The sequence below is a fragment of the uncultured Porphyromonas sp. genome (assembly GCF_905372525.1).
Classification (GTDB): Bacteria; Bacteroidota; Bacteroidia; order Bacteroidales; family Porphyromonadaceae; genus Porphyromonas.
Map to the genome: position 1 here is coordinate 1 of NZ_CAJPPN010000015.1, position 47,571 is coordinate 47,571.

Annotated in this window: 36 protein-coding genes; 14 read left to right on the top strand and 22 right to left on the bottom strand. The window is 56.3% G+C overall.

Annotated elements, in window-relative coordinates:
• Window positions 1-156 precede the first annotated feature (156 nt).
• Both QZ170_RS04145 and QZ170_RS04150 read right to left on the bottom strand, forming a co-directional pair.
• Complete coding sequence (locus QZ170_RS04145; protein ID WP_297177554.1) at window positions 157-285, bottom strand: hypothetical protein; 129 nt, start codon at window positions 283-285, stop codon at window positions 157-159.
• 36 nt (window positions 286-321) lie between these two features.
• Window positions 322-2,280: a hypothetical protein gene (locus tag QZ170_RS04150; protein ID WP_297177557.1), complete on the bottom strand. Its 1,959-nt coding sequence runs from the start codon at window positions 2,278-2,280 to the stop codon at window positions 322-324.
• Window positions 2,281-3,766: 1,486 nt separating this feature from the next.
• On the opposite strand from QZ170_RS04150, the gene QZ170_RS04155 reads away from it, so the two are divergent.
• Both QZ170_RS04155 and QZ170_RS04160 read left to right on the top strand, forming a co-directional pair.
• Entirely contained in the window at window positions 3,767-6,310 is a 2,544-nt protein-coding gene (locus tag QZ170_RS04155; RefSeq protein ID WP_297177560.1) for a hypothetical protein, read from the top strand.
• A 39-nt stretch (window positions 6,311-6,349) separates the two neighbouring features.
• On the top strand, window positions 6,350-8,050 hold the full coding sequence (locus QZ170_RS04160; RefSeq protein WP_297177563.1) for a tetratricopeptide repeat protein: 1,701 nt from the start codon (window positions 6,350-6,352) through the stop codon (window positions 8,048-8,050).
• 622 nt (window positions 8,051-8,672) lie between these two features.
• Here the strand turns inward: QZ170_RS04160 and QZ170_RS04165 are convergent.
• Together QZ170_RS04165 and QZ170_RS04170 are read right to left on the bottom strand one after the other, a co-directional pair.
• Entirely contained in the window at window positions 8,673-9,416 is a 744-nt protein-coding gene (locus QZ170_RS04165) for a lysophospholipid acyltransferase family protein (RefSeq protein ID WP_297177568.1), read from the bottom strand.
• Window positions 9,417-9,438: 22 nt separating this feature from the next.
• Window positions 9,439-10,029, bottom strand: coding sequence for a non-canonical purine NTP diphosphatase (locus QZ170_RS04170; protein ID WP_297177571.1), 591 nt, complete (start codon window positions 10,027-10,029; stop codon window positions 9,439-9,441).
• A 74-nt stretch (window positions 10,030-10,103) separates the two neighbouring features.
• Here QZ170_RS04170 and QZ170_RS04175 point away from each other — a divergent pair, with 74 nt between their 5' ends.
• The 4 genes from QZ170_RS04175 (at window position 10,104) to QZ170_RS04190 (ending at window position 14,141) form a co-directional block, all read left to right on the top strand.
• Window positions 10,104-10,478, top strand: coding sequence for an MmcQ/YjbR family DNA-binding protein (locus QZ170_RS04175; protein WP_297177574.1), 375 nt, complete (start codon window positions 10,104-10,106; stop codon window positions 10,476-10,478).
• Between the two features lie 11 nt (window positions 10,479-10,489).
• Window positions 10,490-11,248 carry a biotin--[acetyl-CoA-carboxylase] ligase gene (locus QZ170_RS04180; RefSeq protein ID WP_297177576.1) on the top strand — a complete coding sequence of 253 codons (759 nt, stop codon included), beginning with the start codon at window positions 10,490-10,492 and terminating at the stop codon, window positions 11,246-11,248.
• Window positions 11,238-12,050 (top strand): RNA methyltransferase, encoded by an 813-nt coding sequence (locus tag QZ170_RS04185; RefSeq protein WP_297177579.1) that lies wholly within the window; start codon window positions 11,238-11,240, stop codon window positions 12,048-12,050. Before QZ170_RS04180 ends, QZ170_RS04185 begins: the two co-directional genes overlap by 11 nt.
• Window positions 12,051-12,935: 885 nt before the next feature.
• Window positions 12,936-14,141: a hypothetical protein gene (locus QZ170_RS04190; protein ID WP_297177582.1), complete on the top strand. Its 1,206-nt coding sequence runs from the start codon at window positions 12,936-12,938 to the stop codon at window positions 14,139-14,141.
• On the opposite strand, the gene QZ170_RS04195 is transcribed toward QZ170_RS04190, so the two are convergent.
• A complete protein-coding gene (locus tag QZ170_RS04195; RefSeq protein ID WP_297177585.1) occupies window positions 14,108-15,031 on the bottom strand; it encodes a tyrosine recombinase in 924 nt (307 codons plus the stop codon). The two genes, QZ170_RS04190 and QZ170_RS04195, sit on opposite strands and share 34 nt — an antisense overlap.
• A 46-nt stretch (window positions 15,032-15,077) precedes the next feature.
• Here QZ170_RS04195 and aroQ point away from each other — a divergent pair, with 46 nt between their 5' ends.
• On the top strand, window positions 15,078-15,551 hold the full coding sequence (aroQ, locus tag QZ170_RS04200) for a type II 3-dehydroquinate dehydratase (protein WP_297177589.1): 474 nt from the start codon (window positions 15,078-15,080) through the stop codon (window positions 15,549-15,551).
• 55 nt (window positions 15,552-15,606) lie between these two features.
• Window positions 15,607-17,040, top strand: coding sequence for a pyruvate kinase (pyk, locus tag QZ170_RS04205; RefSeq protein WP_297177591.1), 1,434 nt, complete (start codon window positions 15,607-15,609; stop codon window positions 17,038-17,040).
• A 284-nt stretch (window positions 17,041-17,324) separates the two neighbouring features.
• Here the strand turns inward: pyk and QZ170_RS04210 are convergent, their stop codons facing one another.
• Window positions 17,325-18,281: an NAD-dependent epimerase/dehydratase family protein gene (locus QZ170_RS04210; protein WP_297177594.1), complete on the bottom strand. Its 957-nt coding sequence runs from the start codon at window positions 18,279-18,281 to the stop codon at window positions 17,325-17,327.
• Window positions 18,282-18,440: 159 nt separating this feature from the next.
• Between QZ170_RS04210 and QZ170_RS04215 the strand changes: the two genes are divergently transcribed.
• Window positions 18,441-19,628, top strand: a complete 1,188-nt coding sequence (locus QZ170_RS04215) for a Gfo/Idh/MocA family oxidoreductase (RefSeq protein WP_297177597.1) — start codon at window positions 18,441-18,443, stop codon at window positions 19,626-19,628.
• Between the two features lie 47 nt (window positions 19,629-19,675).
• On the opposite strand, the gene QZ170_RS04220 is transcribed toward QZ170_RS04215, so the two are convergent.
• The 6 genes from QZ170_RS04220 to QZ170_RS04245 all read right to left on the bottom strand — a co-directional run bounded on the left by QZ170_RS04220 (window position 19,676) and on the right by QZ170_RS04245 (window position 25,270).
• Window positions 19,676-20,398 (bottom strand): CPBP family intramembrane glutamic endopeptidase, encoded by a 723-nt coding sequence (locus QZ170_RS04220; protein WP_297177600.1) that lies wholly within the window; start codon window positions 20,396-20,398, stop codon window positions 19,676-19,678.
• A 1-nt stretch (window position 20,399) separates the two neighbouring features.
• Entirely contained in the window at window positions 20,400-21,365 is a 966-nt protein-coding gene (locus QZ170_RS04225) for a helix-turn-helix transcriptional regulator (RefSeq protein ID WP_297177603.1), read from the bottom strand.
• A gap of 66 nt (window positions 21,366-21,431) precedes the next feature.
• Window positions 21,432-21,974, bottom strand: coding sequence for a 16S rRNA processing protein RimM (locus tag QZ170_RS04230; RefSeq protein ID WP_297177606.1), 543 nt, complete (start codon window positions 21,972-21,974; stop codon window positions 21,432-21,434).
• Window positions 21,975-21,978: 4 nt separating this feature from the next.
• Window positions 21,979-23,289: a UDP-N-acetylglucosamine 1-carboxyvinyltransferase gene (murA, locus tag QZ170_RS04235; RefSeq protein ID WP_297177609.1), complete on the bottom strand. Its 1,311-nt coding sequence runs from the start codon at window positions 23,287-23,289 to the stop codon at window positions 21,979-21,981.
• Between the two features lie 19 nt (window positions 23,290-23,308).
• Window positions 23,309-23,917, bottom strand: coding sequence for a DUF4290 domain-containing protein (locus tag QZ170_RS04240; protein WP_297177612.1), 609 nt, complete (start codon window positions 23,915-23,917; stop codon window positions 23,309-23,311).
• Window positions 23,918-23,926: 9 nt separating this feature from the next.
• Complete coding sequence (locus QZ170_RS04245; RefSeq protein WP_297177615.1) at window positions 23,927-25,270, bottom strand: glucose-6-phosphate isomerase; 1,344 nt, start codon at window positions 25,268-25,270, stop codon at window positions 23,927-23,929.
• An 870-nt stretch (window positions 25,271-26,140) separates the two neighbouring features.
• On the opposite strand from QZ170_RS04245, the gene QZ170_RS04250 reads away from it, so the two are divergent.
• Together QZ170_RS04250 and QZ170_RS04255 are read left to right on the top strand one after the other, a co-directional pair.
• Window positions 26,141-27,445, top strand: coding sequence for an acetyl-CoA hydrolase/transferase C-terminal domain-containing protein (locus QZ170_RS04250; RefSeq protein WP_297177618.1), 1,305 nt, complete (start codon window positions 26,141-26,143; stop codon window positions 27,443-27,445).
• A 196-nt stretch (window positions 27,446-27,641) separates the two neighbouring features.
• Complete coding sequence (locus QZ170_RS04255) at window positions 27,642-28,403, top strand: WGR domain-containing protein (protein WP_297177621.1); 762 nt, start codon at window positions 27,642-27,644, stop codon at window positions 28,401-28,403.
• Between the two features lie 187 nt (window positions 28,404-28,590).
• On the opposite strand, the gene QZ170_RS04260 is transcribed toward QZ170_RS04255, so the two are convergent.
• The 4 genes from QZ170_RS04260 to QZ170_RS04275 form a co-directional block, all read right to left on the bottom strand.
• Entirely contained in the window at window positions 28,591-30,183 is a 1,593-nt protein-coding gene (locus tag QZ170_RS04260) for a RagB/SusD family nutrient uptake outer membrane protein (protein ID WP_297177624.1), read from the bottom strand.
• 12 nt (window positions 30,184-30,195) lie between these two features.
• A complete protein-coding gene (locus tag QZ170_RS04265; protein ID WP_297177627.1) occupies window positions 30,196-33,507 on the bottom strand; it encodes a SusC/RagA family TonB-linked outer membrane protein in 3,312 nt (1,103 codons plus the stop codon).
• A 255-nt stretch (window positions 33,508-33,762) separates the two neighbouring features.
• On the bottom strand, window positions 33,763-34,953 hold the full coding sequence (locus tag QZ170_RS04270) for an AGE family epimerase/isomerase (RefSeq protein ID WP_297177630.1): 1,191 nt from the start codon (window positions 34,951-34,953) through the stop codon (window positions 33,763-33,765).
• Window position 34,954: 1 nt separating this feature from the next.
• A complete protein-coding gene (locus QZ170_RS04275) occupies window positions 34,955-35,872 on the bottom strand; it encodes a dihydrodipicolinate synthase family protein (RefSeq protein WP_297177633.1) in 918 nt (305 codons plus the stop codon).
• Window positions 35,873-36,714: 842 nt separating this feature from the next.
• Between QZ170_RS04275 and QZ170_RS04280 the strand changes: the two genes are divergently transcribed.
• The 3 genes from QZ170_RS04280 (at window position 36,715) to dnaK (ending at window position 41,863) form a co-directional block, all read left to right on the top strand.
• Complete coding sequence (locus tag QZ170_RS04280) at window positions 36,715-39,048, top strand: TonB-dependent receptor (protein ID WP_297177636.1); 2,334 nt, start codon at window positions 36,715-36,717, stop codon at window positions 39,046-39,048.
• A 92-nt stretch (window positions 39,049-39,140) separates the two neighbouring features.
• A complete protein-coding gene (locus QZ170_RS04285) occupies window positions 39,141-39,743 on the top strand; it encodes a hypothetical protein (protein ID WP_297177639.1) in 603 nt (200 codons plus the stop codon).
• A 224-nt stretch (window positions 39,744-39,967) separates the two neighbouring features.
• Window positions 39,968-41,863, top strand: a complete 1,896-nt coding sequence (dnaK, locus tag QZ170_RS04290; RefSeq protein WP_297177642.1) for a molecular chaperone DnaK — start codon at window positions 39,968-39,970, stop codon at window positions 41,861-41,863.
• Between the two features lie 133 nt (window positions 41,864-41,996).
• Here dnaK and QZ170_RS04295 read toward each other — a convergent pair whose 3' ends face one another.
• The 6 genes from QZ170_RS04295 to rsxC form a co-directional block, all read right to left on the bottom strand.
• On the bottom strand, window positions 41,997-42,812 hold the full coding sequence (locus tag QZ170_RS04295) for a hypothetical protein (protein WP_297177645.1): 816 nt from the start codon (window positions 42,810-42,812) through the stop codon (window positions 41,997-41,999).
• A 164-nt stretch (window positions 42,813-42,976) separates the two neighbouring features.
• Window positions 42,977-43,555, bottom strand: coding sequence for an electron transport complex subunit RsxA (gene rsxA, locus QZ170_RS04300; RefSeq protein ID WP_297177662.1), 579 nt, complete (start codon window positions 43,553-43,555; stop codon window positions 42,977-42,979).
• Between the two features lie 30 nt (window positions 43,556-43,585).
• Window positions 43,586-44,173, bottom strand: coding sequence for an electron transport complex subunit E (locus QZ170_RS04305; protein WP_297177648.1), 588 nt, complete (start codon window positions 44,171-44,173; stop codon window positions 43,586-43,588).
• 298 nt (window positions 44,174-44,471) lie between these two features.
• Window positions 44,472-45,164, bottom strand: a complete 693-nt coding sequence (locus QZ170_RS04310) for an RnfABCDGE type electron transport complex subunit G (protein WP_297177652.1) — start codon at window positions 45,162-45,164, stop codon at window positions 44,472-44,474.
• Between the two features lie 3 nt (window positions 45,165-45,167).
• A complete protein-coding gene (locus tag QZ170_RS04315) occupies window positions 45,168-46,145 on the bottom strand; it encodes an RnfABCDGE type electron transport complex subunit D (RefSeq protein ID WP_297177656.1) in 978 nt (325 codons plus the stop codon).
• A gap of 7 nt (window positions 46,146-46,152) precedes the next feature.
• Entirely contained in the window at window positions 46,153-47,487 is a 1,335-nt protein-coding gene (gene rsxC / locus QZ170_RS04320) for an electron transport complex subunit RsxC (protein ID WP_297177659.1), read from the bottom strand.
• Window positions 47,488-47,571 lie beyond the last annotated feature (84 nt).

The window sequence follows — 47,571 nt, forward strand, 5'->3', positions numbered from 1 at the left end:
GGAGGGAAGAGTGAGGGTAGGGGAGAGACAGAAAGAGAGCTGGGAGAAGAGGTGAGGGGGCAGGGAGGAAAAGCTCACGAGCCACACCCCCTGGCTAGGGGATGTGGCTCGTGTATATCCTGTGGATTATCTTCGGCACTAGCCGAGAGGAGTGGGCTAGAGCTCGCCTCCTTCCTCAAAGTCATCGAAGTCTCCGCTAACGGAGAAGGAGACTAAGATGGACAGAGGGGTACAAGGTAGTGTGATCACCTCTATCTCGGGGCGTTCGTATGGTATCCGTTTCATGATCGTGTCAGTAATATGATGTGCGATGAGAGGTGTCTAGTAGTTCTTGAAGAGACGAACAGCTGCGTGCTGAGCCTCCTTGAGCGTCCCGATGTTCCCGTTGAAGCGGTCATACCCTTCAGCGTTTAGGTGTCGATACCCTGCTATATGGTATCGTTTATCCCCTGCCGATAGGGGCTTCGTCTGATGGGGAACACTAAACTTATTAGGGTCAGGCTCATACGTCGATGTCCAATAGACACCCCATTTCCCCTTTGCATAGGGATTGTTGATGTCTGTGCCCTTGTCGTTATAAGACCCAGCGAAGGGGAGGGTGCGTGTGACCTCTGTGGGGTCTGGGGTATTCCACCATTCTTCCTTGGCTATATCATCGATTCTAAGAGTAGAGCCAGGGCCAAGGTATCGAGACTTGATGATGAGTTGATATCCCTCCGTGGTAGAGATCTTCTTGAGCTCATAGCGCCAAGCTGAGTAGAGAGAGCTGGTGGCTGAGCCATTCCCATGCCCATAGAGGCGTGTTGCATAGGCGATCTCATCTCTTTCACCTTTCCTATACTTAGCTATTGTTGGCCCTCCTGATAGTGTGTGGAAGATGGATCCATTGATACAGTCTTCGGTCTTTTCGGTAGGAAGATTAGCGCCATCGCGGAAGTTCATATCTCCCTTTCCGATGAGCATCTCCCACTCCTCCTGTGTAGGTAGGTGGTATCCAGGAGATCTAGTCCCAATCTTCTTTGCCTGTTCATGGGTATACATCTGCCATTCAGAGTTTGAGTGGCTGGTAGCCCTATGTCCGTTCCCCTGACCCACGAAGTTGTATTCATCTAGGATTTCTAGCAACATCATGGGGCGGTCGACGGTTAGCTCCACTACATAGGTTCTCCCTGTCTTGAGGGGTTTTGTCACTTGATAGTTGGTGGGCATAGTGGCTAAGTTTTTGAGGCTTGCCGTCTTAGCATTGTCTTGGACTTGTAGCTGTATAGCTAGAGCGTCCTTCCCTGTCTTCTTTTGACCATTAGGGTAGATCCAGAGGAGGTAGTATCCATCATCAGCGGCATTAGAGGCAAGCTCAGGAATATCTTCAAGCTTTGTTCCTAGAGGACAAGCTGCATCTGAATATTCTTCTGTGATAGCTGGTCCTTCTGCGACTTTGCGCCCCTTTAGTGAGAATTCAACCTTCAGTGCCCCGATTGTAGAGGTGACGTCTAGGGCACAGACTCGTATTGAACTCGCATGTAGGTTATTCTTGAGATGGATGCGAAGGAGAGAACCGAAGGGTTTGAAGGCAATAGTCTTGTTTATCCCTGCTACACCTCCGGTATAGGCATCCTCAGTCTTGTCATTCCCGTCTCCACCAGACTTACGGATCTCTAGTTCTACCCAGTCAGACATATAGGGGATATCGTCAAAGGTACCTACATCACCCTCCTTGACTCTCCTCAGGCTTCTACGGGTCTTGAGTCTCTCTAGGCTACTAAAGGCTATCTTGGTCTTGTCTGACCCAGCATTGCTGAGCTTATCGCCACCGAAGACAGCCATGAAGTACCACTTTGTCTTTGAGTCTTTGTCGAAGCCATAGTATTTATCCGATGCATCTGTGTGCTTTGAGTCTTTCGCCATAGCATCATAGAACTTAATCTCGGACTTGGGGCCTCGCTTGACGACAAGTGTCCTTTCGCTTGTGGCGACAAAGCGAATAGTGCCGTAGAAGCATTTGTCGCCCTCCTCATTCTGTATGAAACAGTGGGCGGTATACTCTTCATCCTTTTTTAGCTTGAGGTTAATTTTCCCTTTTGCTCCGACACCAAAATCCAAGTCTTTGTCCGCTACTCTCAGTTCAGAGAGTGCACCCTCGGCCTCGAGGTTGAGGGTAAAGGCGACCTTGGCCTCTGGGGTAGGAGGTATCTTGGGCTCTTTAGGGTCTTTCTCCGAGGAACAAGCCAGGAGGGAGAGACCGAAGGCGAGGCTGAGCCCTAGCCTAATCAGTGATTTCATAATTATATAGTAGCATTAAAATGTGTGTGCGAGCCCTAGATATTATCCCCCGCTACTCAGTGTGGTATAGGGGCTCTATGCTCGGTGTGTGTCGTGTGTGCATACATGCTCCTCTTCTCTAGGGGAGAGATTTGTTCCCCAAGTGGGCATGCAGAGAGAGGGTGATAGAGGGGCTATCGCCTCGGGTGAAGGTGGGGAGGCGCACCACTCAGTCCTACACGGGGGGAGAGCCTTCGTGTAGACGGGGAATAGGATGAGAATGGGTACTCAGTGTATTCATTGTCGTGTGTCGCGTTACGTGTGTAGTGTTACCGAGGCAAAGGTACGAAATATATAATATCCTTGTATCCCGACATATAATATACGTGTCACTCGAGACCCGCAGCCCCCTCTACGACGGGGGTGTGGTGCCAGATGCTCCTCCTGCACCAGCTCTGTGTCCCCCTCCCTGAGGCTCTGGTGGAGACGTAGGTGACTTGGTTAGACCTGCGGTCTGGGGATGATTGGATAGGTCGGATGACCCAGATCGCCCTAATCGCCGATGAGGTCTCCTCCCCTCTATGGAGGGGAATACCGAGAGGGGCGAGAGACGAGCCTACGGAGAGCCTGTTCGGGCTCTTACCGAGAGCGTGTTTGGGCTCTTACCGAGAGCGTGTTTGGGCTCTTACCGAGAGCATGTTCGGGCTCTTACTGAGATCGCAGAGACGTTCTTACCGAGAGCGTCTCTGCGCTCTCGGTATGTTTGTTTTCGCCTGCTCGGGACGTCTGATACAGAGGCGGTTGTGTGGGCGATTGCTTCGTGGTTTGTCCTATCTGGGGGCAGGGGACTTGTCAGAGCTGACGCATGAAATCACTATAGTGCGAGGGCAAGGTTGTCAAGGAGTATATGTCGAAGATAGAAGTATCCGTGTCCTAGTCTAGATATGCCATGCGAATGCCTCCTACCTAGGAGAGATGAGTATACACGTGTGTACACATCTGTATACCCACGTGTACACAACAGTATACACGCGTGTACACAAGTGCGCTCTAAGTATCTTCTCTGTAGGGCACGCTTGTATGCCTATTCCTTAGGAATAATGCCTAGGATCCTTAGTGATGGGCTAAGGCTCCCTGGGATATGAAATGATACCCCCGAAGATCAAAAGGCAGGAGTGTGTGAGCGGAATCATACGTCGGCCCTGGGGGACTCGTGGGGAGGACGACCCTCGATACAACTATATATTAAGCGCGGGCGTACGTGTAGGTGCGTGCGTGTAGGTGCGTGCGTGTAGGTGTGTGCGTGTAGGTACGGATGTGAGGGGGACGTTGGCGGGACGGAGCGAGGGAATTAGGTAGGGGATGGGGGCTTTTTACCTTTTTGTCGCATTACCCTTCGGGGGTCGTGTAGAGGGACTTAAGGGGGAGGATATATTAAGTGAGGTCTTTTTGGTAACTTTGGGGCATCGTGTATAGATCATTTGCAAGGATAATTAAAGATAAATACGTGAAACCTAAGATACAACTCTCCACACAGTCACTGCGTGAACACCTCCCGAAGATTGGGGGCGTCCTCATCCTCTTCGTCTTCCTCGCACTGGCATACTTTGCTCCAGCGATCTTCGAGGGTCGGGAGCTCTTCCAGCAGGACGTCGCAGGGGCGAGCGGGAATGCCTCCGATGTACACCGCCTGGCCGAAGCCACGGGGGAAGTGTCCTATTGGACGAATAGCCTCTTCGGGGGGATGCCGATGTATCAGATCTCACCCTCCTATCCTTCGCTCTATATCATCAGCAAGATCCAGAGCATACTGACCCTACAGTGGCCCCTGTGCCTCCTGCCGGGGTATAGCTGGCTCCTCTTCGCTATGCTGGGGGGCTTCTACCTCTTCCTCAGAGCCCTACGACTAGGGCGTCTGCCGGCAGTACTGGGGGCTGTGATGTGGACCTTCTCTAGCTACTTCATCATCCTCGTGGTGGCGGGGCATATCTGGAAGCTGATGACGCTAGCCTTCATCCCACCTACGCTGGCGGGGATCATCTACACCTATCGGGGGCGCTACCTGCTGGGGGGAGCACTGACGGCACTCTTTGCCTCCCTACAGATCCTCTCCAATCACGTGCAGATGAGCTACTACTTCGCCTTCCTCATCCTCTTCCTCATCCTCGGCTACCTCTGGGAGGCGATCCGGGGACAACAGCTCCGCCGCTTCGTCTTCGCTAGTCTCGTCACACTCGGGGCTGGAGCCATAGCCCTAGGGATCAATAGCTCCAATCTCTACCATACCTATGAATACGGCTCCGAGACGATCCGTGGTGGGAGTGAACTCACGACGAGCCCCGACGATAAGAAGGCCGGCAAGGTAGAAGCTACGGCGACGGGGCTAGACAAAGAATATATCACGGCCTGGAGCTACGGCAAGGGCGAGACCCTAACCCTCCTCGTACCGAATGTCTACGGGGGAGCGACAGGAGCTCTCGGAGAGGACCTAGATGCCATGGAGCACGTCCCAGCGGACTACAGGCAGATCATCGGTGGGCTGAACCACTACTGGGGAGACCAACCCTTCACAGCAGGCCCCGTGTACGTGGGTGCCTTCGTCCTACTGCTCTTCCTCCTCGGCACCTTCATCGTACCAGGGCCTCTGAAGTGGGCACTCCTCGGTGGGACACTCTTCTCCATCTTCCTCGCTTGGGGGCATAATATGATGTGGCTGACGGATCTCTTCATCGATCACGTCCCGCTGTACAACAAGTTCCGTACCGTATCCTCGATCCTCGTCGTAGCGGAGTTCACGATCCCCGCTCTAGCTATCCTTGGTCTCATCCAATTCGTCCGTGACCCCAGAGCTGTGCTGGCTCATAAGGTTGCCCTCTGGGTGAGTCTGGGGCTCACGCTCGGGCTCTCACTCATCCTAGCACTGATCCCTGGCACGTTCTTTAGCCTGATGAGTGCGCAGGAGCAGGATATGTTCCGCCAGGCTATGGGCAATAGCCAGCTCCCGATACCGAGCATCATGGCTAGCCTCAAGGAGGCTCGTGCGAGCATCGTCTCGGCTGATGCTTGGCGTAGTGTCTTCGTGATCGTGCTCTCTCTCGGGGTCTGTGCACTCTACGCTTGGGGACGGATTAAGTCCTCCGTCCTCTACCTCCTGCTAGGGGTGATCACGCTGGGAGACCTCTGGCTCGTAGATAAGCGATACCTGAATGATGAGCACTTCATCGACAAGGCACTTGTGGCACAGCAGGCCAAGCCCATCACTGATGCAGACCGAGAGATCCTACGGGATACCGACCCTCACTACCGAGTGATGAACCTATCGGTCAATAGCTTCAACGATGCGACGACCAGTGCCCATCATCGTAGCGTAGGGGGCTACCATGCAGCCAAGCTCCGTCGCTACCAAGACCTCATCGAGCATCAGCTCTCGAAGCAGAACATGCAGGTCTACAACATGCTCGACACCCGCTACTTCATCCTCCCAGACCAGACGACTGGTCAGCTCCGTGTGGAGCGCAACGAGGAGGCCTTCGGCCCAGCGTGGTTCGTCAATCAGATCTCTTGGGTCAAGAATGCCGATGAGGAGATGGAGGCGCTGGAGGATACCCCCCTTCGGGAAAAGGGGATCGTGGACGAACGCTTTCGTCCCATGCTCCCGGGATACCAGCCCATCATCGCCAATGACACGCTGATGCCCCAGCCTACGGTCAGTCTACAGAGCTATAGCCCCAATAGGGCCACCTACCGTGTCACCACGGACCAACCACGGCTACTTATCTTCTCAGAGGTCTATTACCCACACGGCTGGCGACTCCTGCTGGATGGTAAGCAGGAGCTCCCTCTACTGCGTGCAGACTACACCCTGCGTGCAGCCTATATACCAGAGGGGACACACGAGCTAGAGATGACCTTTGATCCACCCTCCATCCACCACACCGAGCTCCTAGCAGGGATCAGTACTGCGCTCCTGCTACTGCTACTGGTGGGTGCACTACTCTCTGCGCTCTTCCTGCCGAGACACACCGAGCAGGAGGCAGCAACACACACCTAAAGGCAACTTAAATATTAACTCCATAAATACTAGCAACCAATGATCAAGAACGTAATCATCACAGCCACGCTCTCGCTGACAGCGCTCGCTATACTGAGCAGCTGTGGGGCTAAGCTACGTCCGCTCACGGCTGATCAGGCCAAGGCTGAGCCTCAGCCCCTAGAGCTCGTCGGGGGCAAGGTGCCTGGTACCGTACACTTGACCTTCCCCGCCAAGTGGTTCCCCAAGAATGCTGAGCTCACCATCACCCCCGTCATCCGCTATCAGGGTGGCGAGAAGTGGGGTACGGAGACGACCTTCCAGGGAGAGAAGGTGCAGGGCAACGAGCGTGTAGTCCCCTATCGTGAGGGCTCCAACTCTACAGTGACCTTCGCTATCCCCTATCAGCCAGCTATGGCTAAGAGTGAGCTCTATCTGAGCTTCAAGGGGAAGCAGGGCAAGAAGGTCGTCCCCCTGCCTGACCTCAAGGTCGGGGATGGTGTCGTCGCCACCGAAGCTCTAGCCACCATCGCTGGGGTGACCCCGATGACCTCGCCCGACGGCTTCCAGCGTATCATCCAGGAGGCCTATGATGCCAACATCATGTTCCAGATCCAGCAGGCCAACGTCCGTCCGACCGAGCTGAACAAGGATGAGGTGCAGGAGTGGCAGAACACCGTCCAGAACGCCAACGAGACGACCAATCAGGAGGTCTCCGTAGAGGTACAGGCCTACGCCTCGCCTGATGGTGGACAGGAGCTCAACGAGAAGCTTAGTGCCAACCGTGAGCGCAACACTACCTCTGCCCTGAAGAGCCGCTTCAAGAAGAGTAAGATCCAGGACGTCGCTATCGATGCTCACTACACCGCCCAGGACTGGGAGGGCTTCAAGGAACTCGTTGAGCAGAGTGACTTCCAGGACAAGGACCTCGTCCTACGTGTGCTCAGCATGTACCCCGACCCCGAGCAGCGCGAGCGTGAGATCAAGAACATCTCGAGTGTCTTCAGCAAGCTCGCCGAAGAAGTCCTGCCTAAGCTCCGTCGCTCTCGCCTCGTAGCCAATGTGAAGATCATCGGCCGTAGCGACGAGGAGATCCAGAAGACCCTCAAGGAGTACCCCAGTGCCCTCTCTGTAGAAGAGCTCCTCTATGCCGCTACCCTCACGGACGATCCTCAGCAGCAGGAGAGCATCTACAAGATCACGGTACAGAAGTACGCCAACGACTATCGTGCCTACAACAATCTCGGCTCGATCTACCTCCAGCGTGGCGACTACGCCGCGGCTAAGTCGTGGTTCGAACGTGCCCTAGAGAAGAAAGACAATGCTGAGAGCAAGGTGAACCTCGGCCTGCTCGCCCTCAACGACGGTGATGTAGCTAAGGCCACCTCCCTCATGGCACAGGGTAGCTCGCTCCCCGGTGTCGGTCAGGTGCTCGGCTACCTCTACCTAAGCCAGGGTGACTACGCTAAGGCTGAGACCACCTACGGCGACTATGCTAGCAACAACGCTGCCGTAGCTCAGATCCTCAATCGCAACTACAGTAAGGCGCTCAACACGCTCTCCGCTGTACCCAAGCCCAATGCCCTTACCGAGTACCTACGTGCGATCATCGGAGCCCGTACCAACGATGCCTCTGCCGCTGTAGCTGCACTGCAGAAGGCTGTTGCCCTTGATCCTAGCCTGAGGACGAAGATCGCTAACGACCTCGAGTTCGCTAGCCTACGTGGTCGTGCAGACTTCTCTGCGATCATCTCCCAGTAGGCTCTCGCCTCTACAGCTTCCCTAGAGCAGGATACCACGGAGTATCCCTCGTGTGGGGGGCTTATCAAACAATAGTCAGCCCCGATAGTCCCTAGTGGCTATCGGGGCTGCTTGCTTTCCTCTGGAAGGGGGAGGCGAGGGGTTCTACGGCCGTCCTTTGTGCCTATCCTCTGGAAGGGTCGGAGAGTAGCTCTATGGTCGTCCTCTGTGCCGACCCTCTGGCATAGGGGTAGGTAGTGGGTGGCATAGGAGTCGGTAGGGAGTGGCATAGGGGTAGGTGGTGGCGATCCAGAGTTTGCTGGCTAGCAAGTAATCGTACAAGTAGACGTGCGGGTAGTCGTGTAGGTGGCCGTGTAGCCTTCACTGCGATCGCCTCTTACTACTGCTACACCTCTCCTACACTTCTCCTAGAGCAGGATACTACGGAGTATCCCTAGTGTGGGAGGCTTATCAAGCAATAGTCAGCCCCGATAGTCCCTAGTGGCTATCGGGGCTGCTTGCTTTCTCTCTGGATGGATAGGAACTTCTGCTGGTAGGCTCTACTCACGTATGCCTTAGGGGAAGCTAAAGGATCACCTTTCTTCCCCCACTCCTATAGGGGGGTAGACACTGCCCCCTCCGACTAGAGGGCGGAGGTGATCACCTGCTGAGCCAGTCGAGCCGAGGCGGGGATGTGTGCGGGGGGCGTCCCCTGATCGCTCATATGGAAGGCTGGGTGGATCGTCAAGATGATCTTGTGGGGGTGGGGAAGGTAGTGTCCCCGAGGGAGGACGGCAAAAGCCCCATCGATCGTCACCGGTAGGATCGGGGCATCGAGCTCGGAGGCGATGACGAAGGCTCCCTTCTTGAAGCGCGTGACCTCTCCCGTGAGCGTACGACTTCCCTCGGGGAAAATGAAGATGGAGTTGCCTGAGGCGAGTACCTTCTTGGCATCCGAGATGGTGCGCTGTATGGACGAAGGCTTCGTCTCATCGACGAAGATGAAGTGTGCGGCCTCGCAAGCCCGTCCGACGAAGGGGATCTTGCGTAGCTCCTGCTTGAGCACCCACTTGAAGGGGATACCTATATACCCATTGAGCGCAAAGATGTCGTAGGCACCCTGATGGTTCGCCACGACGACAGAGGGTGCATCTCGAGTAGGGAGGTTCTCCCGCCCTCTCACCTCCACTCGGCATAGCGAGACGGCCAGGCAGGCACGAGACCAGAGCCCCGTCGTCCGACTGATGAAGGAGGCGGGGACATGCAGGTAGCTACTGGTGATGACCACGAGGCAACATAGTAGCGTCGCCAGTATGAAGAGTGGCCCTCCGATACAGATGAAGTAGAGGAGATAGAGCAGGCGTAGGGGCGAGGGGTGGTGTTGCATAGTGAGGTATAATCTGGGGGACTTAGTCCTGGGCGATAGCGTGTAGGTAGGTGGCGAGCTTGGAGACGGCACGCCCTCGGTGACTGATGCTGTTCTTCTCCTGCTCGCTGAGCTCGGCATAGGTACGTTCATACCCTTCGGGGCGGAAAATCGGATCGTAGCCGAAGCCTTGTCCTCCGTGACGTGTCAGGGTGATCTCCCCGTCGGCACGTCCCTCGAAGAAGTGCGTCCCGAGCTCGTCAATCAGTGCGATGACGGTGCGGAAGCGTGCCTTGCGTGGCTCGGGATAGCCTGAGAGGCGATCCAGCAGGAGCGCTACATTCTCTGCTGGGGTCGCATGTGGCCCTGCGAAGCGTGCAGAGTAGACCCCTGGAGCCCCATCCAGCGCCTCTACCTCTAGCCCGGTATCATCGGCAAAGCAGGGGACTCCATAGCGCTTGTGGATGTACTCGGCCTTCATCAGAGCATTGCCCTGTAGGGTATCTGCCGTCTCGGGGATCTCATCGTGACAGCCTAGCTCGCCGAGGCTGATGACCTCGACCCTCCCCGCTAGGATGGATCGTATCTCGGCGAGTTTGTGCGCGTTATTACTCGCAAATACGAGTTTTTTCATACATTTGTTTCTATTAAGATGCGTACATAGAGAGCCCATAGCTCTGTGACAAAAGTAACTATAATCAGCCTATAATGGATATAGAACGCTTTAGGGAGGAGTGTCTCCGTCTCCCTGAGTCAGAGGAGTCACTCCCCTTCGGTGATGACTGTCTGGTCTTCAAGGTCGGTGGGCGCATCTTCGCCCTCCTTCCCCTCAGTACCGATGAGCCCAGTGCCTCTCTCAAGTGTGATCCCGATCGAGCTGAGGAGCTACGTGCCCGCTATGATGCTGTGATCCCTGGCTACCACCTGAATAAGCGGCACTGGAATACCCTCTATCTCGAGCGAGACCTCTCCACCGAGCAGATTATCGCTCTCCTCCATCATTCCTACGCACTAGTCATCGCCAAGCTCCCGAAGGCTCTACGGCAGGAGCTACAGGATCAGATACCCATCACCCAATACTAATCACTCATCACATGGACACCTCACTCCTAGAATTCATCGATCAGGTAGAGAGCACTAATACCTACCTCATGCAGCAGATCGCCTCGGGGCGTCAGCTCCCCCAGCTCCACACCGTCGTCTGTCGTCAGCAGACCGCAGGACGTGGCATGCGAGGCAATAGCTGGACCTCACGACCTGGGGATAGCCTGACCTTCTCCATCCTCCTACGCTCCGACCTACTACAGGGCAAGCAGCAGTTCGCAGTCTCTGAGCTTGCCTCCTGGGCTGTCATGCGCACCTATGCCTCCTACATGACCGAGGAGCAAAAGACGAAGCTCAAGGTTAAGTGGCCGAACGATATCTACTACGAGGATCGAAAGCTCGCTGGGATCCTCATCGAGCACAGCCTCACGGGGCAGCGAGTGGACTACACCATCATCGGGATCGGGATGAATATCAACGACGAACAGTTCCCCCCCGAGCTCCCTACAGCCGTCTCGCTGCGTATGATCACGGGGCGTAGCCTCGAGCCGATGGAGGTCTTGATCCGTCTGCATGACAAGCTCGCCCTCCTGCTCCCCGACTTCCTCCTTGGTCGGTACATGGATGTGCACCGCCACTATATGAAGTACCTCTACCGCCGGGAGGGCTTCCATCTCTTCACGGACGTACATGGGCAGTTTAGGGCTCAGATCAAGGATGTGACCCCAGAGGGACGACTCGTCCTACAGCGTGAGGATGGCTGGGAGCGTGCCTACGCCTTCAAGGAAGTACGCTTCGATGCTGAGTAAGGCCGAGCTCAAGACCCTACGTTCCCTGCACGAGGCGAAGGGACGGACGGCCGAAGGCTCCTTCATAGCAGAGGGGCTAAAGGTCATCGAGGAGCTCCTCGGCGCATTCCCTTGCTCGTTACTTATTGTAAGCCTTGCCCTGGCCGATGAGGCCAAGGCAAGGCTTCTTCATCTCGCCCCTAAGGCTCGCCCCCAGCGTGTGGAGGTCGTACCCGATAGCTTCGACTGGGGACGTATCAGTACGCTCCGTCAGCCTCAGGGCGCACTCGCCGTCTTTGCCCTCCCTGCCACGATGGCTACTAGTGCGATGGCAGAGGGTGAGTTAGGTGCTGGAGTTGCACCTACTGGGCTGTCCCTCTTCCTAGATCGTATACAAGACCCTGGCAACCTCGGGACAATCCTGAGGAGTGCAGACTGGTTCGGGGTGCAGGATGTCTTCCTAGCTCCAGGGACAGCTGACCCCTATGCCCCCAAGGTCGTGCAGGCCACTATGGGCGCCCTCGCTCGGGTGCGCCTACACCGAGTGGTAGATAGCCTTACCTTCCTTAGGGGCTACGAAGGAGAGCTTCTCGGTACCTTCCTCGACGGTGAAGACCTCTACACCGCTACGCTTCCGCCTACCTCTTCCCCCCATCTGCTGATCATGGGCAACGAGGGGCAGGGCATACACCCCGAGATAGCCTCGATCGTAGGACGTCGCTTGACGATCCCAGCCTACCCGAGGGATAGGGAGCATACGGAGTCCCTGAATGTCGCTATCGCCACCTCGCTACTTCTGGCAGAGCTAAGGCGTAGAGGCTAGCCTTAGCCTTGTTCGTTCCTCACCCCCGTATTTGATAGGGACACTTCGGACTTGGAGCACTGCCGTAAGACTTAGCTAAGGGAGATAGACCCTAGCGAGCGAAGCCACCCCACGAGACAGCATAAATCTGTCTCGTGGGGTGGCTTCTTTGTTTTTCCTAGGGTGACTTCATTGCTTTAGAGGGGAGGAGCGTCGCTCTGTGGGGGACTTCATGCCTTCTGTAGTTTGGATAGGGGATAGGGCAAGTAGTGTGGTGGTGAAGTCCGTACCCCTCCTTGATGTGACTTGTTTGTCTGTGAGTATGTCGCTCTTGATTAGCGGGTTGTGTGGCTTCAGTGATCAGGCTAGAACGATATAGGTATGAACGCTCTATTATACACGCGTGTATACATTACTGTACACGTGTGTACACAAGAGTGTACACACGTGTACACTACCCCGAGCATACTGAGTGCCTCGTAGGGCTCTCGGTAAGCTGTTGGCTGGGGAAGTCCTTGGGTCGCTGGTACTCGGAGTGTACTTCCTCTAGGATAGCGAAATATATGAGAGGCTTGTGTGCAAGGTGTGGGCTCTGTGGAGCGTTTGGAGATAGTAGTGTGTGGGGCTTGAGGGAGGCTGTTGTGGGACTAGATGGCGGTAGAGGAGTTGGTGTTTGAGGGGTCTTGTTCGTAGAGTAGGGAGGTGGGGGGATTGGTGCTGAGGGTGAGGTGTCTTTAGGTGAGAGGAGGAGAGGGAAGGGGGCGGCGCTTTGGCTCTTGTGGGGGCATTGGGAAAAAGGCGTAGAGACGCTATCTTTGTAAGGACGGAGGGAGATCATTCGGAGTCTCAGATGCCTTCTCCCGAGGTCGCTAGACCGCTGATATACGGACCTATATACACACTACTATGCTTCACCTTCGCTCCATCTTGGTCTACCTAAGTGTGGGCTTCCTTACCTCTCCTCTCTGGGGGCAGGGGCATTACCTTGCAGAGCAACCTTCTCGTACCAGCCTAGATGCCTATGGTGATCGCCTTTCCCTTCGGCTCACGGCTGAGGGCTTCTTTCGCAATGACGAATATGCCTCTGACCTGATCGCCGACTATACGCTCCCTGGCTACCGACTAAGTGCTGACTTGGGCTTCCGTCCCGATACACAGCTACCCATCGAGCTACGTGTAGGGGTGGGGAATATCTATTATTGGGGTGCACTGCGCTACCCCTCGGCTATCGCTTATCAGGATATACCCTACTGGAGTGGTGAGGGAGGACGCTATACGAGACTTCGCCTACGTCCCTTCTTTCAGGCCTCGATCCTGCCTGTGCGAGGGCTTGCGATCCTGCTGGGGATGCTAGAGGGTGGAGCACGGCACGGCCTCATCGAGCCTATCTACAACCCCGAGCTCTGCCTCACGGCAGACCGAGAGACGGGGCTACAGATCAAGTACCAAGGGGAGCACACGAAGGTAGATACATGGGTAGACTGGCAGAGCTTTATCTTCAAGGGCGATCGGCACCCCGAGGCCTTTGTCTTTGGCTTGACCGCCTCGCAGCGACTACCTCTGTCCGCTGTCTCTTCGCTGAGCCTAGAGCTTCAGAGCCTAGCACACCATCGTGGTGGTGTGATGAACCAGCAGGCAGATACGGTACACACTTGGCTCAATGCAGCTCTTGGGCTAGGGTACGAGCGGCAGATCCAGCTCGCTGACCGTCCCCTCTCGTGGCATACCGCCGTCTATGGACTCGGCTATAAGCAACGAGGGGAGCACTACCCCGTAGATACGGGCTGGGGTATATATGCGATGAGCGAAGTGACCTGGCGCAGGTGGTGGGCTAGGCTGGGGATGTGGTATGGTACAGACTATGTCGGGGTCTTGGGGATCCCCTTCGCCCAGAGCCTTGGACGAGAGGGGAGGAAGCAGGTGCACAGCCATCATCCGAGGTATCTATCCCTCAGTGGTAGCTATCGGGTCATCGAGCGAGAGAAATATACGTTGGCTCTCTCTGCGGGGCTATGGGTGCACCCACACTCCGAGCATAGGATGAGCTCCTATATCGAAGCCTATCTGAGCATCTCCCCTTACTTTGGGTTGCTGTCCTCGGGACGGCACTGATTGCGTGGATGGTACCGCTCGATCTGCTCACGTAGCTTACTGCGGTCTATATGGGTGTAGATCTCAGTCGTCGCTACATCCTCGTGCCCGAGTAGGAGCTGGATAGCCTGGAGGTTTGCCCCGCCCTCTAGGAGTGCCGTGGCGAAGCTGTGGCGGAAGGTATGGGGGCTAATCTCCTTGTCGATACCCGCTGCCTCAGCGGCCTCCTTGATGAAGACAAAGACGGTGATACGAGAGATCGCCTTGCCGAGACGGCTGAGGAAGATATAGTCCTCCTGCCCTCGCTTGGGGATGGGGCGGTCGGGATGGCTGAGGTAGGTCTTGATCTCATGCACAGCCGAGGGACTGAGCGGGACGAGTCGGTGCTTGCTCCCCTTGCCGAGCACGTGTAGGTAGCCTTCGTCGAGGAAGACATCCGCTAGACGCAGGTGACACAGCTCACTGACCCGCAGTCCACAGCTGAAGAGCACCTCCACGATAGCCCTATTACGCACACCCTCTATCCCCCCCTTGCTCGCACATGCCTCCATGATACGATCGACCTCCTCGGTAGAGAGGACTGTCGGTAGATAACGTCCCTTGCGGGGTACCTCCAGCAGTACCGTAGGGTCGGTATCGGTATAGCCCTCCAGCAGGAGGTAACGCCCGAAGCTCTTTGTCCCCGAGATGATGCGCGAGATAGAGCTGGGGCTGATCCCGAGGTCGTAGAGCGAGGAGACGAAGTGCTGTAGCCGTGCATAGTCCAGCGCCTCGAGACCGATCCCCTCGACCTCCATATAGCTGAGTAGCTTGTCCAGATCGAAGAGGTAGGCCTGGCAGGTATTGGCAGAGAGATTGAGCTCAAAGCGCAGATAGGATAGATACTTCACTCGTATATCGGTAGGTAACATCAGTAGCGACGGGAAATTTAGTTATCTTTGCAAAGGTAAGAAGACAATGGATATATTAGGTACGAGGAACTGGGTCGAGATCATCAATGGTCCCAATCTCCAACGCATAGGACGGCGAGAGCCCGAGATCTATGGCACCAAGACCATGGAGGTCTGTCTCGAAGAGCTACGCACGACCTACAGCGAGAGCCTACGTATCACCTACTTCCAGTCCCACAGCGAGGGGGCACTCATCGAACGTCTCTACCAGCTGGATGACGAAGGTGTAGACGGTATCGTCCTCAACGCAGGTGCCTACACGCATACCTCCCTAGCTCTGGCCGATGCGCTACGAGCCATCTCTATCCCGACTATCGAAGTCCATATATCCAACATCTACGCGCGCGAAGAGATCCGCCGTCACTCCCTCCTCTCCCCCGTGTGCCAGGGGGTGATCACAGGACTAGGACTAGATAGCTATCGCCTAGCACTAGAGGCTCTACGGAGTCGCCTACATGCCCAAAGCCCCCACGGGCCCTAGGCTCCCCTAATTCAGATAGTAAAAAAAAGTAACACTATACATTATAAAAGGAATTATGAAGAAGACAAAGATCGTAGCCACCATCTCCGACCTACGCTGTGATGTGGACTTTATCCGTCCCCTCGTAGAGGCTGGTGTCAATGTCGTGCGTATGAACACGGCTCACATGACCAAGGAAGGTATCACTCAGGTCATCCAGAATACTCGTGCCGTCTCCCCCAACGTCGCTGTGCTCCTCGATACCAAGGGCCCAGAGGTACGTACCACGGTCCTAGAGGGTGATGCTGAGGTCAAGCGTCAGTTCAACGCTGGTGACAAGGTAGTCTTCATGGCCAATCCCGAGGCTAAGACCAACAACGAAGTCATCAACGTGAACTATGTGAACTTCGTGAACGATGTACCTGTCGGTGCTACCATCCTCCTCGATGACGGTGCTCTTGCCTTCGTCGTAGAGAAGAAGGAAGCTGATAAGCTCTACACCACCTGCCAGAACAACGGTAAGCTCGGTAGCCGTAAGAGCGTCAACGTCCCTGGCGTACGTATCGACCTGCCCTCACTCACCGAGAAGGACCGTGGTAACATCCTCCACTCTATCCCTCAGAAGATCGAGTTCATCGCTCACTCCTTCGTCCGTAACAAGAGAGACATCGAGGAGATCCAGGCGATCCTAGACGAGCACAAGAGCGACATCAAGATCATCGCTAAGATCGAGAACCAGGAGGGTGTAGACAACATCGACGAGATCATCGACTCCTGTTATGGTATCATGATCGCTCGTGGTGACCTCGCTATCGAAGTACCCGCAGAGAAGGTCCCAGGTATCCAGCGTATGATCATCAAGAAGTGTATCGCTGCCAAGAAGCCCGTCATCGTAGCTACGCAGATGCTTCACACGATGATCGACAATCCTCTGCCTACTCGTGCTGAGGTGAGCGACATCGCTAACGCTGTCTACTACCGCACCGACGCTGTCATGCTCTCTGGTGAGACCGCTAACGGTAAGTACCCCCTAGAGGCTGTACAGACCATGGCAAGCATCATCCGTGAGGCTGAAGCTACCCTCGAGGAAAACTACAACGATGAGGTACCTTACTCTAAGGAAGTCAGCACCACGACAGCCTTCCTCGCTAAGCAGGCTGTACGTAGTGTCGAGCAGATCAATACCGAGGCCATCATCACCGATAGCTTCACGGGTCGTACGGCTCGCTACCTCTCCTCCTTCCGTGCTACGGTACCTGTATGTGCGATCTGCTATAACGATACACTCTCTCGTCAGCTCGCTCTCAGCTACGGCGTCACAGCCCACTATGCTGGTGAAGAGCACTGTGAGAAGGCTCGCCTCGTAGCTGGTATCAAGAGCTTCATCGAGGCAGGCCTCATCAAGGAGTCTACTCAGGCTGCCTTCATGAGCGGTACGATCGGTATCACGGGTGCCGCTCATGCCCTCGAGATCGAGACCGTCAGCAACATCCTCGAGCGCAACAAGTAGTCGCTCACCCTCCTAGGTGACTAGATCATAGCCCCGCTCCCTATATCAGGGATGAGGCCATGTTACTCTAGCCCCCTTGAGGCAAACAAATCGAGGGCATACATCTCCGTCGGAGGTGTATGCCCTCAGTGTTATCTCCCCGTGAGGGACAGTATGCAGTACTGTAGCCCGGGAGATAAAAGCAAAGTACCAGACACCCTACGAGAGGGTGTCTGGTACTTTGCTTATGCGGGTAGGCTCGCTCTAGTGCGTGCTATCGTTATGCCCGAGTGGGCATGTCGATGCTATGCCTTAGCGGAATCCTTACGTCTGATTGTCTCGATCATGTCTAGGGTCATAGCCTTGAGATCATACTCGGGCTTCCATCCCCATTCGTTGCGAGCACAGCTGTCGTCTAGGGAGTTAGGCCAAGAGTCAGCGATCCCCTGACGTAGAGGATCGAGGTCATACTCCATCACGAAGCTTGGGATAACCTCCCTAATGGACGCTGCGATCTCCTCGGGATCAAAGCTCATGGCCGTGACGTTAAAGGAATTGCGATGGACTAGCTTTGTGGGGTCAGCCTCCATGAGCTCAATGATGGCTCTTAGAGCGTCGGGCATGTACATCATGTCCATATAGGTGCCAGGCTTGAGTGGGCACTTGAAGCGTCCCTCACGTACCGCAGCGTAGTAGATATCTACGGCATAGTCTGTCGTCCCACCTCCCGGAGGAGCCACGTTGGATATAAGGCCAGGGAAGCGTACGGAGCGGGTATCTACACCGAAGCGCTTGTGATAGTAGTCGCTGAGGAGCTCCCCTGAGACCTTGGTCACACCATACATCGTCTTAGGGCGCTGGATGGTATCCTGTGGTGTCTTGTCATGGGGAGTCTCAGGGCCAAAGGAGCCAATGGAGCTGGGGGTAAAGACGGCACAGCCGCCTTCGCGTGCTACCTCTAGGACGTTGAAGAGTCCTCCTAGCCCTATCTTCCAAGCGAGTTGAGGCTTGGCCTCTGCGACGGCGCTCAGCAGTGCGGCTAGGTTAAAGATTGTGTCTACCTTGTACTTACGGACGACCTCTGCGATCTGCACTGGATCCGTGATGTCCACGATCTCACTAGGTCCACTCTCTAGGAGCTCACCCTTGGGTGGGGCGGCAGGGATATAGCCGGCGACGACGGTGGGATAGATCTTACGTAGGGTCATGGCAAGCTCAGTGCCTATCTGACCTGTAGATCCGATGATGAGAATGTTTTTCATACTCTCGTCAGTTTGATGTTACTCGTATAATAAAGTCTGTATTATGGACGTATGCTCATCGGGCGTAAGACGTACGGATGTCTTATCTCGGGGGCAAATGTAATTATTCTAATCCGAAGATGATGTATATTTGCACAAAATACTCATAGACAGACTGAAGTGAAGGAACAACACCCCCTCTCTCCCGCTTACTCACCCCTGTCCCACGTGCGTCTCGGTATCATAGGACTGGGTCGGCGTGGACTACGTACGATACAGCGCTATAGGTACATAGAGGGTGCGACTATTGTCGCCCTATCAGACATTCATTCCGAGCGCATACGAGAGGCGCAGATGCTCCTTAGCTCTCTGGGCTGCCCCGAGGCTAAGGGATATAGTAGGGAGCAGATCCCCCAGATGCTATATAGTGGAGAGGTGGACTTGGTGCTCATCTGCACGGATTGGTATAGCCACGTACCATTAGCTTGCTTGGCTCTGGAGGCGGGGCTGCATGTAGCTGTCGAGGTACCAGCGGCTCTGACGCTGGAGGACTGCTGGAGGCTTGTGGAGACCTCAGAGTACATGGGGCGACACTACTTCCCGCTAGAGAACTGTTGCTTCGATCCCTTTCACTTACGTACGTTAGCTCTGATAGCAGAGGGACGGCTAGGGCGTATCAAGCACTGCTCGGGTGGCTACATCCATGACCTGCATAGCCTGAGTGCCCTAGGTCAGGGAGAGATCCCCCTGCTAGGCTGGATGGACGAGGGCTATCCCTTCGCTGCGGGTAATGCCTATCCGACTCATGGGATAGGGCCTCTGGCACAGCTCCTAGATATTCATCATGGTGATCGCTTCACCGAGCTTTATGCGATCTCCTCGGATCCTGAGGCTCCACTCTCGGAGCGAGTCAGCACGATCCTACTACGTACTGAGCTGGGGCGTACCGCCTCGCTCCACCTAGATCTATGTACTCCTCGTCCCTATTCTCGGATTCAGTCTCTCTCTGGGAGTGGGGGCTTCCTCTGCAAATATCCCATCCCTACCCTCCAGCTACGAGGCTGGAGCGAGGCTTTGAGCGGTGGTGAGGTGGAGGATTACCTAGCCCGAGAGGCTTGCTCTCCCCTAGAGCCCTGGATACAAGAGGGCAAGGCCAAGGGAGTGGAGAATGTGATGAACTATGTGATGGATGCGCGGCTCATCCATTGCCTGCACCGAGGGCTTCCTCTCGACCTAACCGTCTATGATGCGGCGCTGTGGTCTTCGGTCATTGAACTAAGTGCTCGCTCCGAGGGCGAGCGACGACCTGTGGAGATCCCTGACTTCACCCATGGGCTCTGGCGTACGCCTAGTCGTCCCGTGGAGTGACTCGGTATGGAGAGGGATCTGAAGGGATAGAAATGAATGCTCAGTCCCTAGAGGTCAAAGGCGATGAGGGCCAGAGCGAGTGTGTTGTTCGTCAGGTGAAAGAGGATCGGCAGGCGTAGACTCCGTAGCTCGTGAGCCAAGTAGCCTAGGAGGAAGCCTAGGATAATACGCCCTAGGAACCCAATCCAGGAGAGGTGCATCAGGGCAAAGATCCCCGAGGCAATCCCGATGGAGGCATAGGTGGGGATAGGTAGGCTTCGGATCAGTAGGGGCTGGAGCATCCCACGGAAGAAGAGCTCCTCAACGACCGCAGGGATGAGTGCGAAGGCGATCCAATAGTAGACTAGTGTGCCATGGTGACGCTGTAGCTCCTCCCGTACCGTCAGCTCTACTCGGTCCACAGCCTCTACACCGATCCGCTCAGCGAAGTCCGTCATGAGGTCTGTCAGCATATTGCAAAGGAGATAGCCCACAGCACAGACTAGGAGGCATCGTATGATCTGCCTCCTGCTCCAGCCCTCTGGGAAGAGAGGTTGGCGTAGGAGGCTACGTGCCCTCCGCCCCTCTGGGAAGAGGTACACGGGCAGGAGGAACATACCCAGCGCAGGCACTGCATACTGGCAGAGGCGTAGTAGGGGGACGAGGATTGTAGCCCCGGAGAGTAGGGGCAGGACAAGGTGGATGGCTAGGATGCTCAGTAGCGAGATCCCGAGTAGAGACACGGGTATCCAGCCGAGTAGCAGCATGAGCTCCCTTCGTGGATCTATCACTCTAGGCCTCCTTCGTCTCCTCTAAGCCCTCTCCTTCCTCTCCCTCAGGCTCTATCCCTTCGCCCCCGACACTACTGAGATCCCCTCGTCGTATCTTGATCGGGGAGAGCCCGAAGACACGACGGCAGAAGGCCGAGAGGTAGCCTGCCGAGGAGAAGTAATACCGCTCTGCGATCTCCGTCAGTGATAGATCGCTATCGATAAGATCCTTGTAGACGTGCCGTGCCCGCTGCTGTAGGAGCCACTTCATCGGCGGGATGCCGAACTCATCGTCGAATAGACGAGCCAGCGCCGAGGGCGATACCCCCATAGCCATAGCCAGATCATCTACCGTACGACAGCTCAGGTGATGCTTGAAGACCTGACAGCTGAAGCCTACACGCCGACAGTGGAAGAAGCGCAGGAACTCCTCCTGCATGCGCCGGGCATAGTTCATCCTCAGCAGGAGGAAGAGCTCCTGGAGCTTCACATCGAAGAGCCTCAGGTCAGACAAAGAGTACTGGAGGTACTCGGTGATCGAGCGTGTCCAGTAGGTGATCCCGGGGGAGAAGGGGAGACGTGTCAGGTACGGCTCCACGGCCTTCACCGCTGCCGAGCTGAAGTGCTGGACGGGGCGCTCGGGGCACTGTCGTGCACAGAGGTGTACGCTGGGGAGGAAGTGAAAGGTGAGATACTCCAGTGGCTCAGTCGCCGTGACCTCCACGACGGAGCCCATAGGGACGAAGACCATCTCCCCAGCCTCTGTGAGGGTCGTGGGGTACTGGGTATTGAGCCGTAGCTCTGCCCGCCCCTCTAGGAGGAAGAGTAGGTAATAGTTGCCTTCCGTCTGCAGGCATACTCTATCGTCTGGAGAGAGCCTGCGGAGCTGTGGGAGAGAGAGAAGCGCTGCGGACTTGTGCTTGAAGACAGACTGACCTGCGAAGAGGAGGTCTTCGTCTGGGACGTGGGGGGCAGAGTACTTGTGCATGAGTGTTCGAATAAATAACCATCTGAGCCAGCTCTAATACCACAGGGACGGTGCATCGCCCGCTCCCTATAGCTCTAGTAGCCCATCAGGAATGAATAGATAGAGACGGTGAGCCCCGACCTCGACGTGCTCGATCAGTTCGTCTGCTATCGGTACTACGAGCTCGCCACCTGACGGGGGCTCTACACGTAGTAGCGTATTGAGGGTCGTATCGTCTAGGGCGGTGATCGCTCCGACGAGGGTCCCCTGCTGGGCATCGTAGAGCTCGTAGCCGACGAAGTGGTGGAGGTCGATCAGATCACCCGCTTCCTCGTCCTCTAGGTAGGCCTTGTCGAGCCAGACACTACGCCCCGAGAGCTGGTCAGCAGCCTCCTTGGTCGTGATGCCTGAGAAGGTCAGTAGGTCGATGTCCCCCCCCTTGCTTCGGAGCCCTAGTACACGATAGGGGATCAGTAGTCCCCGTTCCTCGAGCATGAGGAAGAGGGAGGTAGCCTCCCCCTGCTCCCATAGCCCCGAGAGGTCTACGGAGAGCTTGGCGGCTACCTCCCCCTGGATACCATGTGCACGACCTAGCGTGCCGATATGCTCGAAGTCTTCTTTGTGGAGCATAGGGTTAGAGGCGAGAGATACGGGCTCCGAGGGCGTTTAGTCGCCCAGCTATGTCCTGATAGCCTCGGTCGATCTGCTCGATATTGTTGATGACGCTAGTGCCACTAGCGCTCATCGCTGCTATGAGTAGTGCTATCCCCGCACGGATGTCTGGCGAGACCATCGTGGAGGCGCGTAGCTGGTGTCGTCCCCCGAGCCCGATGACGACGGCTCGGTGTGGATCGCACAGCATGATCTGTGCGCCCATGTCGATGAGCTTATCGACGAAGAAGAGGCGACTCTCGAACATCTTCTGGTGGATGAGCACACTCCCCTTAGCCTGTGTCGCTGTGACGAGGAAGACGCTCAGTAGGTCTGGCGTCAGCCCGGGCCATGGGGCGTCGGCTATGGTGAGGATCGACCCATCCATGAAGGTGTCTATCTCATAGCCGTCGGGGTGGTGAGGGATGATGAGGTCATCACCCTCCTCCAGGATCGTGATCCCGAGCCGGCGGAAGGCCTGCGGGATGATCCCGAGGTCAGGGATGCTGACATCCTGTATGCGCAGGTGCGAATTCGTCATCGCTGCCATCCCGATGAAGCTCCCGATCTCGATCATATCGGGGAGCATCGTATGCTCAGCACCGTGGAGGGACTGTACCCCCTCAATGGTGAGGCGGTTGGAGCCGATACCCTCGATATGAGCTCCCATGCGTACGAGGAGCTTGGAGAGCTGCTGGAGGTAGGGCTCGCAGGCTGCGTTGTAGATCGTCGTGACGCCCTCGGCTAGCACAGCAGCCATGAGGATATTGGCTGTCCCGGTGACGGAGGCTTCGTCGAGGAGCATGTACTTTCCCTGGAGCTGTCGAGCCTCTAGGATGTAGCTCTGCTTCGTAGCATCATAGACGCAGCTAGCCCCTAGCTCTTGGAATCCTATCAGGTGTGTATCTAGGCGACGGCGCCCGATCTTGTCCCCCCCGGGCTTGGGGAAGATAGCGTAGCCGAAGCGACCCAGTAGTGCCCCAGCCATGAGGATCGAGCCACGCAGGGCTCGGGCTCTACCGAGGAACTCCTCGCTGTGCAGGTAGTCGATATTGACCTCATCAGCCTGGAAGGTGTAGCTCCCCTGTTCGTTGAGCTTCGTGACCTTGACGCCGACCTGACGTAGTAGGTCGATGAGGTTGTTCACGTCCAGAATGTTGGGGATATTGTGGATCGTGACTACCTCTGGGGTCAGTAGGACAGAGGAGATGATCTGGAGCGCTTCGTTCTTTGCTCCCTGGGGGCGGATACTGCCCTCTAGGCTGTAGCCACCTTCGATAACATAGGATGCCATGGTGTATAGGGGACGGGGGTTACTTCTTCTTTGCCTTCTTGCTATTGATGGGCTTCTGTAGCTTGCCGGGCTTGTCGATGGTGTTGGGGTTGATGTTGAGCTTGCAGTTCTCTGGGGTGAGCAGGATCTGGCCATCGGAGAGCTCAAAGAGATCCTTGAAGATCTTGATGTCCTCGACCGTCTCCTGGTTCCAGGTCATGTAGTCTCGCTTCATCTGCATAGCGACGAAGTACTCTGCGGCTGAGCGCTCGGGACCCATCTCCATCTCGCAGACCTTGCGGATCATCCCGACGATGAAGTGTCCGTAGTAGCGGTACTGGATGAGGTGACCTGGATACTCGGGCTTCTCCGTCTTGAGCGTGATCTCCTCGCGGGTGATCGTCCCAGCGGGATAGTCTACATCCAGCTCGAAGTCCGCCATGATCGCTAGATGATCCCAGTAGATCGTCTCCTTGTCGAGGGCGGCACCCTTCTCGGGTACGATCGCCTCCATAGCACGGATGATGGTGCGTGCGCAGCGGTTACGCTCCTCCCGATCCTCTATGGTGCGACAGTGGGCGACCATCCGCTGGATGTTGCGCCCGTACTCCGGCATAGTGATGGGGGGTAGTTGATTATTGTATTCCATATAGGGGGGTTATAGACGTGACTTGATCGCCTGCGTGGCCTCCTCGAAGCCGGGCTTCTCCAGCAGGGCAAACATGTTCTTCTTGTAGGCCTCCACACCGGGCTGGTTGAAGGGATTGACCCCGAGCATGTAGCCACTGATACCGACGGCCTTCTCGAAGAAGTAGAAGAGCTGACCGATATAGTAGGCGTTCAGCTGGGGTAGGGTGATGCGGATATTGGGGACACCGCCGTCGACGTGTGCCATACGGGTGCCGAGCTCGGCCATCTTATTGACCTCATCGACACGCTTGCCTGCTAGGTAGTTCAGTCCGTCTAGGTTGTCAGCGTCCGAGGCGATGCGGAGCTCTCTATCTGGGGTGGCGATGCTGATGATCGTCTCGAAGATCGTACGCTCGCCCTCCTGTATCCACTGTCCCATGGAGTGTAGGTCGGCGGTGAAGTCTACGGCTGCGTTGAAGATCCCCTTGTGCTCCTTGCCCTCGCTCTCACCGTAGAGCTGCTTCCACCATTCGCCGATGTAGTGGAGCTTGGGATGGAAGTTGCCGAGGATCTCGATCTTCTTGCCATGCTGGTAGAGGCTGTTGCGTGCTGCAGCATAGAGGGCGGAGAGGTTCTCTGCGAAGGGGACTCCCTCGTCTACCTGCGCCTTCATCTCCCGAGCACCACGTACGAGCTCTCGTATGTCGAAGCCTGCTACGGCGATCGGCAGTAGCCCTACTGGGGTCAGTACGGAGAAGCGTCCCCCGATGTCGTCGGGGATCACGAAGGTCTGGTAGCCCTCCTTGTCCGCTAGCGTACGTAGAGCACCACGTGCCCGGTCCGTCACAGCGATGATACGCTCACGGGCGCCCTCACGGCCGACCTGCTGCTCGAGCAGACCCTTGAGGATGCGGAAGGCGATAGCGGGCTCCGTCGTCGTCCCGCTCTTGGAGATATTGATGATCCCGAACCGCTTGTCCGAGAGGAAGTCTACGAGCTCACTCAGGTAATCCTCACCGATGTTGTGCCCAGCGAAGATCACCTGAGGTGCGCTGTGCTCCTTACGGTAGGCTGCGAAGGTCGGGGTCAGAGCCTCGATCACGGCACGGGCACCGAGGTAGCTACCTCCGATACCGATACTCACGACGTAGTCACAGCGCTCCTGCAGGCTACGGGCTGCAGCCTCTATCGCTGTGAAGTCTTGGTCGGTAATCTTCGCAGGTAGATCGATCCATCCGAGGAAGTCGCTCCCCTGTCCAGTGCCCGCATGGAGCTGGGCTACATATGCATCACTCTTGGTCTGCCACGCCTGTAGCTCCTGGTCGGAGACGAGCGAGCGAATCCCTGAAAGGTCTAGTTCTAAAGACTTCATATCCATTATTTTATTCTCTATCTGTACCTAGTGGGATAGGTGGTACCCAGAGGAGGGGAGACCCTTAGGCCCTCTCCCAGTCCTCCCTGTGTCCCTATCTGCATGAGACCCCATATGGGGTTTCACACAAAGATACAAAAAAGGCACTATACGCACAGTATCAGTTCGTTTTGTGAGCTATCTATACGGCTCACCTACCCCCTCCTGTCGCTCTCCTTGGCATCTCTTCCCTCACATCACCTACTGCCCAGAGCCACTCTCAGCGACTATCCTCTCGGATAAGAACGTAAGCAAGGGGGGGGAATATATAATGCCCCGAGGAGAGAGGATATTATCCCCCCACAGAAACCCCTTCGCCGAAGGGACGGGAGCATGCTCGATACCCCTGCATTTGAGGGTGTCTCGAGTGGGTCTCTGTGTACCCACGTGTACACTCTTGTGTACACGCGTGTATACTCTTGTGTACACGTGTGTACACTCCTCCGCTCTTACCGAGAGGCCGAGGGGGCTCTCTCCGAGGGGCCCCTAGCCTCTCACAGAGGCCAAGCGGCGGACGATAGGCGGGGAGGAGAGTGGGAAGATTATCATTCTCCGAGGCTCGTGGTATCTACTGCGTGGGAGGGCGAGGGGCGACTCAGCTTGAGGGGGCGAGTCGCCTCCCCAGGTGCTACCTACGAGGGGTGTCTGAGAGCGGCACTTAGCCCTTCGGGAGCAGGGGAGCTAGGGGTGTGGCTCTCGGAGTATTGGCATCTTCCGAATACTTGCTATATTTGCAACGAGAGATACTCGTGGAGCACCATGCACCCCACGAGAGCGCCGTCCCAGCCTCTCGAGCTTGAATGATTAGCGACTTATAGCTTGTATACATATATGAGCACGAACTGGCAAGAACACTTTGCGAGCCACACCACCACGGCCCACGAGGCTGTACGTGCCGCCATCAAGAGCGGTGATTACCTAGTCTTCGGGCACGCTGTCGCAGCCCCCGTCCAGATAGCTAAGGCTCTGTATGATGAGCGAGAGCGATACACCCACCTCAAGGTCTTCCACATGCTCTACTTCGGTGAGCCTTGGCACCTACGCCCCGAGATGAAGGGACGCCTACACCCTGTCCTTAACTTCCTTGACAAGAATAGCCGTCCTGCCTATGCAGACCGACGGGTAGACTTCCTCCCCTGCTACTTCCACGAGGTGCCCTGGCTACTGCGCTCGGGGGACTTCCCCGTAGACGTAGCCATCGTACAGGTCAGCCCGCCTAATGAGCAGGGGTACTGCTCCTTTGGGGTCTCCTGCGACTATACCAAGTGTGCTGCCGAGATCGCCCCGATCGTCATCGCTGAGGTGAATAAGCAGATGCCCTTCATCGGCGGGGACAACCTCATCCACGTCACGAAACTGGACTATATAGTCCCTACCGATGAGCCGCTTGTCGAGATCCCTACAGCCAAGATTGGCCCCGTGGAGCAGCGGATCGGGGAGATCTGTGCGGAGCTCATCAATGACGGCGATACCCTGCAGATCGGGATCGGAGCGATCCCCGACGCTGTCCTGCAGTGCCTCGGGGATCGGCGAGATCTGGGACTACACACTGAGATGTTCACCGACGGGGTCATGCACATGATCCGCTCGGGCAATATCACGGGGGCGAGGAAGACGCTCCACCCGCATAAGGTCACCAGCTCCATCATCATGGGCTCTCGCGAGCTGTATGAGTTCGTCGATGGCAATGAGATGATCGAGATGTATCCTGTAGATCACATGAACGACCCCTACGTCGTCGGGCAAAACGACAACATGGTCTCCATCAACTCGTGTCTGGAGATCGATCTCTGTGGTCAGGTCGCCTCCGAAGCCCTCGGCCTCGAGCAGTTCAGTGGCACGGGAGGGCAGGTGGACTACCTCCGTGGAGTGAAACGCTCGAAGAACGGACGCTCCATCCTCGCCTTCACCTCGACGACCAAGGGGGGCACACGCTCCCGTATCGTCCCGACCCTATCGGCAGGGGCTACCGTCACGACCAGTCGCAACGATGTGGACTACGTCGCCACCGAGTACGGGGCTGTCCGCCTGAGGGGGCTGAGCCTACGGGAGCGAGCCATAGCGCTGGCTGGTATTGCCCACCCTGACTATCGCCCTATGCTCCAGGAGGCCATCATAGCGCGTTTCGGCCAGTAGCGCCTAGCTCACGAGCCGGCTGGCCACAAGGATTATCATGGAAAATATCTCGGGTAGTGCTATTTTCTGTGATAATTCGTTATATTTGTACGACTACTACACATAGTATGGTATCATTATATCATGCTCACGGAGGTGCGATCGTGGTACCTCGGTGACTAACTATAAACTAGTTTGTACAGAGATGATCAGGGTAATGCGTTTAGCGGATGATAAGTCCGATAAGTTCTGGCGCATAGAGACTCTTGGGTCCGACTTCATGATAAATTGGGGGAAAACGGGCACCTCGGGTCGCTATGGGTTAAGGGAATTCCCAGATGAACAAACATGCCTAGCTCAAGCCAGCGAACTCGTGGACATAAAAACACAGAAGGGCTATACAGACCTCCACGGCTTCGACCCGATGGGCCAGTACTACTATGATGACGACTCGATGGGTCTACATCCCTTGACCAGCCACCCGACGTTCAGAGCATACTTCACGGAGCCATTCTATTACTCCAGCATAGCAGAGGCCGCCCCCTTCGGTAGCGATGAGGGGATCGATGCTCTGTGGGAACTATCGGATCTGCTTCGTCGGAGACCTCATGCGGAGCTCGGGGACTTCCCCCAGCAGCTCCTGCACCGACTCTATCACCTCCCCTTCCACCCACCCCATGGAGAGACTATCGAGGAGCTCCAGGGGCAGAGCGAGGCTGAGATAGCAGGGAAGCCAGCCCTGCGTCAGCTCCAGCGTACCGACCAGGTGATCATCGCCTCGGCACTTGCCCAAGTCAAGATCACGGGACGGCTTCACCCCAATCTCTACCGTCTAGCTCTACTGGCCATAGAGCGTCTAGGGCGTATCGCTGTGGCTCGGGCGACGACACCCGGGCTGATGACTAGCGAGACCCTAGCGAAGATCACACGTGACCTCAAGCACTACTGGACGGCACAGTCTGGGGTGATGCCGAGGTAATACACCCTGAGGGGAGAGCCTCTCCTCATAGAGACGAAGCGATCAGAGACCTAGCGGAGCGAGACGGATAGATACGGGGACGAGATAGCGGGGAGATAGAGACAGATATAGATACTGGGGCTAAGGAACATCGGCGTTCCTTAGCCCCAGTATCTATATCGGGGAGGGAGAGGGTCTCGGGGAGGACTTAGTAGCCCGGAGTCTGCTTGATCTTGGGGTCTTGGCTCAGTACCTCACGATCGATAGGCCAGAGGACCTTGTAGGCTTCACTCTCGGAGAGCACAGGCGTGGAGGCCTTAGGTAGACTTGGGTTGTCGGGGTAGTTGGCCTCGACCGAGAAGATGAGGGGCTTCTTGGCTCCATCCTGCAGGCGGATGAGGTCAAAGAAACGCTTGTACTCACCCACGAACTCCTTCGTCCGCTCCTGTAGGATAGCGAGCTCAGCGGCCTCTGCCGTAGTATGGGTATACTCGTGTCCCGTGAAGGCAGCCCCATAGGCACGCTGACGTACGGCATTGATCTCCACTGAAGGGTCTTCGCCTAGAGCGTTCTTGACCTCAGCGAGCATCAGCAGGGCATCAGCATAGCGATAGAGGATGATCTGACTATCGTAGATATGCTTGCCATCGGGGTAAGTGCGCCCGATGTACTTCTTCATCACCGAGCCTAGACGGTAGGGAGCCTTACGTCCAGCCTGGAACTCAAAGAAGGTAGCCGCACGACGTGTGTCCGTCTCATCGAAGCTCTTGACGAGGGAATACTTATACTCGTTGAAGAGTCGTCCCGTGCCCTGGATATTCAGGGGATCATCGGGTAGGAGGTCGCCACTTAGGTCTCGGGCTGCCCCTGCGAAGCGGATCTGGTTGTAGAGGTATTCCCGATAGTCATTCGTAGCCTCATTACGATCGAAGTAGAGGGCTAGGATCACTTCATCTCCCCCTCGCTTGGTGGGGTTAAAGATGGAGGCGAAGTTGGACTCCAGTTGGTACTTATTACTATTGATCAGTTCCTCTAGGGTACGACGAGCTATGGCGAGGTCAGTAGCACCCGTAGCGGTATGGTCTCCTGTGGTGACCTTGGCAGACCAGAGGTAGATCTCGGCCTTGAGCATCTTCGTCGCACCAAGCGTCCACTCCATCTTACTCCCCTCATAGGCCGAGGAGGCAAGGAGCGTCTCGGAGCGGTCGATGTCCTGACGAATGAGCTCGAGGGTCTGCTGTGCCGTGGAGCGAGCCTTGTAATAGTGGTCGGTAGAGCCTACGGGCTTGGTCGCTACTACGGGCTCCGTTTCTAGGGGGACACCTCCATAGGCACGATAGAGCAGGAAGTAGTAGTAGGCACGTAGACCATATCCCTTGCCGAGCAGTAGACGACGTTCGTCTTCGGAGAGGAAGGGGCAGTCGTCGGAGACCTTCTTGATGAAGAGATTGACACGTAGGATACAGGAGTAGAGCCCACCCCAGTCCTCGATGCTTACCCGCTCGGCACTGAGGAGGTTGCGCTTGAGCTCAGGCTGCTGTAGCTGCTCGCCCGTAGCGGCGGTACCTACCTTCATCGTGCCTGCTCGTAGCTCACCGAAGGCACGTATCACACTATATCGCCCTCTGAGGTCGCTGTGTAGGGCTATGAGGTTGGCCTCTACCTGAGCCTTGCTCGTCCAGAAGCTACCCTCGGAGTGGTGGTCGATAGGTGGGAGATCCAGTAGACCTTTACACGAAGAGGTCGAGAGACCTAGGAGGAGCAGGAGGCCAAGGAGGGTGGCTTGTATATGCTTGTTCATTGCAGTCATTGATTAGAGTCCTACATTAAGGCCGAACATGAAGACACGGGGCAGAGCATATCCACCCCAGCCACTAGCACCGGGCTCAGGGGAGTAGACGTACTTGGCAGCGGTGAGGTAGCCGAGGTTCTGTGCCGTGAAGTATAGCTCTAGGCCATTCATCGAGAGGCGCTTCGTCCAGGCCTTGGGGAGCTGGTAGCTGAGCGAGATCTCACGCAGAGCAAGGTAATCACCTCGATAGATGAACATCGAAGAGGGTCGATTATAGTTGAACTTCCCTACTATATCCATCGGTAGATAACGAGGATACTTAGCCTGGCGGTTGGACTCGCTGTAGGTGTGGTCACGAGCTAGCGTGATGGTGTTAGCCCCCTCACGAGCGTTCCCCATGATCTCGGGTGTGCGGTAGTCGGTGACATGATGCCCTACGGCATAGTCCATACGTATGCTGAGACTGAGTCCACGATAGCTTAGCTCGGTGGAGAGCCCTCCAGTAAGCCAAGGGTTCTTGTTCCCAACCTTTACTTGGTCGAACTGGTCGATGACTCCATCCCCATTGACGTCTCGCCAGCGTACATCACCTGGCTGTATGGGGAAGGCTATGCCTAGGTCACGCTCCATTTGGCTGAGTGCCTCCCAAGCCTTAGGCCCATAGAGGGGACGAGCAGGCATCTTATCGATGAGATTGCCTGGGATCTCGTCGGGGCTGCGATATAGACCATCCGCTTGGAAGGCATAGATGTCCCCGGGGGATTGCCCCTCCTGTAATCCTCCGACCCAAGTCTTCTCATTGCCCTTGCCACTGTAGACCTGGATAGCATCCTGACGGTTGCGCTCTAGGCCATTATAGGGGAGCTTGAGGATGGTGTTCTTATTGACTCCAGCGTTGAAGTTCACGGTCCACCTCCAGTCTCCTGCGGTAAGGATCTTAGCCGAGAGGTCGAGCTCGAAGCCACGGTTACGTAGCTGGCCGTTGTTGGTCTGATGCTGGTTGATCCCCGTGTGAGAGGGTAGGGTGATGTCGGCTATCTGGTCGGAGGTGATGCGGTTGTAGTAGGTGAGGTTCAGCGTCAGACGATTGTCCCAAAGGCCGAAGTCACCCCCTACCTCGAAGGTATTGGTCTTCTCCCAGAGCAGATAGGGATTAGGGATCTGGGAGAGCCCGATACCTACCTTGCCTCCATAGCGGGAGAGGTTGTAAGAGCCACGTAGAGAGTAGGGGCCGATGCCCGACACATTCCCGTTGCTCCCGTAGCTGACACGTAGCTTACCGAAGCTTAGGACATCGGATAGACCTAGTGACTTGAAGAAGGGTTCACGTGTGAAGACCCATCCCCCCGAGATACCGGGGAAGAAACTCCAGCGATGCTCTATCAGCCTAGAGTAGCCATCGTAGCGACTGACAAGAGAGAGGAGGTAGCGGTCAGCGTAGTCATAATTGACCTGTCCGAAGTAGGAGAGGATACGCTCCCGAGTATGTGCTGTGCTGGTCTTGCGCATGCCCTTCTCGTCACTGGTGTAGCTGAGTGAGCCAAAGTCATCCGACTGTGCGCCCTCACCTGAGGCAGAGAGTACCTTGGTATAGCTGTCGTAGTACTCCGTTCCTACGAGTGCATTGATATGGTGTCCGTGGAGCCTGCCCTGATAGTTCAGGACAGCATTGTACGTCTGGTCGAGGGTCTCGAAGGCCGAGGCTGTGCTCTTGCGGGTGCGGTTGTAGAGTCCAGGAGCGATTAGGTGGTCCTTCTCGAAGTCTTCACGCCAAGTCTGACGGAAGAACCAGAGTCCGCTCACCTTGAGATCTAGGCCAGAGAGGATACCGAAGACGAAGCTTTGGTTTAGGCTGAGCTTATTGGTCTTGTGGTCATTGACAAAGGCATCCTTGATGAGCCTCCAGTTCAGCTCCTTCTCACCGAGACCAATGAGACGTTCGCCCTTGTCATTATAGCCCCTGAAGGTCGGTGGTACGCTGGACATACGTCCGAAGTAGTCGGCATCTGCATTCTCTCCATTGGGGAGCTTGTCCCAGGCTGCACGGGAGAAGGAGACACTGCTCTTGGTCGTGAGCCAAGGACGGATCTTGTAGTCGGCATTGAGCATTAGGCTCACACGCTTGTACCAGTCTATGAGGGCATTCCCTTCGCTGTGGTTATAGCCGAGGTTGGCATAGTAGTTCCCTCGGTCATTGCCCCCAGTGAAGCTCAGGTTGTAGTCCTGACGTAGAGCGACCTCGCGGATATTCTCCTTGCGTAGAGAGAACTCCGAGTAGATAAGCTTCTTGCCGGTCACGGGGTCAGTCATGGTCTTCCAGCCCTTGTCTAGTAGATGCTTGAGCCGGTCTTCGTACTCGTAGAGTCCGTAGAGCCCCTCGGGGGACTTATTACCATCGTAGGGCTGACCCTGAGGGTCGTAGTAAGAGTGTCCTGTACCGAAGCCTACGTTGCTCGTCAGGGGAGACATATCGCCGAAGCCTACGTAGTCCCCTGCGCTATTCTTGTATATCTGGGCATTGTCCCGTGTAGCGATGCGCTGTAGTCGGATATAGTCCTCCGCTCCTAGGTATTCGTAGAGGTCGTGGTGGACGTTGGCGCTTACCTTGGCCTTGAAGCGAATCTCACTATAGCCTGTTTTGCCTCGCTTGGTGGTGATCAGCAGTACGCCGTTGTTGGCACGGGCTCCATAGATAGCAGTTGCACCAGCGTCCTTCATCACCTGCATCTGCTCGATGTCCTCGGGGTTGATGTCACTGAGGTCACTCCGCACCTGACCATCGATGACGACGAGGGGAGAGCCCTCGCCTGTGAGGCTCGTACCTCCACGTAGGATCATACTAGGGGTAGCCCCAGGACTCCCAGAGAGCTGTAGCACACGTAGGCCAGAGACGGCACCGGAGAGTGCCTGGGCGGGGTTGGAGAAGAGCCCCTTGGCAAGCGTCTCGTTGCGGACAGAGGAGATGGAGGTCGTTATCTTGCCTCGCAGCTGCTGTGCGCCGTAGGCTGTGACGACGACGTCACCGAGGAGCTTGGTATCCTCGAGTAGCGTCACGACGAGGGGGTCGGAGGGACGCTGCCGATCGATACTGATCGTCTGTGAGACGAAGCCGACGCAGGAGACGGTGATCTTTGCCTGAGCGCCCCGTAGCTGGAGGCGGAATCTTCCTTGGTTATCGCTTAGACAGCCGTGCGAGGTACCTTCCTCGCGGATGCTGGCTCCAGCGATCGGGGTCTGTGACGTATCCTGGATCAGACCCGTGAGGAGACGTCCCTGTGCCCGGGCGGGTAAGCTCAGGCACAGAGCTAGGAGGATGAGTAGTGTACTTTTCATACTCATAAGCTTGGATTAGTGGTTTGTAGCGTGTTATGCTGTAGTGAGATCCCCCCAGAGCCGAGAGGACAAGGCTAGGGAGGAGTGTAGGGGGGAAGGATGCAGCACTCCCGCTAGATCATCAGGGGGTACCGCTCCCTCATCCCCTCCCCAGAAGTGCCGTAGGGGTACCATAGGGGTGGGGTGGATAGGGTGGTGCCACTCCGTGAAGACATAGCGGGAGTGCTGAGAGGTGGGAAGGAGACCTAGCGGAGACTAGTCGATCTGCTGTAGGAGCTCCTGACAGAGCTGGTAGCCCTTGATCATCATACGTGGGATGTGGAAGGGGCCTTTGAAGAGGTTGCCCTTGGCATTCTGTGCCACAGAGCCGTCTCGGTGGAGGTAACCGTACCACTCTCCGTGGACGGGGTCTGGGAAGTGGGCGTAGGTCCAGTCGCTGATCTGGCGGTGGAGCTTCAGATAGCGCTCGTCTCGGGTCATCTGGTAGGCGTAGAGGGTGGCGATGATAGCCTCTGTCTGGGGCCACCAGAACTTCATGTCCTGAGCATAGTCCTGACACGGGAAGCCCTTGCAGTCACGGAAGTTGATGATGCCCCCGTATTCCTCGTCCCAGCCCCATGCCCACGACCAGTCGAGGATCTTCTTGCCAAGTCCGATCAGGTGCTTGTCGCCCCCTCGTGCCTTGGCTTCCTCTAGGAGGAACCAGGCGGTCTCGATGCAGTGCCCTGGGTTGATGAGTCTCCCCTGGAGCGTGTCTATGAACTCCCCGTTGGACCCTACCATCTCGAGGAGCGCCTTGTACTCGGGATGGATGAAGTGTGCCTCTAGGGCTCGTATCGATCGCTCTATCTGCTCGTCCAGCAGTGGGTCTGGCATAGCAGCACGGATGCGGCTGGCCGTATTGATGAGGATCATCACGATGGAGTGCCCCTCGGCCTTGAGGTACTCTGTGTACTTCGGAGGCAGGAAGCCCGGGGTGGAGAGGAAGCGCTGGATGTCTCGGAAGAGTCCTAGCGCCTTAGCTGCATAGGCGGTATCCCCTGTGGCGAGGGCGTACTCGCTGAAGGCGATGGCAGCGAAGGTCTCGCTGAAGACGTAGCGGCGCTTACGCAGGGGGAGTCCCCGCTCAGTCACCTCGAAGTACATCCGTCCATCCTCGTCGAAGCAGTGACGCTCGATGAACTCGATCGCAAGGCGTGCCGCCTCCAGCCACTCGGGACGGCGCTCGATCTGGTTGTAGGCAAACGAGGCGATGAAGGCAAAGCGCCCCTGAAACCACACGCTCTTAGTCGTGTCCATCAGCTTGCCCTCTCGGTCGAGGCAGGTGTAGATACCGCCGTGCTTCCGGTCGAGGCCATGCTCCAGCCAGAAGGGCAGTATATCCGTCGTTAGGTCTTCACGGTATCGGTCTCGCCAGTAGGTGAGATAGCTCTTGATGTGTTCCATATCAGAAGGTATTACCCTGAGCAAAGAAGTTGATCGCCTCCAGCTCCTTCTTCATCTGTGCTTCTTCGTCGGCGGTCATGTTGCGGAATGGGGTACGGTTCGGCCCCAGATCTAGTCCCATGAGCTTCATGATGCGCTTACCACCGACGATATTGCCACGGTAGCGACAGATGACGTTGATCACCTCTTGGTTGTAATTCTGTAGCTCACGAGCCCGCTCGAGGTCTCCCGCACGGAAGGCCTTGATGACCCCCACGAGGACATTACCGCAGTAGTTGGCTGTACCGCTGATGCCTCCCTGCACGTCGCAGGCAGCTAGTCCTGCTAGTAGGGTCTCGTCCTGCCCGTGAAGGAGGTCGTACTTCCCGCCCTTGTAGAGCTTGCACTGGTTGTATTCGTAGAGGCTTTCATAGGTGTACTTGATCCCAGCGAAGTTGGGGATACGCCCATCGACAGCCTCTAGGAACTCGACCATGGGAAGGTAAGCGCCGTTGAAGACGGGGATGTGATAGTAGTAGAAGGGTAGGGAGGGGGCACCCGCTGCGATCTCCTCGCAGTACTTCACCAGCTCCTCCACACGTCCTACCTTGGGGAAGGGAGAGGCCATAGCCCCGATACCCCAAGCCCCGATCTTAGCAGCGTGCTCAGCGAGCTGGCGGGAGGAGCGTACGCAGGTGCTCCCCACGTGTACGATGACCTTGAAGTCTCGGGGAGCGACCTCCACCCAACGCTCCGCTAGGCGCATCCGCTCTTCATCGCTCAGCATATAGCCCTCGCCCGAGGAGCCGTTGATGAAGACACCCTTGAGTCCATTCTTGTGAAGCATAGCTGCATAGCGAGCGATCGGCTCATAGTTTACCTCGCCGTCTGGGGAGAAGGGGGTAAAGGGGGCTACGAGGAGCCCTTGGATCTTTTCCATTGATCTAGGTATATATGTAATGTGTACAGTTGATAGCTCTGCATACCTCCATCTGCACCTAGGGGGCGGAGGCGATAGAAACTAAGTCTCAGGCAAAGATAACCGATATTTTCCGTTGCACCGCACCGATCCAGAGTGAGTGGGGCATTTCCCCCTCCTCGCCCTGCCCTTCGGGGGGACTTGGAGTACTACCCCACATGCTCCCCATCACATAGCTATCGGTATCTGAGCCTAGGGAGTGCCCCTCTATCCTGCTCCCTAGAGTATGATGGTATCGTCTTCCCCTCAGCCTGCCCCCTCCGCCTCGCCACCTCGTGCGCGCGTACCTATTATTATATATGAGACTAGGGGGTGAGGATACGAGTAGGGGGAGAGCTGATACCAGACGTCCCTAGAGGTCGGGAGCCAAGAGGCTGAGGAGCATAGGCCGAGGGTAGAAACCTCCGTACCCTAGGGGTAGATTGGGTGGGCATACCCCTACTATCTAGGGCGGGGGAGTATACACGTGTGTACACTGTTATATACCCACGTGTACACAACAGTGTACACGCGTGTACACTACCTCGCTCTAAGTATCGTCTCGTAGGGCACTCCTATAGAGGCGTCTCTGCTTCCTCGGGAGGATCTACTTCACCCGGCTCTATAGACCCAGAGGAGGAGACCTTATAGGTATCTGTTTAGCTCTATTTCGTACTTTGTCGGGTGATGAAATGGGATATTCGTACTATTTCGTGACCAGAAGCGGGTAAAATCCCAATGTGTGTTAAAACTTAGGTCTCGAGAATATACCTTTGTGCAACCAAAGGAGAAAATTATCACTAATGAATAGCTTACTACCAATAATGAACGACAAGCGTAGGGGAGTCCTTTCCCTGACTGTCTGTGCAGGGCTGCTTGCCCTCGCCTCTCCCGTCCTCGCCTCTGCGGAGGAGCGGGATAGCCTCGCCACCCACCTGCTGGATGAGGTGATCATCAGTGGCTACGTCCCTCAGCGTATGACTGCCCCCTCGGGTAAGGCTCCCGTGAGCCTGACCTGGATCAACGGCAAGGAGCTCGGGCTGTACCGCATCCAGAGTGTGACGGATCTGACGAGTCGTGTCCCCAGCCTCTTCATCCCCGACTACGGCTCCAAGCGTAGTGCCGCTATCTACCTCCGTGGGAGCGGAGCTCGTAGCACGGGGCAGACGATCGGGCTGTATCTGGACGGGGTACCCGTGCTGAATAAGTCGGGCTTCAATCTTGACCTCCCCGGGATCGCTGGTGTCGAGGTGCTGCGAGGCCCACAGGGGACGCTCTACGGCCGCAACGCTATGTCGGGGATCATCAGCTATTATACTCGATCGGCTTTTGACCGAGCTGGTGGAGAGGCTCGCCTCACAGCTGGTACGCAGGGCTATCTGCGTGCCTCGGTGGAGCAGGCTCTACGCCTCAGTGAGACGCTCGGGCTCAGCTATGGCCTCTCGGGCTCGATGCGCCAAGGCTACTTCTACAACGAGACTACCAAGGCCAAGCAGGACAGCCTACGTATGGTAGCGGGCTTCGCCAAGCTAGAGTACCGCCCCAACGACCGCCTAGATATGGCACTCAGCCTACAGGGTGACTACGTGAACCAAGGGGGCTTCCCCTATCGTCTGCTGGACATCCGCACCCGCAAGCCCCTCCCTCTGGCTGCCGATGCCCCAGAGACCTATGAGCGACATGCCGCTACGGCTCGCTACCTCGTCGGCTACCGTGTGAGCGATGCACTCCAGCTCCAGTCCGCTACGAGCTACCAGTATCTGTATGACCGAGCACAGCTCGATATGGATGCCTCTAGCATGCGCCTCTTCATGGCAGACCAGCGACTGAAGGAGCACGGCTTCACGCAGGAGTTGATCCTCAAGGGGCTACCGAGCGAGGGGGCAAAGTACCGCTGGAGTGCCGGGCTCTTCGGCTACTACGATGCGAAGAAGATTGACGTCCCCGTGACCTACTCAGCGCGTGGGGCAGGCCTACTGATCGGGCAGGGGATCGCCCAGATGAAGCGACAGATCGCTGCCCGCAGTCCACAGATCGCTGCCCGTATCCCTGCCTATCAGTACGTTCCTCGCCCAGGGGGGGCTGATGTGGTGAACCTCAATAGCTTCTCTATGCCCGACTGGGGAGTAGCTCTGTATCACGAGAGTGCCCTTGTCCTCGGCCGTGGCTTCACCCTCACCGCTGGTCTACGTCTAGACTACGAGCGTCACGACCTAGAGTATGATGTGAAGGGGCTGGAGGACTTTGCCCTAAAGAACCCTGTGGACAATAGCATCATCTCTGGACAGCCCCTCGTCCTACGTGGCTCTCAGAAGAGCGACTACTGGCACCTCATCCCAAAGCTCGCTCTACAGTGGCAGCCCCTCGACCATCTGACCCTACATGCGACGATCACCCGAGGGCATAAGGCTGGGGGCTTCAACGAACAGTCCTTCTCTGACCTCATCGTGCAGGCACAGACACAGAATACCCTCAGCGCTGGGGCGCACCTCGGTCGTCCCTTCGACACCACGACGCTCCCCGAGCGGACGACCTATCGCCCTGAGCATAGCTGGAGCTACGAGCTCGGGGGACGCTACGAGGATGTCTCGCTGGGGCTCCGACTGGAGGGCTCGCTCTACCTCATGCAGGTTCGTGATCTACAGCTTACTCGCTTCGTGAGCACTGGGGCTGGACGTATCGTGGGGAATGCAGGCGGATCTCGCACGCTGGGGGTAGAGCTCTCGGCGAGCAAGCGACTCCTCGGCTCGCTCTCTGCCCAGGCCAGCTATAGCCTGACGGACGCCCGCTTCACCGAGGAGACGGGCCGTGCGAAGAAGGGCAATCTCGTCCCCTTCATCCCCCAGCATACCTTCAGTGGGATGCTCTCCTTCAATGAGCATATCGGGGGGAAGTTCCGCCTCTTTGGTGAGGGTGAGTGCATGGGCTTTGGCCGGATCTACTGGACCGAGGACAACAGCACCTCCGAACCTCTACAGACGAACCTGCGTGCACGTCTCGGGGTGAGCTACGACCGACTGAGCCTAGCTCTCTGGGGAAATAATCTGGCAGATCGCTCCTACACGATCTTCTCTGCTGCCTCTCCGATGCCCAATGGGGCTATGGTGCAGACCTCGGCTCCTCGGACGCTCGGTGTCGATCTTAGCATACGTCTGTAGTAGATATTGAGCAAAAATAGTCTGTAAGTCAAAAAGTTTGCTACCTTTGTGTACAGTAGACTCCGATCACTAACGACTAATAGATAAGACTTATGATGAACCAGACTATCCGCCGGTGGGGCATGGCACTCATCGCCATCCTTGGCCTCGCCACCAGCGTCCCAGCTCTAGCCCAGTACCACGTGACGGCAGGGCGTGCCACCTCCGCACCCGCCCCCAGCTATGGGGACTCTAGGCGCTTCGTCCTCGGGGGGAACTTCTCCTTCTGGCGCAACGAAGATGCCAAGACCACATCCATCGCCGTATCCCCTGGCCTCATGTACCTCCTCAACGAGGATCTAGGCTTCGGTGCTAACCTCTCGCTGCAGAACCAATCGCAGCAGGGAGCCTCTACGACCTACTTCCTCCTACGTCCCTTTGCCCGCTACTACTTTGCACATACCAATCCACTGCACTTCTACCTAGAGGGTGGACTGGGTGTCAGCTCTGGCGGTGGGACGACCGGCTTCGAGATCGGGGTACGCCCAGGGATGAGCCTAGAGCTATCTCGCCTTATTCACCTGAATATGTACTGGGGCTTCCTCGGCTATCGTAATAAGTTTGCCTTCTCCGGGGGAGAGGGAACGAGTTCCTCAGGCTTTGGCCTATCCTTCTCGCCTGCTAATCTCCTCCTCGGCATTGAGTTCCACTTCTAGTAGGTATCCGTAGGGAGTCTACCCCCTCGACGACAGCCCTACCGCGAGAGATGCTCTCACGGTGGGGCTGCGTCCTATATATAGATAGGTATCGGAGTGTCGGGGTAAGCAATAGAGAGGGTGACAGTTTGTCATATACGTCAGGCCTTAGATCTTTGGCATAGGCTTTGACTTAAATAGGGCGTAAGTCAAATCAAAAAATAGAACAACAACGAAATAAGATTATGGGAAAGATCATTGGAATAGACTTAGGGACGACGAACTCTTGTGTCGCAGTCCTCGAAGGTAACGAGCCTATCGTTATCGCAAATAGTGAAGGTAAGCGCACGACCCCCTCGGTCGTAGCCTTCATCGACGGTGGTGAGCGTAAGGTCGGTGACCCTGCTAAGCGTCAGGCTATCACGAACCCTACGAAGACCATCTACTCGATCAAGCGCTTCATGGGTGAGACCTTCGACCAGGTCAAGGACGAGATAACTCGTGTCCCCTACAAGGTCGTACGAGGTGACAACAACACCCCCCGCGTAGACATCGATGGACGACTCTACACCCCACAGGAGATCTCTGCTATCATCCTTCAGAAGATGAAGAAGACCGCAGAGGACTATCTGGGACAGGAAGTAACCGATGCGGTGATCACCGTACCTGCCTACTTCAACGATGCCCAGCGTCAGGCTACCAAGGAGGCTGGTGAGATCGCAGGTCTCAACGTACGTCGTATCGTCAACGAACCTACGGCTGCTTCGCTGGCCTACGGGCTAGACAAGGCGAACCGAGATATGAAGATCGCTGTCTTTGACCTTGGTGGTGGGACGTTCGATATATCGATCCTCGAGCTCGGGGACGGGGTCTTCGAGGTACGCTCTACCAACGGTGATACCCACCTAGGGGGTGACGACTTCGACCACGTGATCATCGATTGGCTCGCTGATGAGTTCAAGGCTGACGAAGGGGTAGACCTACGTCAGGATCCGATGGCTATGCAGCGTCTGAAGGAAGCCGCCGAAAAAGCTAAGATCGAGCTCTCGAGCACGACGAGCACGGAGATTAACCTCCCCTACATCATGCCCGTAGGAGGTATCCCCAAGCACCTGGTGCGTACGCTGACCCGCGCAAAGTTTGAGCAGCTGGCTGACCGCCTCATCCAGGCTTGTGTCGCTCCATGCGAACAGGCTCTACGTGATGCTGGCCTCTCTAGGACGGACATCGACGAAGTAATCCTCGTCGGGGGCTCGACTCGTATCCCCGCTATCCAGGAGATCGTCGAAAAGATCTTCGGGAAGGCTCCCTCTAAGGGGGTTAACCCTGACGAAGTCGTCGCTGTAGGTGCTGCTATCCAGGGTGGTGTGCTCACGGGTGAGATCAAGGATGTGCTCCTGCTGGACGTCACTCCTCTCTCCCTCGGTATCGAGACCATGGGTGGCGTGATGACTCGCCTCATCGATGCCAATACAACGATCCCAACGAAGAAGAGCGAGATCTTCACCACCGCTGTCGATAACCAGCCCGAGGTAGAGATCCACGTCCTACAGGGTGAGCGCTCTCTAGCCAAGGACAATAAGAGTATCGGTCGCTTCAAGCTAGAGGTAGCTCCTGCCCCACGCCAGACCCCTCAGATCGAGGTCACCTTCGATATTGACGCTAATGGTATCCTGAACGTCACCGCTCTGGACAAGGCTACGGGTAAGCAACAGAAGATCCGTATCGAAGCCTCCAGCGGTCTCTCCGACGAGGAGATCAAGCGTATGAAGGACGAGGCTGCTGCTAATGCCGAGGCCGACAAGCACGAGAGCGAACGTATCACCAAGCTCAATCAGGCAGATAGCCTCATTTTCCAGACGGAAAAGCAGCTGAAGGAATTCGGCGACAAGCTCTCCGCCGACAAGAAGGCCGCTGTCGAGTCCGCACTTGCTAAGCTCAAGGAAGCTCACTCTGCACAGAATATCGAAGGTATCGATGCCGCTACGGCTGAGGTACAGTCGGCCTTCCAAGCAGCTAGTGAAGAGATGTACCACCACGCCAATGCTGGTGCAGCTGATCCCACGGCTGGACAGTCTTCCTCCTCTTCGCAGGCACCTGGTGAAGACATCACCGACGCCGACTTCGAGGAAGTGAAGTAAGCCCGATGAGCATCCCTCCGGGCACGGCCTCGGGGGACTCATATAGATACAAAGGCGGTGTACCCACTAGGGTACACCGCCTTTGCTTTACACCTCCTTTCCCCCCTTGGGGTAGGAGTGTCTGGGACTCTACTTAGAAACGGAAGCCGATAGAGAGACTCATCCGTGGGGAGATGAACATGCTGCGCACCTTCGTAATGCTGAAGGTCTGGGTACCTCTATCGATGGTGGCTTTGATCCCATCAGAGTGAGCCTTTGTCCGATCAATGAGGAGGTCTCTCAGGACATTCTCATCGATGTCGGACTGATGCGGGAGCTTGTCTCTGAACTGATACGTCCCCTCTACCGAGCCTATACCACGGTCGTTACTTACCCCGATGATATGCCAGTCGAGGACGATATTCTTCTTCGCCCCTAGTAGCCACTGTGCCCCGATACCTATCCCGACAGAGTGTGCACTGAGGCGCTCCCGATACGTCAGATCTCCCTCCAGGGGTGCATTGCCCTGTCTGGGGACGGACATATACTCGCGGAGGTGATTTTGCTTCATGCTCAGGAAGCGGTAGTAGAGGGTGAAGTAGAAGCCATGTCCTAGTCCTCCATTGGTATACCAACGGAGCTCCGGAGTGAGGGCGAAGTAGCTACGATCAGCCAGAGTACCCCAGAGAAGTCCCCCAGATCGATAGTTATCATCATCCCCGCTATAGGCTCTGTTGGGAGAGGCGAAGCGAGCACTCACCTCTAGCCCCACACTAAGTCCCGGCGTGAGGACTCGCTCGCCAGAGAGGGTATAATCCCCGAAGATGATCCCCAGGGGATGTGCCTTGATCATCGTCTTCCCATCTAGTAGGGTGGTCTTAGGCTCAGCGTCTATTGTCACTGTCTGTGCTCCTAGGTGAGGGCTTAGGCCGACGAGAAGAAGGGCGGTAAGAGTACTACGTAGTGTCATACGGTCGTCATGAATGTTATTATCTAGTGCTTATCCAGAGTAGGCGATCTACTCTAGCTCGGTAAAGATAGAGAAAAATACATACAGCCCCCTCTCCGAAAATATCGCTCCCCTCCCCCAGAGCACGCTGGGAGAGGGGAGCGATGTTTGGGGGAAGCGAAGGGCTAGATGCGTACCATCCCGCTGAAGCCCATGAAGGCCATAGCTAGGATGCCGGCAGAGATGAGGGCAATGGGTATTCCCTTCATCGAGGGAGCGAGCTGGGTACGTGCTAGCTGCTCTCTGATACCAGCGAAGACAGCTAATGCCAGAGTGAAGCCTAGGGCTATCGATACGGCGTAGACCACACTTTCCAGTAGATTGAACTCCTTCTGAATGACTAAGATTGCCACCCCAAGCACACAGCAGTTCGTCGTGATCAGCGGTAGGAAGACCCCGAGGGCTTGGTAGAGGGCTGGTGAGACCTTCTTCAGGATAATCTCCACCATCTGTACCAGTGCTGCGATCACCAGGATAAAGGAGATCGTCTGCATGTAGACCATATCAAGGGGCTCGAGGACAAACCGCTGTAGGAGGAAGGTGCACATCGTCGAGAGGGCAAGGACGAAGGTAACCGCTGCTCCCATCCCTAGGGCAGTGTCGATCTTCTTTGATACGCCTAAGAAGGGGCAGATACCGAGGAACTGTGAGAAGACGACGTTATTGACAAAGACCGCAGCTACAAAGATCAGCAGGTAATGTATCATGAGGATCTGTACTTAGAGGTGGAGGGGTTACTTCTTCTTCCCGATCTTGTTAGACAGGGCGATGAGATAGCCGAGGACGATGAAAGCTCCTGGGGCAAGGACAAAGAGCAGTGCCCCGTATTCCTTGGGATAGACAGCGTGCCCAAAGATCGTACCTGCCCCTAGCAGCTCACGCACGAAGCCTAGTAGAGTCAGCGAGCAGGTGAAGCCTAAGCCTATCCCCAGCCCATCAAGCGTCGAGTGTAGGACTGATTGCTTAGCCGCCACTGCCTCTGCACGCCCCAGTACGATACAGTTCACTACGATAAGGGGGATGAACAGCCCTAGAGACGCATATAGGGAGGGTACATAGGCCTGCATCAGGAGCTGGACAATCGTCACGAAGCCTGCTATCACTACGATGAAGCTCGGGATACGTACCGCATCGGGGACGAGGCTCTTGATCATGGAGATGACGGTATTGGAGCAGATGAGGACGAACATTGTAGCTAGTCCCATGGCCATACCATTGGCAGCTGAGCTAGTCGTAGCTAGTGTCGGGCACATCCCGAGCAGGAGGACGAAGGTAGGGTTCTCCGTCGTAATGCCGTTGCGTATGATCGCTAGTGGATTCATTGGATAAGGGGTATAAGTGGAGGAGGTCGCCTCTTCCCAGCCTTAGGAACTTTGGTGATCCCCTTCTTGAGGTATCGGGGGACGCTCTTGTGAGGTAGTGGGGCTACCTCTCTAGGGGGAGTGAGGGGGACTCTGTCGGGGTATCGAGGGTAGCTGTTTTAGCTTGTCAGAGAGGGCGGTGAGGAGTATCGGAGGAAGTCTCAGTGTGGGGGCTACGGGGAGTCCCTTCGTGAGGGCTTCTGATGCGATGCTGAGGGCGTGATGCTGAGGGCGTGATGCTGAGGTTACCTCAGGACTATCAGTGGGTGGGGGAGAGGGGAAGGCTATCCGTACTTGGGGTAGCAGAGTTGGCTATACCTCCTTGCCCGCTTTCTGAGGACGTACCTAGTCCCTGTGCTTGTAGCGAGGTGAAGACGCTCCATGCACGATTGACTGCGTCTAAGAAGGCTCGGCTACTAATCGTAGCCGCCGTGATGGCATCGACCTTACCTCCATCCTTGGAGACGGAGAGGGGAGAAACGGCCTTCATGTCAAGTCCTCGCATGTCTCGGATACCACCCGTCTGGCTCTTCTGGTGGAACCACTCGGGGATCAGCGACCCAAGCCCTGGGCTCTCTGCGTGCTGGAGGACAGAGAAGTCTACGAGCTTGCCCGAGGCATCGAAGCCCACCATCACGGAGATCAGTCCACTGAAGCCCTTGAGGGTGTAGCTCTCTATAGCGAAGCCGACGAGCTGACCTCCCTTCTTGGCTGGATATACCGTGAGGGAGTCGGACTCGCCCTCGGGGAGGAAGCGCAGGCGCTCGGCGAAGGGGTTATTATCAAACTTCGGTGTCACGGCACTGATTGCCTCGACTTTGGCCTTGACTTGAGCCTCCTCAATGGGGGCTTTTGTCACCTTATTGACCAAGGCGAGGATACCGGAGACGATGATGCAGATCCCCGTTAGGGAGAGGAGCATGTTGCGGAGTGTCGAGCTGAGTTTTGCCATAGCCTATCGTCCGCCGAAGTGTCGAGGGCGGATATATATATTGATCAGAGGGGTGAAGCCATTCATGATGAGGATGGCGAAGGACATCCCCTCAGGGTAGCTCCCGAAGAGGCGGATGAGGATCGTCAGCAGGCCGATAAGCGCTCCATAGAGGAGCTGACCACGCGCGCTCATTGGACTCGTCACATAGTCGGTGGCCATGAAGATAGCACCGAGCATCATTCCCCCGGTGAGGAGGTGAAAGAAAGGCGAGGGATAGAGCGCAGGGTTGATGAGGTGCATTAGGCCAGAGAAGGCGAAGGCCGTCCCCAGCACTGAAATAGGAATATGCCAAGTGATTACCCGCTTATAGAGGAGGAATGCTAGGCCTAGCAGCAGGGCGATTGCACTGATCTCACCGAGACTCCCCCCATGTAGCCCTAGGAGCATATCTAGGGTAGAGGGGACTTGATCCCAAGACATACCTGGCGCTCCAGACTGGATAGCCTTCGCCACCCCCAGCGGTGTAGCCCCAGTGGTGGCATCGGTATAGTGAAGTATCTGTCCAGCCTTGGGCCAAAGGGTCATCTGTGCTGGATAGGCGATCAGGAGGAAGACACGACCTACGAGGGCAGGATTGAAGATATTCCCCCCGAGTCCCCCGAAGCTCATCTTCCCCACACCTATGGCAATGATGGCGCCGATGGTGACGATCCACCAGGGGAGGCTAGAGGGGAGGTTCATCCCGAGTAGTACGCCCGTCAGGATGGCGGAGCCGTCACGGATGGTAGGCTCTGTGCCGTAGAGGTACTTGGTGATGAGCCATTCGACGATGACGCAGGAGAGGACGCTGACTGCGAGGACGATGAGAGCTCCGAGCCCAAAGGTAGCCAGCGATACGAGACAGGCTGGTACGAGGGCGAGGAGGACAGCGTACATGTTGCGCTCCACGCTATCTCCGCTGTGTATGTGCGGGGAGGGAGAGATGATTAGTTTATCCATGTACTACTTAGCTTTTGCGTGAACGTATGATGGCGGTGACCTTCTGCTTGCCTATGCGGATGAAGTCTAGGAGCGGGCGGTTCGATGGGCAGGTATAGCTGCAGGAGCCACACTCGATACAGTCTACGATGTAGTTCTTCTCCGTAGTCTCCCAGTCGGCATACTGCACGTCTCTCATGAGGAAGGCAGGGTTAAGCCCCATAGGACATACCGAGACACACTTGGCACAGCGGATACAGTTCCTCATGGGGCGACGCACGGCGTCCTCACGGGGGAGGATAAGTATGCCTGAGGTACCCTTGGTGACGGGGATCTCGGTGCCGAGTAGAGCCTTGCCCATCATAGGTCCCCCGCCGATAATCTTACCGGTATCCTCGGGGAGTCCACCAGAGGCCTCTATAAGGTGTCCGATGGGGATACCAATACGAGCGTGGTAGTTGGAGGGCTTCTCTAGGTGCTTCCCCGTGACGGTGACGATGCGCTCTATGAGGGGTTTGTTCTTCTGGACTGCCTCGTAGACGGCGAAGACTGTCCCTACATTCTGTACGACGGCACCAGCAGAGATAGGGAGGGCTCCGCTCTTAATCTGCTTGCGAAGGACAGCGTCGATGAGCTGCTTCTCCCCCCCTTGGGGATACTGAACCTTTAGGGGCATGACGGTGATGTCCGGGTAGGGCTCGGCGAGCTGAGTGAGGTGGAGGATGGCATCCTTCTTATTGTTCTCTATGCCGATGACTGCCCGAGAGACACCGAGTGCCTTCATCAGGATCTTGACCCCAACGAGTATCTCTGCCCCCTTGGTGAGCATGAGCTGGTGGTCAGAGGTGAGGTAGGGCTCACACTCCACGGCATTGATGATCAGTACCTCAGCCTTTTGCCCTGGGGGTGGGGAGAGCTTGACGTGGGTAGGGAAGGTCGCTCCCCCCAGCCCTACAATCCCCGAGGCGGCGATCCTGTCGATGATCTCCTTGGGCTCTAGCGAGCACTCTGTGACCAGGTCTTCGGAGCGATCTATTCCCTCTTCCCACTCTTCTTCTGGGGCGACGGCGATGACGATAGCGGGGCGCTTGTATCCGCCCGAGTCGTAGAAGCCATCGATCTTGGTCACCTTGCCCGTGACGGAGGAATGGATATTAGCTGAGACGAAGCCACCCGTCTTGGCGATCACGGTACCTACCTTGACTTGGTCGCCCTTTTGGACTGTAGGTACGGCAGGTGCACCGATGTGCTGTCCTATGGGTATGATGACTTCCTTGGGTAGGGATATAGGCTGGATAGGGCTTCCTGCTGAGAGCTTGTTCTCGGGGGGATGAATGCCACCGAGGCGAAACGTGCGTAGCATATATCTATGTAGTATGAGCGTGTCTGATGGGGTAGTGCCTATCTAGGAGGCGCTGGGGGTGGAGGAGGTCGTAGGGGCTACGGG

Excerpts from the sequence above, each read along its gene's own strand:
- QZ170_RS04165 (WP_297177568.1), bottom strand. The coding sequence starts at position 9,416 with ATGCAACACCACCCCTCGCCCCTACGCCTGCTCTATCTCCTCTACTTC.
- dnaK (WP_297177642.1), top strand. The coding sequence starts at position 39,968 with ATGGGAAAGATCATTGGAATAGACTTAGGGACGACGAACTCTTGTGTC.
- rsxC (WP_297177659.1), bottom strand. The coding sequence starts at position 47,487 with ATGCTACGCACGTTTCGCCTCGGTGGCATTCATCCCCCCGAGAACAAG.
- QZ170_RS04250 (WP_297177618.1), top strand. The coding sequence starts at position 26,141 with ATGAGCACGAACTGGCAAGAACACTTTGCGAGCCACACCACCACGGCC.
- QZ170_RS04265 (WP_297177627.1), bottom strand. The coding sequence starts at position 33,507 with ATGAAAAGTACACTACTCATCCTCCTAGCTCTGTGCCTGAGCTTACCC.
- QZ170_RS04190 (WP_297177582.1), top strand. The coding sequence starts at position 12,936 with ATGCTTCACCTTCGCTCCATCTTGGTCTACCTAAGTGTGGGCTTCCTT.
- QZ170_RS04270 (WP_297177630.1), bottom strand. The coding sequence starts at position 34,953 with ATGGAACACATCAAGAGCTATCTCACCTACTGGCGAGACCGATACCGT.
- QZ170_RS04280 (WP_297177636.1), top strand. The coding sequence starts at position 36,715 with ATGAACGACAAGCGTAGGGGAGTCCTTTCCCTGACTGTCTGTGCAGGG.
- QZ170_RS04185 (WP_297177579.1), top strand. The coding sequence starts at position 11,238 with ATGCTGAGTAAGGCCGAGCTCAAGACCCTACGTTCCCTGCACGAGGCG.
- QZ170_RS04240 (WP_297177612.1), bottom strand. The coding sequence starts at position 23,917 with ATGGAATACAATAATCAACTACCCCCCATCACTATGCCGGAGTACGGG.
- QZ170_RS04210 (WP_297177594.1), bottom strand. The coding sequence starts at position 18,281 with ATGAAAAACATTCTCATCATCGGATCTACAGGTCAGATAGGCACTGAG.
- QZ170_RS04170 (WP_297177571.1), bottom strand. The coding sequence starts at position 10,029 with ATGAAAAAACTCGTATTTGCGAGTAATAACGCGCACAAACTCGCCGAG.
- QZ170_RS04315 (WP_297177656.1), bottom strand. The coding sequence starts at position 46,145 with ATGGATAAACTAATCATCTCTCCCTCCCCGCACATACACAGCGGAGAT.
- QZ170_RS04180 (WP_297177576.1), top strand. The coding sequence starts at position 10,490 with ATGGACACCTCACTCCTAGAATTCATCGATCAGGTAGAGAGCACTAAT.
- pyk (WP_297177591.1), top strand. The coding sequence starts at position 15,607 with ATGAAGAAGACAAAGATCGTAGCCACCATCTCCGACCTACGCTGTGAT.
- QZ170_RS04150 (WP_297177557.1), bottom strand. The coding sequence starts at position 2,280 with ATGAAATCACTGATTAGGCTAGGGCTCAGCCTCGCCTTCGGTCTCTCC.
- QZ170_RS04160 (WP_297177563.1), top strand. The coding sequence starts at position 6,350 with ATGATCAAGAACGTAATCATCACAGCCACGCTCTCGCTGACAGCGCTC.
- QZ170_RS04295 (WP_297177645.1), bottom strand. The coding sequence starts at position 42,812 with ATGACACTACGTAGTACTCTTACCGCCCTTCTTCTCGTCGGCCTAAGC.
- QZ170_RS04195 (WP_297177585.1), bottom strand. The coding sequence starts at position 15,031 with ATGTTACCTACCGATATACGAGTGAAGTATCTATCCTATCTGCGCTTT.
- QZ170_RS04305 (WP_297177648.1), bottom strand. The coding sequence starts at position 44,173 with ATGAATCCACTAGCGATCATACGCAACGGCATTACGACGGAGAACCCT.
- QZ170_RS04175 (WP_297177574.1), top strand. The coding sequence starts at position 10,104 with ATGGATATAGAACGCTTTAGGGAGGAGTGTCTCCGTCTCCCTGAGTCA.
- QZ170_RS04230 (WP_297177606.1), bottom strand. The coding sequence starts at position 21,974 with ATGCTCCACAAAGAAGACTTCGAGCATATCGGCACGCTAGGTCGTGCA.
- QZ170_RS04260 (WP_297177624.1), bottom strand. The coding sequence starts at position 30,183 with ATGAACAAGCATATACAAGCCACCCTCCTTGGCCTCCTGCTCCTCCTA.
- QZ170_RS04275 (WP_297177633.1), bottom strand. The coding sequence starts at position 35,872 with ATGGAAAAGATCCAAGGGCTCCTCGTAGCCCCCTTTACCCCCTTCTCC.
- murA (WP_297177609.1), bottom strand. The coding sequence starts at position 23,289 with ATGGCATCCTATGTTATCGAAGGTGGCTACAGCCTAGAGGGCAGTATC.
- QZ170_RS04255 (WP_297177621.1), top strand. The coding sequence starts at position 27,642 with ATGCGTTTAGCGGATGATAAGTCCGATAAGTTCTGGCGCATAGAGACT.
- aroQ (WP_297177589.1), top strand. The coding sequence starts at position 15,078 with ATGGATATATTAGGTACGAGGAACTGGGTCGAGATCATCAATGGTCCC.
- QZ170_RS04225 (WP_297177603.1), bottom strand. The coding sequence starts at position 21,365 with ATGCACAAGTACTCTGCCCCCCACGTCCCAGACGAAGACCTCCTCTTC.
- QZ170_RS04245 (WP_297177615.1), bottom strand. The coding sequence starts at position 25,270 with ATGAAGTCTTTAGAACTAGACCTTTCAGGGATTCGCTCGCTCGTCTCC.
- QZ170_RS04310 (WP_297177652.1), bottom strand. The coding sequence starts at position 45,164 with ATGGCAAAACTCAGCTCGACACTCCGCAACATGCTCCTCTCCCTAACG.
- QZ170_RS04285 (WP_297177639.1), top strand. The coding sequence starts at position 39,141 with ATGATGAACCAGACTATCCGCCGGTGGGGCATGGCACTCATCGCCATC.
- QZ170_RS04145 (WP_297177554.1), bottom strand. The coding sequence starts at position 285 with ATGAAACGGATACCATACGAACGCCCCGAGATAGAGGTGATCACACTA.